We start from the raw sequence: 57671 nt of genomic DNA, 5'->3' as shown, positions 1-57671 counted from the left end.
TTTTTCGTACTCTTTAAGTCGATAATAAGCAAACCCAAGTTTACTATAGATAAATTCTGAATCCTGCCCAATTTCTATCAGCTTTTCATAAGGTTGAAGCGCTTCTTTATACAGCTTCAGTGAAGAATAGGTTTGTGCCAGGATGGAAAGCAAGGAAGGATTGTCTGGATTCACCTTCAATCCTATTTTACTAAAGTGCTCAGCCATCGTATACTGACGGTGCTTTAATTTATCTTTTGCCAGCTTATAAAGTGCACCCTGATGCGTGTTATCTAAGGCTATAGTGAACATAAAATAACTTATTGCCGTACTATCTTTTAACTTCTCCTTGATCAAACCCAGCTGATATTTAAAATTGGCATTATCGGGATATTTCTCGGTTAGATCTTTAAAAAGACTATCGGCTAACTTTAATTTCCCACTTTTTACCAATAATTCGCCGTAATCTATTGTGGTTAAAACGCGTTCGGGATTTTGACTTAAAACTTTTTTATAGTTCTCAAGTGCGATTTCGGGTTGCCTGTTGGCCGCATAATTTTTGGCAAGTTTTAAGTAAGTTTTCTCCGTTTTAGGATCTAGCTCCTGAAGTTTATTTATGGCCTCGGCATATTCCCCAACGGCATACAAACTGTCTGAAACAGCCAAAGCCGAAGTTTGAGCTTCGGCTTTGAAGGCTAACATAAAAATAATTATTAGACTAACTCTATTCACTGCTACCTACTTGAAAAACTATAGGAAGAGAATACATAACACTTATGTCCTTACCATCTTGTTTCCCCGGCTGCATTTTTGGAAGTCCAGAAATAACTCTTATGGCTTCTTCCTGTAAAGCTGGATGTGAAGCTCGCGCTTTTACATCTACAACTTTTCCGGTTTCATCTATCCTAAATTGGGTAATGACCCTATTTGTTCCTTTTAGATTTAATTCCTCACCTAGATTGGTATTAAAATTCATATTTACAAATTGGGAAATCTTCCGACTCATACATTCTTTTTTCTCCTCATTAGTACTTGAGTCTTCACAACCTTCAAATACAGGGACATCTTCTACGACGGCAAAAGGTACTCCGCTTTCATTATCGTATTCTATTTCTTCAGCGTATTTATCGGCATCTTTTTCCTCTCCGGAATTTGGCAAATTAATATACATATCATACTTATCGCTAACATATAGTTTGATATAGCCTTCAGGTACTTCTTCATTTCTATTATGCACTGAATAACTAATAGTTCTATCATCAATCGTTGCCCAGCTTACGTAATTCTTATTATTGATTAAAAATTCCTCATATTTTTCATGAACTTTTTTATTCTCTTCAGTCATTCCTTCATCCACATTTATGGTGTAACTATACTGAGCAAGTGGATCATTTTCAGATGCATTTATAGATGAATTTTCATCTGAACACGAAACATAAGTCAGCATCATAAAAAGTAAAGGCAGCACAAATAAATACTTGAATTTCGCAATTGTTTTTGATCTTGATTTTTGTAACATAATAATTCGTTTTTTGATTAATGAATGATTAAAAAATTGATTGATGAATGAAATGTTCTGCGTGTTAAACGCGGTGTTTAGCAACTGCTCATAATAGCTGCGTTTGGTTGTGGTTTTAACCACGTTTGCATCGGCGATGAACTCGTGCAAAGTGGCAATCCTGCTTTGGTAGATATACACTAGCGGATTGAACCAAAATATGATCTTTAAAGCTTCAAAAAATACCAGGTCCAGGCTATGCCTTTGTTTTACGTGAACAAGCTCGTGAGACAAAATTTGCTGCTTTTCTGCTTCAGATAATTTATCGCCTAAAAAGATGGTTTTGAAAAAAGTACAGGCAATGTTTGAGTTTGGAACTTCAATAATTCGCAACTCTTTATCTTCTGAAATTCTTCTAAAACGGAATAGATGATTTAAGTTTTGATATTTTTTCAGCAATAAAATTAAGCTAAGTACCACTCCTGAAACATAGGTTACCAGCCACCAGTTTATTTGTAATCCCTGCTCCTGCACCACATTTACAGCGGGTAATTGCTGAATATTCTCCGGTTGATCGCCAATATAAACTTCGGGAAGCAAAACCTGTGAAAGTGCAGAAATAGAGTCTGTAGGAACAAGCGTCGATAAACTTTCAAATTTCAATAAGGGCAGTAAAAGTGAAACAAGCGGTGTTACTAATAAATACAGCCTGTTTATATTGAAAAACGTCTCTTTTTTTAGCAGCAGTTCATACATCAGCAAAAAACCGAATTGAAACACAACTACCTGAAGTATATAATCTAACATTACTTTTCTTTTTTATTAATTTCTTTTAAAATGGCTTCTAAATCTTTAGTATCCATATCGTTTTTCTTCATAAAAAAGGAAACCATACTTTTAAAGGAGCCGTTAAAATAATTGTTCATCAATTTATTGATGCTTTGATTGCTATAAGTTTCACGAGCCAAAAGCGGAAAATATAAATAACCTTTCCCTTTCTTTTCGTGATCTACAAAACCCTTATCTTCCAGGATTCTTACAATGGTAGAAACCGTGTTGTAAGCCGGTTTAGGCTCTGGCATTTCTTCTATTATTGAAGCGACATTGGCTTTCTCCAGTTTCCAGAGAATTTGCATTATCTCTTCTTCGGCTTTGGTTAGTTGTTTCATAATTAATTTTTGTCATTTCCGCCCCGATAAAAAATCGGGATAAACTCCGGCGGAAATCTCTTGTTATATTCATTTGTCATTCCCACGCAGGCGGGAATCTATATTCAAACTTTTAATTCTTATTACTCGTCAAGCTGAATTTATTTCAGACTTTATCCCGAATTAACTTCGGGATTCCAGGATGAATTGAAACTATATCTCCGAATTTATTCGGAGCAGGCTCTGAAACAAGTTCAGGATGACGTAAGATTCAAATTCAACACTGCTAATATAAACTAACATTTTAGTTTAACCTAATAATTTAGTTAAAAACTTCTTTGGAATTAAATTATATTTGATAATCAAAACATTTAAAAGTCTATGGATCTAATATTTTTTGGAGTTGGAGCGGTTTTAATGATCCTTGGGATTCTGGGAAGTTTTTTACCGGTTTTGCCCGGTGTACCGCTTAGTTGGGTAGGATTACTTCTACTCTATTTAGCACCATCAGTGCCAATAAATTACTTGGTTTTGGGAATCGCTTTGATTCTCGCTGCTATAATTTATGTTTTACAACTAGTAATTCCCGCAATGGGGACAAAAAAGTATGGAGGCAGTAAAGCCGGAATGTGGGGCGCTACTATTGGATTGGTAATCGGGATTTTTGTTCCAATCCCGCTAGGAATAATAATAGGAGCTTTTGCAGGAGCCTTTATTGGGGAGATTATTAATAAATCTGATTCTAAATCGGCTTTGCGGGCAGCCTACGGATCTTTTATTGGTCTTCTTGCTTCTACATTTATGGAGTTGGTAGTAGCGGTAGGGTTTTTAATTTTCTTTAGCTATAAAGCCTGGGAATTTAGGGAATTGATATTTTAAAAAAGAGACTGTTTAAAAATGGTTTAACTAAAGTCTGGTAAATTTGGGCTAAACGAAATGAGATGTAAAACCTGTTATTTTTAAACAGCCTCTGCAAGCATCTTAATGTGCTACAAAAACAGCCTTTCTTTTCTTGAGCTGCTGGTCAAGTTCGAAGATGGTTTTTTTGATGGCTAATTCAAAACTTTCTTCTGTAGAGGAAGCAAAAATCCTGGGGCCAGGAGCACTAAGCTCGATCTCACAAATTTTTGATCTTCCCGTTGGGTCATTTTCTTCTTTAAAATAAACTTCGGCTCTAATAAGCCATTCATATTTTTCTGATAATTTATCTAAGTGTTCTGATACAAATTGAGTTAAATTCTGACTTCCTTTTGTTTTTATAAATTGAATATTGATGAACATAGTAGTAGGTTTTAATTGTTAGTTCAAAATTAGGTTTAAGGTTTCTTATTAAATATGATAAAGGTCACTTTGGATTCAATTAGACCAAATCTTAACGATCATTTTATGAGTATTCAGGCCGCTTGTCGGTATCTTTTATATACTCTGTAATCTTAAAAACTTCTAACCTGTTTAACCTGAAGGCTTTTACAAAACTTGCGATTTCATCTTCCAAATGTTCGTGTTCCATTCTAAAAACCCTGGAATCTTCCATTTTTTCAAGAATCATTTTCCCTATTTGCTGCCTATGTTTATCGGTTTTCTCCAATAGATCCTGGCAACGTTCTTTTAATTTTAGAAGTTCATTCTTCATTTTTGAGGCCACCTTATAATTTTCATCTTTATCTATCCATATAAAATAGCTATCTAAAAGTTTATGTAGAAAAGTGAGATCGTCCCTGAAAAAATGTAAATCTGAATTCCAGTGTTTAGTGAGCGTATAGAGCTGCTCCATATTGGCTTCGGCAATAAAATCGCCCTTTGGCCTTTTCCTTATACTTTCCATAATTAATAGTTTTATTATACATTGAAATTAATATAATACGATCTAAAAAAGTATGATTTTCGTCAGTCGCAGGTAAGTTTAATTCGCCAATTTCAGGAACTTTAAAATTTGGGATAACACTAATGAAGCAAACCCAAAAACCACGATAATTATAAAGTGATTCGCTGAAAGTGGTACCAGTGATAGAGCTTCTGCCATTAAGGGAATATGATAAACCAGCACCATAGTTAAAACCGAAAAAATCAATGCTCCCCAAACCCACGGGTTGGAGGTCACTTCATTTTTCAGGAAAGATATTTTTCGTCCGGGTAGATTAAAGACATTCAGTAACTGCCCTAAAATAAGGGTGTAAAAAGCAATATTATTTACCACAATAGCACTTAGACCCATTTTAAAATGTGTGTAGGCCACAACGCCAATTACCGCCGCTGTAATACTTAAACCATATAAAACTGTGGCGGTCCAGAGTTTTTTGGTGAGTATTGGCTCCTGCGGATCCCTGGGAGGATCTTTCATAATATTTGGATCTCCTTTACCCACACCCAGCGCTAATGCGGGGAAAACATCGGTTACCAGGTTTAGAAAAAGTATTTGAAGCGGAAGTAAGGGCATTGGCAAGTTACTAAAGGATGCCAGGGCTACCGAGATTATTTCTGCCAGGTTACACGAAAGTAAAAAGATTACAAATTGCCTGATATTTTCAAAAATGGTACGTCCCTGCCGTATGGCAAGCTCGGTAGAGGTGAATTTATCGTCCATCAAGATCACATCGGCAACTTCCTTGGCAGCCTCGGTTCCTCTAATTCCCATGGCAATGCCGATATCTGCTTTTTTAAGAGCCGGCGCATCGTTTACCCCATCTCCCAGCATTCCCACAATCGCTTTATTTTCTTGATAAAATTCTACTAAATCCAGTTTTTGGCCGGGAACCATCCTGGCAAAAATTCCCGCCTGCATCAAGGTCTTTTGCTTATCTTCAGGTAAACTGCCTATTTCTTCAAGATCGGCACCATGTACTACCATCTCTTGAGGGGCGTCTTCAGCTATTAACCCAATCTCCTCACCTATTTTCCTAGCAGTATCAGGATGGTCTCCGGTTACCATTACCACCCGTATTCCCGCGTTTTTATAAGTTTCAATTGCTTGTTTAATATCCTTTCGCGGCGGATCTAAAAATCCTAAAATTCCTACGAAAGTTAGATTATTCATTAAATCTTCATAATCTGGCTTCGCATCAGTTTGTTTAAAAGCAAAAGCCAGAACACGCATTCCTTCGGCTGCAATTAATTTTGACTGTTTTTGCCATTCCTCTTTATCCAGAAATTGTTTTGCCCCATCTTTGGTTAAAATGAAATCACAATAATCAAGCAAAGCCTCCAAAGCTCCTTTCACACAAATTAAATATTTGCTTTCAAAATTATGTAATGTGGCCATTTTTTTGATTTCAGCATCAAAAGGAACCTCCTGTATTTTCGGGTATTTTTGCTGAAGTTTTTTATAATCAAATCCCATCTCGGCAGCGAATTCAACTAACGCGATCTCCACGGCATCTCCAGTGAATTTGTCATCTTTTAATTTTGAATTATTACAGAGGCTACCAATTTGTATCAGTTTTTCAAAAGCAGGATCTGTTTTGAAATTTGCTGCTTCGGTTGCCGGAAAATCTAAAGTGCCCAACATTAAATGGTGAACGCTCATTTTATTTTCGGTAAGTGTGCCAGTTTTATCGGTGCAAATTATCCCGGTTTCACCTAAAGTTTGAACCGCCTCCAATTTTTTAATCACTACATTCTTTTTAGAAAGTCGAAGCATCCCCCTTGCAAGAGCTATGGTGGCCACAATGGGCAAACCTTCAGGAATTGCTGCTACCGCTAAGGCAATTCCGGTTTTTATCATCAGCATTAAATCTTTGCCCTGAAAGTAACCGGTTATTACAATTAGCATCGCTAGAATTAAAGTGAGCCATATAAGCCATCTGCTTAGTTTTTTCAACTTTTTTTCTAAAGGCGTACTTTGCTTTTTAGCACTACTGGTGAGTTCGCTAATACGGCCAATTTCGGTATTAATGCCTGTTGCTATTACAATGGCCTTTGCTTTTCCCCTAACCGCAATCGTACCTTTATACAACATATTTTTACGATTGGTCAGAGGAACTTTTTCGGGAAGTGTTTCAATATTTTTTTCTATCTGATTACTTTCCCCGGTGAGAATAGCTTCTTTTACCGCAAAACTTTCGGTTTTCAGCATTCGGCAATCGGCAGGAATAACATCGCCACTCTCCATAATTACAATATCACCGGGAACCAAACCTGCCGCCTTAATTTGCTCTTCCTTACCACTACGCAAAACATTGGCCTGGGTTTCTACCATTTTCTGCAGAGCCTCTACCGAGCGAAGCGCCTGCCACTCCATAAAAAAACCTATTAAGGCGGTAATAAGGATCACTATTAAAACCGCCGTACCTTCCAGCCATTCGCCAAAGAAATAAGCCAATGCCATCGCGGTAGCCAGAATATAGATTATAGGATCAAGAAATTGCTCTAAAAATATGAGTTCGATATTTTTAGATTTCGATTCTTTTAATCGATTAGCTCCGTGTTTTTCTAATCTTGATTTAACTTCAGAACTATCTAATCCTTTATTGGGATCTACTTTAAATTCCGACAGGATTTTTTCAACAGAGAGCGTGTGCAGATCTTTAGACATTTCTTAGTATTTTACTCGATAATCAAGATTAAATATTCCGGGGATTGCCTCGAAATCAGATTATATTTTCCAATATCAATGCTTCCTGAGCCTGCCCCCGAAGTTGTTTACTGCCCGGCCTCGGCCTTATTAATATTCTCTATTCCTTTTAAAAGTGCATCAGGATTAAACGAAATACTATCTATTTGTTCTTTTACCAGAAATGAAGCGAATTCGGGGAAATCACTGGGCGCCTGCCCGCAAAGTCCTATTTTCTTCCCGACTTTCCTGGCTTTTTGTATCGCTGTGGAAACCATTTCTTTAGCAGCAGCATTATTTTCATCAAAAACACTTACCATTAATTCTGAATCGCGATCAACACCCAGCGTGAGTTGTGTGAGATCGTTAGATCCTATGGAAAATCCGTTAAAATGTTCTGCAAATTCTTCAAGGAGAATTACGTTAGAGGGAATTTCAACCATCATATAGATTTCAAGAGAATTCTTTCCGCGCTCCAAACCGAATTTTTTCATAAGCTTTATTACGGATTTTGCTTCTTCAATCGTTCTGCAAAAAGGAATCATCACTTTTAAATTATCAAGACCCATTTCTTCCCTAACTCTTTTAATAGCTTTGCACTCAAGCTCAAAAGCTTCTTTATAGTTAGGATGAGGATAACGCGCAGCGCCTCTAAAACCAAGCATAGGATTTTCTTCTAAAGGTTCAAATTGACGGCCTCCAATTAGGTTTGCATATTCGTTACTTTTAAAATCGCTAAGCCTAACAATTACTTCTTTTGGGTGAAATGCGGCCGCCATTACGGCTATTCCGCGGGATAATTCTTCAACAAAAAAATCACTTTTATTTTTATATTGCCAGGTTAGTTCGTCTATGGTTTTTTTTGCAGCTTTTTCTTTAACCTCATCATATTTTACCAAAGCCATTGGGTGAATTTTTATTTTATGGGTAATTATAAATTCCATTCGTAATAATCCAATTCCTGTATTTGGATAAAAAGAAAGTTGAAAGGCCCGGTCTGGATCTGATAGAATGAATTTAGCCTCCGTTTTTGGAAGGGAAATTTTTCCAAAATCAATTTCCTTAATATCAAATTCAAGGGCACCTTTATAAACAAAACCGGTTTTGCCTTCACAGGAAACGGTAATCATTTCCCCATCTTTAATTTTGGTGGTAGCATCGTTTGTTCCCACTATTGCCGGCACACCAAGTTCGCGGGCTACAATTGCTGCATGACTGGTTCTTCCGCCTCTATCAGTTACTACTGCGGCTGCCAATTTTAATAACGGATCCCAATCTGGGCTGGTGTTATTGGTAATAAGAATCTCCCCGGAATTTAACTTGTGTCCTTCTTCAGGTGACTTTAAAAATCGCGCTTTACCGGTGGCGATGCTCGAACCAATAGCGCTTCCGCTAGTTAAAATTTCGCCTTTTTGCTTTAGGTGATATTCAATATAAAAGCGTTTATCTTCATCCTTATGTACTGTTTCCGGACGGGCCTGGGTAATAAAAAGTTCGTTGGTTAAACCGTCTTTTGCCCACTCCACATCCATTGGGCGATCGTAATGCTTTTCTATTAGTAAAATCCACCGGGAAAGTTGAATTATCTCTTCATCATTTAAAACAAAACTATCCTGTTTCTCCAGCGGCGTTTCGATGTTTACGGTTGAAGAATGACCGCTGGATTCGGCATAAACCATAGAAAGCTCTTTATGCCCCAGTTTCTTCTGAATAATAGGATTTTCAGCTTTATCAATAGTCGGTTTGAATACATCAAATTCATCGGGGTTTACCAGGCCCTGCACTATATTTTCACCCAATCCCCAAATACCTGAAAGATGAATAATATTCCTGAAACCAGATTCGGGTTCAAGACTAAAACCAATCCCCGAGCAACTAATATCAGACCGTACCATCTTTTGCACCCCTACCGAAAGTGCTATTTCGTGATGCAAAAAGCCCTGGTCTTCCCGGTATTTAATGGCCCTGTTTGTATAAAGTGAGGCAAAACATTTCTTAACCGCCTCAAGTAAAGCTTCGTTTCCTCTAATATTTAAAAAGGTGTCATGCTGGCCGGCAAAACTCGCACCCGGTAAATCTTCTGCGGTGGCGCTACTTCTCACGGCAACCTGGATATTTTCTCCTTTTCCCAAATCGTTATATGCGGCAACAATTTCTTCGGAAAATTCTTTGGAAAATTCTCCCCGTAAAATCAGTTCCCTGGCTTCAGAGCCAATGCTGCTAAGGTTCTCATAATTCTTCCTATCAAGTTTTTTCAATAAACCTTCTATTTCTTCTTCAATATTATTCGATTTTAAAAAGGTCCAAAAACCTTCTGAAGTGGTAGCGAAACCATCTGGCACCAAAACACCTTCAGAAGATAGTTCGTTATACATTTCACCAAGAGAAGCATTTTTACCGCCAACCTTTGTGACATCTTTTATAGATATCTCTCTAAATTTTTTAATGAATTTCATAAGCTTAATTTTTATTGTAACACGAGTTCATAACCCATATTCAGCAGGAAAATTCCCAATAGGAAAAGCAGTACATAAATTGTCTGTACAAATTTGAAATTTAATACAGCAAGTTTGCGCGTAGTAGATTCAGGAAAAACAAAGAGGCCAAGACCTATAAAAAGTGAGGTCCAACCCAGGGCAGTTATTATAAATTTCCAACTTCGCTCCCAGATATTATGAAATAAAATATTGAGTAAACCTATAATTATAGCAGCAAAGGCAGCTAATATCACGAATTTTTGATCTTTTAAATCTTCAAAAATTTGTTTTATTCTTTTAGGGTTGAAGCTTAGCACAAAGAAGAAAATTAAAAGGTACCAACCCCAGAATTTAGCGAGAAATAAGGAAGTATCCATCTTTTACAGGCCTTGGTTATTCTCTCAAAGTTAACCTGTATAAAAAGATTTTAATATGATAAATATCAGCTGAATAACTAATAATTCATCTTATTTAAACTGTTAGACTTTTGTGAAAATTTAATAGGCTTTAAACAAGATCAATTAAATTCAGCTATTTTTATAATTATATGAAAGAACATTACTGGATCTTAGCGGGAATTGGTTTCACCACCCTTATCATGGCCTGGCTGCCTTCAATTTCAAAAAAAATAAAGGTTAGCGGTCCTATAATTTTACTACTCATTGGCTTTCTTTTAGTGGGATTAGGATTACCTATTGGATGGCCAGATCCCTTATGGGCAGATGAGGGACTCATGTATTTTTCTGAAATGATAGTGATTATTTCCCTAATGGGCGCTGGTTTAAAAATTGGAAATAATTATAGTTTTAAAGCCTGGAAAAGACCTTTGTTACTCGTGTTTCTAACTATGCCCCTTTGTATGATTTCGGCATATTTCCTGGGACAAAATTTCCTATTTCTTAGTGTTCCTTCCTCTTTATTACTTGCGGCAGTACTTGCACCTACCGATCCTGTTTTAGCCGCTGAAACTCAACTTGATGATCCCGAAAGAGAAAAAGAATACAAGGGCAAAATTAGATTTGCACTTACTGCAGAAGCCGGTTTAAACGACGGTCTCGCTTTTCCTTTCACTTATATGGCTGTATTGGTTGCACAAGCCGGAGGTTGGGCGGCTTTTGATTTTACCGATTGGATGCTAGATAAGTTCTTTCTAAAAATAATTATTGGTACTTTAATAGGTTTTGCCATAGGACAGGCTATTGGGTTTTTACTGGACAGGGTACACAAATACACGGGTATAAAAACATTTGACGGTTTTCTTGCCCTCTCCCTTACCCTATTTAGTTATGGCGCAGCAGAACTCCTGCATGGGTATGGTTTTCTTGCCGTTTTCTTTACCGGTTTAAGCCTAAGACATTTTGAAAAAGTTAGCGGAGATTACAAGACAAAAATGCACGATTTTGTTCACGAAATAGAACGCATTTTACTCGTGGTTTGGATTATTCTTTTTGGTGGTTCTATTATGAATGGAATGTTAAGCCTTACCGATTGGCGTGGAATTGTATTCGCTTTTGCTTTTGTTTTAATTATTAGGCCCCTGGCAGGAATTATAAGTATGATGGGGATTAGAGACAGTTTTAAGAATAAACTTGCCATTAGTTTCCTGGGAATTAAGGGAATTGGCTCTGTATTTTATCTCGCCTGGGCTTTCGTTGAATTTGAAGGTTTTGAACATAAAAATGAACTCTATTCTATTACCGCATATATTATTCTAATTTCTATAGTTGTTCACGGACTTACCGCACCTTCTATTATAGAATATTTTAAAAAGAAAACAGAAAAGGGAGAAAATGAATCAGGTGAAATACCCAATGAATAGCTGAAGCAAATACGGAGTTATAAGCGCGGTGATAATCCCATTTACACACATAGCCAACCCACTGTAAACCCCCGCGAGTTTGCTTTCTTCAAAGGCACGGGCGGTGCCAATTCCGTGGGCAGCTGTACCTAAAGCCGTACCAATAGCAATTTTACTTTTTATTCCTAATTTCTTCAGAATAAATGGTCCAAAAGCATTTCCAAAAATTCCAACAGCGATTACAATTCCCGCCGTAATTTCAGGAATTCCACCGGTAAGTTTTGTGATTTCAATAGCAATTGGCGTAGTAACCGATTTTGCCGCCAACGATTCAATTATAAAATCAGGGACTTTTAAAAGTAGAAGAAAAATAATTACAGTTAAAACTCCGCTTATTCCACCAACGGCTACCGAAAGCAAGAACACTTTTAAATTCTGTTTTACTTCTTCATATTTTTCATAAAAAAACACACCAAGCGCCACTACCGATGGCCCCAGGAAGAAACTAATAAATTTTCCGCCGCGATTATAATCTTCAAAATCAATATTGAAAATCAATAGAAAACAAATAATAAAAACAATAGCTACCAAAACTGGAGTCAGTAGCGCATAATTAAATTTTTTCTGAAGTTTACGTGCACCCGCAAAAGCGATTAGACTTATAAAAACACCAAATATTGGTAATTGAAAAAATTCTTGCATTATTTCCCGAATTTTTCAATAATTATTGCTGAAATATAAAGAGTGATTACGGTGCTGGCAATTACAGCTATTGAAATGGGTAACCAGTAATCGGCGATAATCTCAAAATACACCATTAAGCCAACCCCATAAGGAATAAAGAATAAAACCAGGTATTTTATAAGCTTATCTGAGGCCGGTTTCACATCCTGAAGCTTTATGATTTTTAACCGTAAAGCCAGGAAAATAAGAAACATTCCCAGGATATTTCCAGCGATTGGGATTTCAAAAAAATAGGTGAGTAACTCACCTAAAAGTAAAAATCCAAGAATATAAGCTAAAGCTTTGAGCATCTCTAGTTTATTGATACATATCTTTCACGTCGGCTTCGTGTAAGTCTACAAAGAATTCGCCAATCATATCGGTTGCTTTTTCAAAGAAAATCTTTCCTTTTTCAGCAGTTGCAGCTTTAGGATTTCCTACCCCTGTATCTTCGGTAACTTGAGTCCATTCTCGTTGTGCACTCGCCCAACCTTCTTTTAAAGCTTTAATCTTAAAAGTTTTGGCGCTGCCGTCTCCCGCTTCTTCTAAAGGTAAAACTAACTCAGGCCGCAAATGCATAACAGCCGCGGTTTCCAATTCTCCTGCGTGATCACCGGGCTCTTCAAAATAAGGTTTTGCATCTGTAACCTGCCACCAGTTTAGCGCACAGGTAAAGATATCTGGAAATTCAAGACTTAATTCCCTGATTAGTTGTTTAAAATTATTGCCGCCGTGCGCGTTTAAAATCACCAGTTTATTGATTTTATGTTTTTCTAAAACCTGCGCTACATCTTTTAAAATAGCGTATTGGGTACTGGGATTAAGATTCATACATAATTTCACATCCATTTGGCCGGTATTCACTCCAAACGGAATGGTAGGTAAAACCACGGCCTTTGCATTTTTTTCCCAGGCTTTGTGAGCTGCGTTTATTGCAGCTTCTTCGGCAAGAATATTATCGGTAGCATACGGCAGGTGATAATTATGTGCTTCGGTAGCTCCCCAGGGCAAAACAGCTATGCTAAAATCTTCGTTTTTAATATGTTTCCAATTGGTTTCGGCCAAAACGTAAGGCCTTATCTTTCTTTCCATAAACTTAATTTCATTTAAAATTAATAATTCTAAGCGATTCTGTAAGATTTAAAGGGCAGAAATTAAAACCTATCTTTGATTAAAATTAAAATCGATGCTGGATTTTGTAATTGTTGGCGGTGCACAGGCCGGACTTTCAATGGCTTATTACCTTAATAAAATGGGTAAGGATTATGTTGTGGTAGATAAGGAAAAGGAAGTTGGTGCTTCCTGGTTAAACCGTTGGGATTCCCTTAAACTTTTTACACCTTCAGAATTTAACAAGCTTCCGGGAATGGAGTTCCCTGCCGAAAAAGGTTATTACCCAACAAAAAAAGATGTTGCTGAATATTTTAAAAATTATGTAGCCGAATTTGATATTAAAATTAGGTTAAATACATTAATAGAGCATATTTCGCAAAGAGAAGATTATTTTATTCTGAAGCATCAAAACGGCGAGATACATTGTAAAAATGTAGTGATTGCTACAGGGCCGTTTCATATTCCATACACGCCATCTTTTTCTAAGAAAATATCAACAGCTATTTTCCAGATTCATAGTAATTATTATAAAAATCCCGGTCAATTACAAGAAGGTCCAGCAATGGTTGTAGGGGCAGGAGATTCGGGATTTCAAATCTTAGATGAAATCTCTCAAACTAACAGAACCACTTATTTTTCTGGCGCCACCAACGTTCGAGTACTTCCACAAGAAATTTTAGGAAAAACATTATGGTGGTGGTTCACAAAAATTGGTTTTCTAAGTTTTAGCCGAAATACCTGGTTAGGGAAAAAGTTGAGTGAGTCTAAGCAACCTATTATTGGGACCGATGTAAAAGGTATTCTAAAACGAGAGAACGTTATTCCTGTTGGAAAAACAAAAGATGCAAAAGGCGAAATTATAATTACTAAAAATCGAAAAATTGAAGAGCTAAAAAATATCGTCTGGGCCACCGGTTACCGACCAAATTTTAGTTGGATAGAAGGCCTGGAACTTTCTAAAGACGGCTACCCAAACCATAATCGCGGTATTAGTAATATTAAAGGACTTTATTTTATAGGTCTTCCCTGGCTGCATACACGAGGCTCGGCAACTTTAGGGGGAATTAAAAAAGACGCGCAATATCTTGCCAATTATATTGAAGCTGAAGAAAAAACGCTTGCCTAACAAAACTTCTGGAGGTTTCTTCTTAAATATTTTTACTACACTTTTTGCTTAAACACAACAATTAGGCTTGATCCCATAAAATTTCGGCATAAAAAAATCCCTAAAGTAGGTGAACTTTGAGATTTGGGAATAAAAGTGGGCGCAAAGGGATTTGGATTCCTGCCCCTCCCTCCCGAAGCAAAATCGGGATGCTCTGGACCAACTGAGCTAACTTTCTATAAAATAAAAAAGATTTCCAAATTTTGGAAATCTTAAATTCTTGTGGGCGCGAAGGGATTCGAACCCCTGACCCCTTGGGTGTAAACCAAGTGCTCTGAACCAACTGAGCTACGCGCCCTAAATAATTTGAATAAATTCTACTTCCTAATAAAAGAAAGTGCAATATTTTTTGGGATTTTAATCCCTGACCCTCCCGATGCAAAATCGGGATGCTCTGAACCAACCGAGCCATGCGGCCTAATAATTTCAATAAAACTAAAGCTCTCAATAAGCTAAAAAAAGGCTTCCTTTTATAGAAGCCTTTTTAATCTCTGTGGGCGCGAAGGGATTCGAACCCCTGACCCCTTGGGTGTAAACCAAGTGCTCTGAACCAACTGAGCTACGCGCCCTATTCCTGAATGCGGATGCAAATATAGATTAGTTTTTAATCTACACCAAGAAAAATTTCAAAAAAATTAAATTATTTCTGCAACGGTAAAAGTGCTGCCTCCAACAAACACCAGATCTTCATCTAAGGCCGTTTCCAGCGCAGCTTCGTAGGCTTCTGAAACCGAATTAAATAAGCTTCCCTCTAACCCAAATTTAGCAGCTTTTTGTTGCAATATTTCAGTTTCCAACCCGCGGGGAACATCGGGTTTTGAAAAATAATAAATTGCCGATGTAGGAAATAATGGAAGAATTTTATCTAAATCTTTATCGTTTACCACTCCCAATACAATATGTAAGTGTTGAAACTTTTCTTTTTTAAGCTGTTTAAAAACCAGGCTTAAACCTTCGGTATTATGTGCTGTATCACAAATCACTTTTGGTTTTTCCTGTAATATATCCCAACGCCCCTGCAACGAAGTATGCAATTTCACACTATTAAGTCCGTTTCTTAAACCATCTTCGGGAATCTCCCAGCCATTTTCACGTAATACTTTTACCGCTCCCAGCACACTTTTAATATTTTTGTTCTGATAATCGCCCTTAAGATCGGTATGATATTTATCGAATTTTAAATCTTCAGCAAAATAAATTTCTGAGTTATGTTGCTCAGCTTTTTCAGTAAAAATATCTGTAGTTTCTTTTTGTTTTTCACCAATAACTACAGGAATATTATCTTTTATAATTCCGGCTTTTTCCGAAGCAATTTTGGCTAAAGTATCTCCCAGGAACGCAGTATGATCTAAGCCTATATTAGTGATTACCGAGACTTCAGGAGTAATTATATTAGTAGAATCTAAACGCCCCCCCAGGCCTACTTCAATTACAGCAATATCTACCTTTTCCCTTGCAAAATGATCAAATGCCATCCCTACGGTCATTTCAAAAAAGGAAAGTTCATTTTCGGTTAAAAAATCTCTGTTCTCATTGATGAATCCAACAACATTTTTTTTCGGAATAAATTTTCCGTTTACCTTAATGCGCTCTCTAAAATCTTTTAAATGCGGAGAAGTGTATAAACCCACTTTATAGCCAGATTCCTGTAAAACCGAAGCTAACATATGGCTGGTAGAACCTTTTCCGTTAGTTCCTGCAATATGAACCGATGGGAATTTTTGATGAGGATTGCCTAAATGTTTGGCAAGTTTAATGGTGCGGGAAAGATCTTTCTTAAATGCCTGTGCTCCTACTCTTTGGTAAATAGGCAACTGCTGAAACATCCATTCAACAGTTTTGGTATATGCTTCCACTTATTCAGAAAGTTTGAAGTTATAAATAATTGTGCCCACCTGGCGCGAAGGTGCGTTGTTATCACTATTGAAACGAGTAGCCATTGCAGCTCTTCTTGCAGGATCTGTAAGACAGGACGCACTGTTGGTTGTTCCTTTTACACCCGGTGTGGCATTAATAACCTGCCCATTCTGGTTAACTTCTATACGCACTACCACTATCCCGGATTCATTACAATCCTGAACAAATTTTTCTTTATTTATTGCCCGTCTTCCACCTAAGCGATAATTACCATCACCATCCAGGCCAGAGCCACTCCCGTAATAGGAACTCGCATTAGGATCGCCATCTGGATCGCCTTTATCTCCTGCCTGATTATCGTTACCTTCTCCACCACTTTCGGTTCCCGATCTTTCGGGACCGTTTAAAATACTACTCATAGCATCGGTAGTAGATTGGTCTGGTTTGGGTTCTGGCTTTTTAGCCGGTGGTTGTTCTACAGGCTTTTCCGGTTTCTTCTCAACTACTGGCTTTGGCTTTTGCTTTTCCTGAATTACCGGAGCTTCTTCAATTTGCTGTGTTACCACTTCTTCTTCCACAACCGGTTCTGGCAGCGTTTGAGTTTCGGGAACGGTAGTTTGCTGAGGAGCAGATTGTACCGGCTCGGTAGGTTGCTCTTCTCCTGAACCAACTTCAGAAGTTCCAAAATTTATAGCAATACCACTCTCTGGTGGCGGATCTAAATATTTAAAGCCTAACAGAAATAGCAATGCAATTAACAGCACGTGTAAGATAACCGTGATGGTAAAAGATTTTTTTTCGTGTTTGGTTTCTAACATGATTAGATTTATTCGGGTTTAACCGCCAGAACGATTTTATAACTATTTCGGTTTGCTATATCCATAACATTTACCGCCTTTTCTATAGGCACACCTTCTTCTGCCCTTAAAATAATGGTTGGCTTTTCTTCGCCTGCCAGTTTGGTTTTTAATGTACTTTCTAATGCCGACTGTGAAATACGCTCATCGTCTACATAAAACTGAAGATCTTTAGTGATGCTTACCGCTACATTTTGAACACTGGTTGTTTTTCCTTTCGCCTTTGGAAGTATTAGGTCTAAGGCTTCTGGAGTAATTACCGGCGAGGTGAGCATAAAAAAGATCAACAACAGGAATACAATATCTGTCATTGAGCTCATACTGAACTCGGGGCTTACTTTATTTCTTCCTCTTAAATTCATATTAAGCGGGCTCGTTTAACAGGTCAAGGAAATCTACTGCGGTAGCTTCCATTTGGTGTACAACTTTATCGGTTTTCACCACTAAGTGGTTATACCCAATATAAGCGATAATACCAACAATAAGTCCGGCAACGGTTGTAGTCATCGCGGTATAAATACCCTCAGCGAGTGCTCCCATTTGTGCCTGTCCACTACTTGTTGCCAATTCATGAAATGCAATTACCATACCTATAACTGTTCCAAGGAAACCAATCATTGGAGCTGCACCTGCAATAGTAGCCAAAATACTTACATTCTTCTCCAGTTTGTAAACTTCTAAGCGACCTGCATTTTCTATGGCGGTATTAATATCTTCTAACGGACTTCCAATTCGGGAAATTCCTTTTTCGGTTAACCTGGCTACGGGAGAATCACTTTGTGCACAGCGCATTTTAGCCGATTCTATGTTTCCGTTTAAAACATTATCCTTTATTTGAAGCATAAAATTTTTATCTACCTGGCTTGCCGATTTTATAGCAAACAGCCTTTCAAAGTAAATATAAACTGCTGCGAACAACAGGATAAACAAAATAATGATGATTATTTGGCCTCCAAGGCCACCACTTAGCATTAAATCGAATAAAGACAGGGTTTTTTCTTCCACTACCGGTTCTGCCTCCTGGGCGGCTGCGGCAACGCCGTCCTGCTGAAAAAAGTATAGCATAGGTTTCTATTAGGGTTTTTAATGTAACGTGATAAACCAGATTTAATTGTAATCCAAATTTAGTAAAATAATCAGCAGTGCAAACTGCTTTATCTCAAATGGCAGTTTTTTATTTTTTGAAGCGCATTTTTAATGATTTTATTCATAAAAAAAATCCCGCTCGAAAGCGGGATTTTCAGGAATAATCTCAATCAACTAAAATTACAAGATTAATCAAAAATCTATACCAGCTGCTTTAATGCAACTTCAAAAGCGGTCTTGCTTATATTGGTTTTACTACTATTATTATCGTAAGTATTCTGGATGGCATTTTTAATGGTCATAGAAGTGTCATTAAATATAGACTCATCTGTCATTTGCACTCTTCTTTCCATAAAATAAGCGAAAACTCTCGCCATTCCACAGTTTGCTATAAAATCAGGGATTAAGCTAACTTTCTCGTCGGTAGATTCCATAATTGAGCCGAAGAAAATTTCTTTATCAGCAAAAGGAACATTGGCGCCACTGGTAATTACCTCTAACTTTCTTTCTATCAAATTATTAATTTGATCCTGGGTAATTAATCGGGAAGCAGCACAAGGTGCAAAGATCTCGGCATCAAGCTCCCAAATCTTTTCATTAATTTCTTCAAAAGGAATTAAATTATCGTGCTTAATTGTATTCCCTTCTTTGTGAAGGAAAAGTTCCTTAATTTCTTCAAAAGTAAATCCGTCTTCGTTAATTAAACCGCCAACGCGATCTATTATTCCAACAATCTTAACACCCATTTGCGAAAGGTAATAAGCTGCGGCAGAACCAACATTTCCAAAGCCCTGAACAATTGCCTTTTTCTCGGTCACATCTCCACCATAGATATCGTAGTAATGTTTAACCGATTCGGCTACGCCGTAACCCGTAATCATATCGGCAACCGTATATTTACGGGTAACATCTGGTGAAAATCGAGTGTTTTCTAAAACTTTAATAACTCCCTGGCGTAACTGGCCAATTCTATTAATTTTATCGGCTTCACTGGGTTTAAAGTGCCCGTTAAATACACCTTCCTGCGGGTGCCATACACCACAATCTTCAGTAATCGGAATTACTTCATTTATTTCATCTACATTTAAATCACCACCGGTACCGTAGTAACTCTTTAACAATGGAGAAACCGCTTTATACCAACGCTCTAAGACGCCTTTTTTTCGAGGATCGTTGGGATCAAAGTTTATACCCGATTTAGCGCCTCCAATTGGAGGTCCTGAAACGGTGAATTTCACCTCCATAGTTTTGGCTAGTGAAAGCACTTCATTTTGATCTAATCCTACACGCATTCTTGTACCTCCACCGGCAGCACCACCGCGTAGAGAATTTATTACCGTCCATCCTTCGGCTTCGGTTTCAGAATCTTTCCAATTGAAAACGATTTCGGGTTCTTTATTTTCGTATAATTTTAATAATTCCTTCATTTATACTCTAATTTTTCGCAAATATATAAACTAAGTAGTATATTTTTAATTTTTCAGCAAAAAGTTTAGATCTCATAAATTATTCCGGAAGAATGGTCTTTTTTAGCGCCGGTGACCGATTTTAATACATTTACCTCATCCCGAAGCTTTAAAACGCCAAGCAGTCCAAAAATTAAAGCTTCTTTATAATTAATAATTTCATCTGAAGGAATCGTGAAATGACATTTAGACTCCTTTTTTAAAAGCCTGATTAAAAAATTATTAAAAGTTCCACCTCCGGTCATAAAAACTTTTGAATTAGGATCGTTATCCAGGGTTTTTGCAATTTGCTGAGCCACGTGAACAGTATAAGTATGAAGAATATCCTGGAGGTTTTCTTCGTGTTTTTCCAAAACAGGGAAAACTTCAGACTTCACCCATTCTATTCCTAAAGATTTTGGTGGTTTTTGCGCATAAAATGCAAGCTTATTAAGCTTCTTAAGTAAGTTTTCATTCAAACTGCCAGCCGCTGCCAGTTTACCACCTTCGTCAAATTCCTTTCCTAATTTTTGAGCGTAATAATTCAAAACGGTATTTACGGCACAAATATCATAAGCCAAACGTTCCCCACTTTTTTCGGTAGAAATATTTGCGAATCCGCCTAAATTGAGACAATATTTATAATCTGAAAAAAGCAATTTATCGCCAATTGGCACCAGCGGTGCGCCCTGCCCGCCAAACTCTACATCCTGAACTCTAAAATCGCAAATTACGGTTTGTCCAGATAGGTAAGCGATTTCTGGTAAATTCCCAATTTGCAAGGTGTAATTATTTTCAGGCTCATGTTTAATAGTATGCCCGTGGCTACAAACCGCATCAATATCTTTAATTTGATGATTTTCAATAAACCGGGAAATAATTCCGGCGAGAAAATTCGTATATTTTTTATTTAGCTCTTCTAAGCGTTCTTCAGAATAATTAATAGCGGCTGCTAAAGTTTCCTGCCAATTTAACGGGTATGGAATGGTTTCAGCCTTCAAAATCTTATAACTCCAGGAGTTTTTAAAATCGAAATTAACATAGACCAAATCGATGCCATCTAAGGATGTCCCCGACATTACACCAATAACTTTATAATTTGCTTTTTTCATATTCGTAAAATTAATTAAACTAAATTGAAAATTACATACCAAAACTTTATCTTTGGCTACCAAAATTAGATTTTCCTAAATTAAAATAATAATATGGATTTCAAACTTACAGAAGAACATATAATGATTCGCGATGCCGCGCGTGATTTTGCCAAAAACGAATTATTGCCTGGTGTGATAGAGAGAGACGAGAAACAGGAGTTTCCCGCCGAGCAGGTGAAGAAGATGGGAGAGCTTGGTTTTCTTGGCATGATGGCTTCTCCAGAATTTGGCGGCGGCGGTATGGATACCATTTCATACATTCTTGCCATGGAAGAAATTTCAAAAATAGATGCCTCTGCTTCTGTAGTGATGTCGGTTAATAATTCTTTGGTTTGCTGGGGCCTTGATACCTACGGAAACCAGGAGCAAAAAGAAAAATATCTTTCTAAACTAACCACCGGCGAAAAACTTGGAGCTTTTTGTTTATCTGAACCCGAAGCCGGAAGTGACGCAACTTCACAACGAACTACGGCAATAGATAAAGGAGACCATTATTTATTAAACGGAACAAAAAACTGGATTACCAATGGAAATTCAGCCGACTATTATATTGTAATTGCACAAACCGATCGTGAGAAAAAACATAAAGGGATTAATGCTTTTATAGTAGAAAAAGGAGTTGAAGGTTTTGAAATAGGACCCAAAGAACAAAAAATGGGAATTCGCGGAAGCGATACGCATTCATTAAATTTTAATGATGTAAAAGTTCCCAAAGAGAATAGAATTGGCGAAGATGGATTCGGATTTAAATTCGCCATGAAAACACTTTCTGGTGGAAGAATAGGGATTGCAGCCCAGGCTTTAGGTATTGCTTCTGGTGCTTACGAGTTGGCTTTAGATTATTCTAAACAACGAAAAGCATTTGGTACCGAAATTTGCAATCATCAGGCAATTGCTTTTAAACTAGCCGATATGTATACTTCAATTGAAGCATCAAGACACCTTGTAATGAAGGCTGCCTGGGATAAAGACCAGGGCAATAACTACGACCTTACCGGTGCTATGGCTAAAGTTTACGCTTCAAAAACCGCAATGGACGTTTCAACTGAAGCGGTGCAGGTTCACGGCGGTAACGGTTATGTAAAAGAATACCACGTAGAGCGCTTAATGCGTGATGCAAAAATTACCCAGATATACGAAGGCACTTCAGAAATTCAAAAAATTGTAATTTCAAGAGCTATCCTTAAAGATTAATTTTCTTGTTAATTATTGAATTTAAGTCCGGTTTTTCTAAAATCGGACTTTTTTTATGGACAAAGGTTACCTACTATGTTTATAGAATCAATAATAGAAAAGGGATCAAATTACATAATTATCATTTATAACAATTTTAATTGTTTTTACTGAATTTCTTCTTACTTTAAGTTCAAAACGCTTCATAATATTTATCTAATTAGGTAATTTTGAGACGATAACTTAAGGACGAAAAGGACATGAAATTAAAAAAACAGGGGCTCTATTCACCCGAATTTGAGCACGATAATTGTGGCGCAGGCTTTATATGTAATTTAAAAGGCAAACGAACTAATGATATAATTCATAAAGCCCTGGATATTCTTATTCGCCTGGAACACAGAGGTGCGGTAAGTGCCGATGGTAAAACAGGTGATGGCGCCGGTATTTTAATAGAAATTCCTCACGATTTTTTCAAGAAAACTTGTGAATTCAAACTTCCTGATTTTAAAGAATATGCGGTAGGAATGGTTTTTCTTCCACAATCTGAGAATCAACGAAAAATTTGCAGAGAGATTTTTGAAGAAGAGATTATTGGCCAGGGACTTAATCTTATAGGTTGGCGTGAAGTGCCCGTAAACAGAGCCTGCCTGGGAAGCATTGCTTCACTTTCTGAACCAAGTGTACAACAGGTTTTTATAGGAAAAGGAGACGATGTTTCAGAAGAAAGTTTTAATGCAAAACTTTTTGCTGCGAGAAAAATCGCTGAACATCGTATTGAAAAATCAGAACTTTCTGAATCTGAATATTTTTACCTGGCAAGTTTATCAACCAATACCATAATCTACAAAGGTTTGTTGATGCCGCAGGATATTAACGTGTACTATCGCGATCTAAACGAACCAGATGTAGTTACCAAACTAGCTTTAGTACATCAACGATTCTCCACAAATACCTTCCCAACCTGGGATTTGGCACAACCTTTCCGATACATGTGTCATAATGGAGAAATAAATACACTACGCGGAAATTTAAGCCGAATGAAAGCCAGGGAAGAGCTTTTTGAAAGCGAAAAATTTGGCGAAGATCTAAAAGAAGTTATTCCTATTGTTCCTGAAGGTAAATCAGATTCGGCTTCTATGGATATGGTGCTGGAATTATTATTACAAACAGGAAGATCTCTTCCAGAAGCAATAATGATGATGGTCCCTGAAGCCTGGGAGAAAAATCCGTCTATGCTTGATGAGAAAAAAGCATTTTACGAATACAACGCTTGCATTATGGAACCCTGGGATGGCCCGGCTTCCATTCCGTTTACCGATGGGAAATATATAGGTGCGTTATTAGACAGAAACGGATTACGACCTTCAAGGTATACGCTTACCAAAGATGGTTACGTAATAATGTCTTCAGAAACCGGTGTTTTGGAGGTTAAACCCGAAAATGTAGAATTACACGGTAGGCTAGAACCCGGAAGAATGTTTCTTGTAGATATGCAGGAAGGCCGAATTATAGGCGATGAAGAAGTAAAACAAAAAATTATTTCTGAAAGACCTTATAGAAAATGGTTAGACGAAAATTTACTTAATCTTTCTGAAGTTCCTTATACCGGCAACAAAACCCCGGTAGAGAAAATAGATATTAATACCCGGCAAAAGTTATTTGGTTATACCCAGGAAGACATCAAAACCATAATTAGTCCAATGGCGCTCCAGGGAAAAGAAGCAATTGGTTCTATGGGTGCCGATATTCCATTGGCGGTTCTTTCAGATAAATCACAGCTTCTATTTAATTATTTTAAGCAATTATTCGCCCAGGTAACCAATCCTCCTTTAGATGGAATAAGGGAAGAAATTGTTACCGATATTAGTTTAGCTATTGGGGAAGACCGAAATTTATTTGATATCATTCCTGAGCAATCCAAGAAACTTAGGATCCAAAATCCTGTTATTTCCAACGAGGATTTAGATAAAATAAAATACATAGAACATCCAGATTTTAAAACCGCTTCAATCTCAATTTTATATGAAGCCAATAAAGGCCTTAACGGACTGGAAACACGACTGGATGAAATTATTTACGAAATAAACGATGCCGTAGATAAAGGCTGCAATGTAATTATACTTACTGATAGGAATGCCGATCCAAAACTGGCTCCTATTCCTTCACTGTTGGCTTGTTCTTTTGTGCATCACGGCGTAAAAAAACATAACCGAAGATCTTCTTTCGGAATTGTAATAGAATCGGCTGAACCAAGGGAACCGCATCATTTCGCATTGTTATTTGGTTATGGTGCCAGCGCCATTAATCCGTATATGGTGAATGAAATTATTTACAGCCTGGTGGAAGAAAAAGAAATTGAAGTTGATGATCCTGAAGTTGCCGTAGAGAATTTTAATGTAGCCATTGGAAAAGGAATTGTGAAGATTATGAATAAGATTGGTATTTCTACCCTTCATTCCTACCGCGGTGCACAAATTTTCGAGATTCTTGGTTTAAACCAAAAATTTGTAGATAAATATTTCACCAACACACCAACCCGAATTGAGGGAATTGGACTGTATGAAGTAGAAAAAGAAATTCAGAAGCGTTTCGATAATGCTTTTGCTCCCAAGAAAACAGATACCGATCTGGATCTGGAAATTGGTGGTGATTATCGCTGGAGAAGAACCGGAGAAAGGCATATGTTTAACCCCGCAAGTGTTGCTAAACTGCAACAAGCGGTAAAACAAAACAGCACTAAAGCTTACGAAGAATATTCAAAATTAATAAACGACCAAAGCGAACGTTTAATGACGCTTCGCGGAATGTTTAAATTCCGTGACCTTAATCCGGTTCCTATAGAGGAGGTAGAACCCTGGACAGAGATCGTAAAACGATTTAAAACCGGCGCGATGTCTTTTGGTTCTATTAGTAAAGAAGCGCATGAGAACCTTGCTGTTGCGATGAACCGTATGCAGGGAAAAAGCAACTCTGGTGAAGGTGGTGAAGATCCGCAGCGTTTTCATAAAGATCTTGATGGCAACTGGAGAAATTCAGCTATAAAGCAGGTTGCTTCAGGCAGATTTGGAGTTTCTATTAATTATTTGAGCAACGCTAAAGAAATTCAAATTAAAATGGCCCAGGGTGCAAAACCCGGGGAAGGCGGGCAATTACCGGGTCCAAAAGTAAACCCCGATATTGCAAAAACAAGAAATTCCACTCCTTATGTAGGCTTAATTTCACCGCCGCCACACCACGATATTTATTCTATAGAGGATTTGGCGCAATTAATTTTTGACCTTAAAAATGCGAACCGCGAAGCCAGGATTAACGTGAAATTGGTTTCTAAAGTTGGGGTGGGAACTATTGCTGCCGGTGTAGCAAAAGCTAAGGCTGATGTTGTTTTAATTTCAGGATTTGATGGTGGTACGGGAGCTTCTCCGCTCACCTCGCTAAGACACGCAGGTTTGCCATGGGAACTTGGAATTGCAGAAGCCCAGCAAACCTTGCTTATTAATAATCTTAGAAACAGGATTGTCGTAGAATGTGACGGCCAGTTAAAAACCGGTCGTGATGTTGCTATTGCCGCATTGCTCGGTGCCGAGGAATTTGGTTTTTCAACCGCTCCCCTGGTAGCATCAGGTTGTATTATGATGCGTGCTTGCCATTTAAACACCTGCCCGGTGGGAATCGCTACGCAAGATCCTGAATTACGTAAGAAATTTAAAGGTACTCCTGAAGATGTTATCAACTTTATGTATTTCATCGCGCAGGAATTAAGACAAATTATGGCCGATCTTGGTTTTAGAACTATAAATGAAATGGTAGGTCAAAGCCAGAAACTGGATATGAACCGTGCAATAGAACATTATAAAGCACAGGGATTAGATCTTTCTAATATTCTGTATAAGCCGAAAATAGATGAAGATATGCCGCTTTATAATACAGAAACCCAGGATCACAACCTGGAAAATGTATTGGATTTTGAGATATTAAATCAGGCGCATCCGGCTATTTACAGAAAGGAAAAAATGAGTCTTGATTTCCCAATTAGCAACATAAACCGAACCACCGGAGCTATTTTAAGTAATGAAATTTCCAAAATTCACGGTGCAAAAGGATTACCCGATGGTACGCTTACATTGAATTTTACCGGTTCGGGAGGCCAAAGTTTTGGCGCTTTTGCTACCAAAGGTTTAACGATGAATATCAACGGAAATTCTAACGATTATTTAGGAAAAGGACTTTCGGGAGCAACTTTAAGTGTGAGAAAACCTAAAGAAGCATCTTTTAAATCTAATGAAAACGTCATTATTGGGAATGTTGCCCTTTACGGCGCTACAGATGGCGAAGCCTATATTAATGGAATGGGTGGCGAACGTTTCTGTGTAAGAAACTCAGGTGCCAAAGCGGTGATAGAAGGAATTGGAGATCATGGTTGTGAATATATGACTGGAGGTATTGCAGTTATTTTAGGAAAAATAGGAAGAAATTTCGCTGCTGGAATGAGCGGGGGAATCGCTTATATCTATAATGCCGATAATACTTTAGACAATCATAATTTCAATATGGAAATGATTGGGTTGGAAGATCCTTCAGAAGAAAATAAAAAAGAATTAAAAGAACTTATTGAAAATCACTACCGCTACACCGAGAGCGATGTAGCAAAAGAAATCCTGGAAAACTGGGAAGAAAATGCCGGTAAGTTTATAAAAGTAATGCCTGCAGAATATAAAAAGGCTTTACAAAAAATGGAAGAAGAGAAAATGTTAAAAGAACAAGTAGAACTCAAAACAGCATAATTATGGGTAAGATAAGAGGTTTTATGGAATACGACCGCAAGGTGGAAGAGACAGAAGCTGTTGAAAATCGAGTTAAAGATTATAAAGAATTTACAAAAGAAATGTCTCCCGAAGAATTGGGAGACCAGGGAGCAAGGTGTATGGATTGCGGAATTCCGTTTTGCCATAGCGGTTGCCCGCTTGGAAACTTAATTCCAGATTTTAATCACGCAGTTTATAAAAACGATTGGAAAAAGGCACTTAGCATTTTACACGGCACCAATAATTTTCCTGAATTTACCGGGAGATTATGCCCGGCCCCTTGCGAATCGGCTTGCGTTTTGGGAATCACAGATCCGCCGGTGGCGATTGAACTTATTGAGAAATATATTGTTGAGCGAGGATTTAAAGAAGGCTGGGTAACGCCACAACCTCCAAAATCCAGAACAGGAAAAACAGCCGCAGTTGTTGGCTCGGGTCCTGCAGGTCTTGCAGCAGCACAACAACTTAACAGGGCCGGTCACGAGGTTACTGTTTTTGAACGCGACAAGAAAATTGGCGGACTTTTACGTTATGGAATTCCAGATTTTAAAATGGAAAAACACGTGATAGATCGCCGGGTAAATATTATGAAAGAAGAAGGAATCAAATTTGAAACCGGAGTTCATGTAGGTGAAAATTATGAAGCTAAAAAACTTAAAGAATTTGATGCCGTAGTACTATGTGGTGGCGCCACTAAACGCCGAAAACTTCCTATTGATGGAGCCGAAGGTGACGGTGTGATGCAGGCAATGGATTTCCTAAAAAATAATAATGAAGTTGTAGACGGTTTAAAAGAACAAACCGAAAAATTTTCTGCCGAAGGTAAAAATGTGATTGTTATTGGAGGTGGTGACACGGGTTCAGATTGTGTGGGAACATCTAACCGTCACGGCGCAAAATCGGTAATTAATTTTGAAATTATGCCGATGCCGGCAGAACATAGAGACAGGGAAAATCCCTGGCCTTACTGGCCGTTTACACTAAAAACTACTTCTTCTCACGAAGAAGGTGTTGAGCGAAATTGGAGCATTAATACCAAAGAATTTATTCGTGATAAAGAAGGAAATTTAAAAGCTTTAAAAACGGTAAATATAGAATGGGTAAAAGGTGAAAACGGAAGACCTCAGCTAAAAGAAGTAAAAGGATCTGAAAAAGAATGGCCTTGTGAACTGGTACTTTTAGCCTTAGGATTTACAGGTCCGGAAAAAACGTTAAGCGAACAATTAGGATTGGAACTTGATAGCAGAACAAATATTAAGGGAGACGAAGCTTATCAAACCAACATTCCTAATATTTTTACCGCCGGTGATATGCGACGCGGCCAATCTCTAATTGTATGGGCAATTTCTGAAGGTAGGGAAGCTGCCTACCACGTAGATAAATATTTAATGGGGAAATCCTTATTACCAAGAAAAGGAGAAGGTGATCTTCCCGCTGCTTAATTTGAATTTTAAATAAATTGTAGGTTAAAAGCGTCCGGATTTCGGGCGCTTTTATTTTTTTAAACGAGGCAGACGAAATTAAGAAATCCTGTTTCTGAAAATAAATTCAGGATGAATTAAAAAAAATGCAACCTCACAGGTTTTAAAAATCTGTGAGGTTTCTTAATTAAAGTGTTTTTGCAACTTTATTCACCGCTTCAATTGTAGTGTCTAAATCTTCATAAGAAAGAGCATCACTTATAAACCAAGTTTCAAAAGCACTTGGCGCAATGTAAATTCCGTTTTCTAACATTCCGTGGAAAAATTTGTTGAAAATTCCATTTCCAGCTGAGTTAGCTGCAGTTTCAAAATCTACTACCGGTTCTTCCCCAAAATGAATAGAAATCATAGAACCTACACGGTTTATGGTATGTGCTACATTATTTTCTGAAAGTACTTTTTCTATTCCTTCGTGAAGATATGCGGTTTTCTTGTCTATACTTTTAAAAACACTTCGGTTATTATCCAATTCGGTTAACATCGCAAGTCCGGCGGCCATTGCTAATGGATTTCCGCTTAAAGTCCCCGCCTGGTAAACCGGGCCAACCGGGGCCAGATAATCCATAATTTCATTTCGGGCAGCAAAGGCGCCAACCGGCAAACCTCCCCCAATCACTTTTCCGAAGCAGGCAATATCAGCATTCACTCCCATTCGTTCCTGAACGCCGCCGGGAGCAAGTCTAAAACCGCTCATCACCTCATCAAAAACCAATAAAATACCGTGATCATCGCAAAGTTCACGTAAACCTTCAAGAAAACCTTCGTTTGGAGGAATACACCCCATATTTCCGGGAACGGGCTCAATAATTATGCAGGCAATTTCATCTTTATTGGCTTCAATTAAAGATTTTACATTTTCGAGGTCATTATATCTTGCAAGCAGGGTGTCTTTTGCTGTTCCCTGAGTAACTCCCGGACTGTTTGGCGTACCGAAAGTGATCGCACCACTACCGGCCTGGATTAGGAAAGAATCGCTATGCCCATGATAACAACCGGCAAATTTAATGATCTTTTCTTTTCCGGTATAGCCACGTGCAAGTCTAACGGCACTCATTGTGGCCTCAGTACCCGAATTTACCATTCTAATTTTATCGATATTGGGAACCAGTTTTACCGCCAGTTCTGCGATTTTAGTTTCAATTTCAGTAGGTGTTCCAAAAGAAGTTCCTTTTTTGGCAATATCAATTACCGCATCTATTACCGGTTTGTGAGCGTGACCTAACATCAGTGGCCCCCACGAATTTATATAGTCTATTAATTTATTTCCGTCTTCATCATATAAATAAGCTCCTTCGGCTCTTTTAATAAAAATGGGATCTCCACCCACTGCTTTAAATGCTCTTACCGGTGAGTTCACTCCGCCGGGAATTACTTTTTGTGCCGAAGCGAACAATTCGCTACTTCTTTTATAGATCATAAATTTTTATTCTACAGAGATAATCACCAACATTTGCCCTACGGAAATATTAGTGTCTCTTAAATTATTAAATCGCTGTAATTCTTCTACTGTGGTATTATGTTGCTTTGCAATTCTGTATAAAGTATCGCCCTTTTTAACCTTGTAAGTAACCGACTCTGGAGATTCGGGCGTATAGGTATAACTTGGAGATGGCCTTTTAAGTACATCTGCGTCAAATTGATAAAGCCTGTAACGTTCAATTAGACTAATTAATTTATCTGGGTAACGTCTATCGGTAGCATAACCTGCCTTTCTCAAACCTCTAGCCCAACCTTTATAATCGTCTTCATCTAATTCAAAAAGTTCTGCATAACGTTTTCTTTCTGTGAGAAAAAGTGAATGATCCCTGTAAGAATAACGAGCATCTTTATATTTTCTAAAACACTCACCGCGGGCATCATCGTCGTGATAAGCTCTAGCGCCTTTCCAGTCGTGACATTTAATTCCAAAATGATTATTTGCGCGCATAGTGAGATCTCCTTTACCACCACCAGATTCTAAAATTCCCTGGGCCAGAGTAATACTCGCAGGAATGTTGTAAAGCCGCATCTCTTCCATCGCTACCGCAGCAAAATCCCGAATATAATCCTCTACCGTATAAAGACGTGGATTTACCGGGGGCAACATAGGCTCTCCATCTAAAGGTTTTACCCGTTCTATTGCGGTATTTGAAGATTCAGTGAAAGTATTTTCCCTGTTAGAATCTTTCTTAGTGGTGACTACTTTTTTCTTGCTTCCGCAGGAAACCGCAAATGCGGCGAGAAAAATTAAAACAAAAAACCGGTTAATTCTCATATTAAAAAGTGATTAGAGGCAATTTTTTCTTTTTTAAAATCATATTCATTCCCTGGATTCCCTGTAAACCGCCGGTGTGAATGGCCATAATCTTACTTCCAGAAGGGAAATACCCGCCTTTTATAAGGTCAAAAATACCAAAAACTAGCTTTCCCGTATATACCGGATCTAATTGAATTTTGTATTTTTTTTTGAAATTATTAATAAAATTTATCAATTCCGAATCTACCTTAGCGTACCCCCCAAAATGATAGTCGGTTTTTAATTCCCAATTATTTTTAATACTGTATTTTTCAATTTCTTCGGAAAGAAAATCACCTTTCAAAGCCGGGAAACCTAAAACTTTCTGGTTTATATCTGAAGCGTTTATCAAGCCTGCAAGAGTCCCACCGGTACCTACTGAAGCTGCTATAAAATGAAATTTCTCGTCTTTCTCGTTTAAAATTTCCTGGCAACCTTTTACGGCCAAATCATTTGTTCCCCCTTCAGGCACAAGATAAAATTCACCAAATTCATTTTTTAACTTCTCCTGAAATTCCCTGGTGTCTTGTGCTCTATAATCACCCCTGGAAACAAATTTAAATTGCATTCCGCAAGATTTAGCAAACTTAAGTGTGGGATTTTGTGCTAAAGTATTTTCCAAATCTTTGCCTAATTCTTCTCCCCTAATAATTCCTATTGTTTTTAGATGGAAAAGTTGCCCGGCGGCGGCCGTTGCTGAGATATGGTTTGAAAAAGCTCCGCCAAAAGTGAGCAGTGTTTTTTGCTTTTGTTCAAGCGCTCTGGCAATATTATATTTTAATTTCCTAAATTTATTTCCTGAAACCTCAGGATGAAATAAATCTTCACGTTTTAAATAGAGCGAAATTTCATTAGGAAACTCAGCAACAAACTGATTTTCAGAAGATATTCCAGTAAAAATGTTTGAAGATTTCGGCATAAGCAAATATCCGAATTCTAAAACGAGCTACCTAAACAAACTTTAAAAATGCCCAGAATTTACGCTCCTCCAAATAATTCTCTTTCATTTCCTGGCTGTACGCTTCGCGCTCAAAACTTATATTTTTATAAGCAAGAAAACGATCTTTATAATAAATTAGACGCAGCAAATATTCGGTTAAATACCATATGTAAAAAGGAAGAATAAGTAATTCTAATTGCTGCCTTAGATGAATTTTTTCGTGGTTAATAAAATTGAAATCATCTTTTAGTTCGCTATTTTTAAGAATCACAAAAGGCCATAAACTCACACCCTTAAATGATTTTCCCAGGAGATATTTGTTAACGATTAGAATCACGTGTGGAAGTTAAGAAATTGTATTTTTGCGATATGAGTTTTTTCAAAAAAAGAATTCCGTTAGAAGAAGGAGATTACTACACCACTCCTGAAGGTTATCGTTGTTTTACCGAGCAATATCACTTAAAGCGTGGTTATTGCTGCGAAAGTGGTTGCCGGCATTGCCCCTACGGTTTTGATAAAAAAACCGGCAGGCAATCATAGCTCATTAATTTTTGTTAAACGGTATTTGATTGCAGAATCTCCCATTACTTTAGATTCATCCTTAAAAACCTGTAAAAGGTAATTTTGGCTTACTTGAAAATAGAGTTTTTGGCGTTCTCCTAAACTAATGGTATTCCCTTGCTTATCCCATTTAAATTTTCCGGTTTCCTGTAGGCTGTTATCACCTGCCCTGCCTTTAAATTCCTGAGAAAGTGTATAATCACGATTTTTCTCTATCTCAATAGATGTTTCAATTCCCTCACAATCTTCACAAGGCAAAAACCCTTCATAAATACCGGTCCAATCCAGTGAATCCCGGGCACTAAAAACATCATTTGAAGGTGTTATTTCGCTTTTCTTTGAAATTTCAGTAGTTTCTAATTCCAATTCTTTGTTTTCATCTTTACAGGAAACAAGACAAACAAGAGCAAGAAGAATTATAATAGATTTCATAATTTATTTCTTTAAAAGAGCGCTAAATTTATAGAAAATGAAATTTAAAACTCTTTATTTTAACATTTCTTCCTAATATTGAAATCTATTGCAAACAGAAAATCAAATGGACTTTAAAGCGAAAATACTACAGGGAATTCCCAGGGAACTTCCGCCCAAAAAAGAATACGATACTTCGGTAAATCACGCTCCTAAACGAAAGGCTATTTTAAATACCGAAGAAAAACAATTAGCACTTCAAAATGCTCTGCGTTATTTTAAAGAAAAACATCACCGGGAATTGTTACCTGAATTTAAGGAGGAATTAGAGAAATACGGGAGAATTTATATGTACCGCCTAAAGCCGGACTATGATATGTATGCCCGAAATATTGAAGAATACCCGGGAAATAGCACACAGGCAAAAGGAATCATGCTAATGATTCAAAACAACCTGGATCCTAAAGTAGCGCAACATCCCGATGAATTGATCACCTACGGTGGCAACGGGGCGGTTTTTCAAAACTGGGCCCAATACCTGCTCACTTTGCAATATTTAGCCGAAATGGAAAATGATCAGACTTTAGTGATGTATTCTGGCCATCCTATGGGCTTATTCCCCTCCCATGAAAATGCTCCAAGAGTGGTGGTTACCAACGGAATGATGATCCCAAATTATTCGAAACCCGATGACTGGGAGAAATTTAACGCGCTTGGTGTAACTCAATACGGGCAAATGACGGCTGGAAGTTATATGTACATTGGTCCGCAAGGAATTGTTCACGGCACCACGATCACAGTTTTAAACGCAGGAAGAAAAATATCAAGATCGGGAGAAGGCCTGGAAGGTAAATTATTCGTGACTTCCGGTCTTGGCGGAATGAGCGGCGCGCAACCCAAAGCCGGAAATATTGCAGGTTGTATTACCGTGTGTGCCGAGGTAAATCCCAAAGCTACAGAAACCCGCCATAGCCAGGGCTGGGTAGACGAAGTGATTTCTGATCTAGAAAAACTAGCTAAAAGAGTGCAGGAAGCAAAAGCCAACAAAGAAGTAGTTTCTATCGCTTTCCAGGGAAATATCGTAGATGTTTGGGAATATTTTGAAAAAGAGAATATTTATATCGATTTGGGAAGTGACCAGACTTCATTGCACAATCCCTGGGCCGGCGGTTATTACCCGGTAGGTTTAAGTTTAGAAGAAGCCAATACCATGATGGCCGAAGAACCTGAAAAATTTAAAGAAAAAGTACAGGAAAGTTTAAAAAGACAAACCGCAGCGATTAATAAACATACCGCTAAGGGCACCTATTTCTTTGATTACGGAAACGCTTTCTTATTAGAGGCTTCAAGGGCCGGAGCCGATATTCTTGCTGAAAATGGTAAAGATTTTAAATACCCAAGTTACGTTCAGGATATTATGGGACCAATGTGTTTTGATTATGGTTTTGGGCCTTTTAGATGGGTTTGCGCTTCCGGAAAAGAAGACGATCTCGACAAAACCGATAAGATCGCGACTCAGGTTTTAGAAGAGCTTAAAAAGAATTCCCCGGAGGAAATTCAGCAACAAATGGCTGATAATATTCAGTGGATAAAGGGAGCAAGGGAAAATAAACTGGTGGTAGGATCTAAAGCCAGGATTCTCTATGCCGATGCCGAAGGCCGCATGAAAATTGCCAAAGCCTTCAATGATGCTATTGGAAATGGAGAAATAGGAACGGTTATTTTAGGCCGTGACCACCACGATGTTTCCGGTACAGACTCCCCTTACCGGGAAACTTCAAATATTTACGATGGATCCCAGTTTACAGCCGATATGGCGATACAAAATGTAATTGGAGATAGCTTTAGAGGCGCCACCTGGGTGAGCATTCACAACGGCGGCGGCGTTGGCTGGGGCGAGGTGATTAATGGTGGATTTGGTATGATTCTTGAAGGAAATAAAGCATCGGAGGAGCGACTAAAGTCTATGCTTTTCTGGGATGTTAATAATGGAATTGCCCGCCGAAGCTGGGCCCGAAATAAAGAAGCGCTCTTCGCTGCAAAAAGGGCTATGCAAATGGAACCAAAACTAAAAGTAACTATCCCAAACCTGGTAGATCCGGCTCTTTTTGACACTAACACCTAAAATAATATTTATGAAAGTCTTAAAAATTACACCGGTTCTTTTACTGCTAACTATCCTGGTAACGTCCTGTAGTAGCGTAAGAGTTGCTTCAGATTATGACAGGGAAGTAAACTTTAACCAATATGAAAGTTACGCTTTTTTTAAACCCGGAATAGATAAAGCTGAAATCTCAGATCTAGATAAAAAACGAATCCTTAGAGCTATAGAAGCAGAAATGCAACGTAAAGGCTTTACCAAATCTGATGATCCAGATCTTTTGGTAAGCATTTTTACAAAAACCAATGAAAATATTAATATCTACCAGAACAATATGATGGGCTGGGGATATGGCTGGGGATGGCATCCGTGGTATTGGGGCTCAGGTTTTAATACCGTAAACCGCACCAGCGAAGGCACTCTTTATATAGATCTAATAGATGCTGAAGGAAAAGAACTGGTTTGGCAGGGAATGGGAACTGCCGCTTTAGCCAGTGATGTAAATAAAAAGCAAAAAAGGATAAACGAAATTGTTTCTGAAATACTAGAAAAGTATCCTCCAGAAATTAAGAATTAACCCCACAAATTTTTCAGCTAAAATGCTCCTCTTGTAGGAGCATTTTTATTTTTACACGGCTTTAGTTATCATTTTATGAATTTCAGGTTAATTTCTTATCTTTATATTGAATTTTAGTTAATCACAATTATGCTCGATAAAGTTGAATCTAATGCGATTTTAGACCGCTTGCCGGCCCATCTTCAGCAATATATAAAACCACAGAATTACGAGGATTATTCCCCGGTAAACCACGCGGTTTGGCGATATGTAATGCGTAAAAATGTAGATTATCTAAGCAAAGTTGCTCACGAATCTTACCTTGATGGTTTAAAGCAAACCGGCATTTCTATAGATCATATTCCCAATATGTATGGGATGAACCGAATTTTAAAAGAAATTGGCTGGGCTGCTGTAGCTGTAGACGGATTTATTCCGCCGGCTGCTTTTATGGAATTCCAGGCTTTTAATGTTTTGGTAATTGCCAGCGATATTCGCCAGCTCGAGCATATAGAATATACTCCTGCACCCGATATTATTCACGAAGGTGCCGGCCACGCCCCTATTATCGCTAACCCAGAATATGCAGAATATCTTAGACGTTTTGGCGAAATTGGCTGTAAAGCGATTTCTAGCGCTAAAGATTATGAAATGTACGAAGCCATAAGGCATCTTTCTATTATTAAAGAAGCTGAAGATACACCTCAGCAAGAAATTAAAAAAGCTGAAAAGAAAGTAGATTACCTGCAAAATAATATGGGGCAACCCAGTGAGATGGCGCAGATAAGAAATTTACACTGGTGGACCGTTGAATACGGGTTGATTGGAACGCTTGAAGATCCTAAAATATACGGTGCCGGCTTACTCTCTTCTATTGGAGAAAGCGCCTGGTGTATGACAGATAAAGTGAAGAAGATTCCATATTCTATTGAAGCGTGTAAACAGGAATTTGATATTACCAAACCTCAGCCTCAGCTTTATGTAACCCCAGATTTTGCACATTTAAGCTCAGTTTTAGAGGAATTTGCCAATAAAATGGCTTTAAGAAAAGGCGGATTGGAAGGAATTCAGAAATTAATAGATTCTAAAAATCTTGGAACTATAGAATTAAGCACCGGTTTACAGATCTCAGGAGATTTTTCGAAAGTTATTGAACACGATAGCAAACCAATCTATATTCAAACTTCAGGTAAAACTGCCCTTTCCCATCGGGAAAAGGAACTGGTAGGTCACGGTGTGAAAAATCACCATGAAGGATTTGGCTCGCCAATTGGCTCTTTAAAAGGAATCAATTTAGCGATTGAAGATATGAGTCCGCGAGATCTTACGGCTTACGATATCTATGAAGGCGAAAAGATTGAATTTGAATTTGAAGGTGGAATAAAAGTAAAAGGAGAAATAATTACCGGGACCAGGAATCTGCAGGGGAAAATAATAATTATTACCCTAAAAGATTGTACGGTTACTTATGGCGAAGAAATTCTGTTTAAACCTGAATGGGGCAAATATGATATGGCGATTGGCAAAGAAGTTATTTCAGCATTTGCCGGCCCGGCAGATAATCTTTCTTTCGATCTAATTACCCACAAAACCTCAACTACTACAATAAAAAGCAAAAGTACACCAGAACGCGAAGAACTTAATTCACTTTATGCTTCTGTTAGAAATATAAGAGAAGGAAAAGATGCGAAATTTTCATTAGGCGCTGCTTTAGAACTTGTAAAAAAACACCACCCAAAAGACTGGTTGCTTTCTGTAGAAATATATGAGCTAACAGTAGGGAAAGATGAAAAACTCGCTAAAGAAGCTCTAAGTAATTTAGAGGATGTAAAATCTCGAAGACCTGATATCTCCCATTTAATTGATGGAGGAATAAGCCTTATAGACGGCCAATTGGTAAGTTAAAACAGCAATCAAATTGCGAAAAAGCAGACTAGAGTTTTATTTTTTCGAATTCTTCGGAGTCATTAAAATTCTGGTCGTTGTATTGCAGCGTCCAACCCATAGAATTGGTTAAAATATAGATCTTTTGCAATTCACTAATTAGCCTGTTTTCAGCATTAGACTTAAGCGAAGAAGCTTCTACCTTTTCTCTAATGGATTTTTCGATTCGGCCCTTAATTTTATTGTGATCTTCAGCATCAAACTGGTTTAAATAATCCTGGGTAACATCGTAATATTTTATCTCGGGATTTATTGTAATTTCTTCTTTAGGAATAGAGGTGATGCGTACAATTTTATTTTCTTCATCAATTTCGGTTTCTAATTTACTTAGATCGTAAGCCACCGTTGCCTTAGCATTTACAATGATAAGCGCTTTTTTTCTTGCCGAAAATATATCGAGATAAAACTTCTTTGAGTTTTTATAAGAATAAACCTGTGAGAAAGTACCTTCGGTCACCACCAATTTTCCCACATTTTTAATTTGCTGCTGAAGCAAGGCTGTACTTTCTTCTAATTGATCTTTTTCATTATTTCTGTTTTCACAATAGCGAATACCAAAAACCACAAGCAAGACCAAAATGGCACCTATAAAGAAATTTCTCATTTATCAATTTTTTCTAAAGGTACAAAGAATGTGAATTTTGGAGATTTTGAAGAAAACATTACTTTTTTAAAACACTTATGGACGGCCCCACCCGTCCATAAGTTTTTAACTTTCTAAAATCTACCCCAACAAATTTTAGAAAACGAATTAAGATACAGTCACAAAAAACAACTTCTCAGCCATTCGTTATCAATAACTTATATCTAAAATTCTAAGATAAAAATACAAAAAAATTTAATATATAAACAATTCCGAAATTAATTTAATGTTTTTTTGACGATAACTTAATTTAGAACTGAAGATGCGGATAACGCTTTTGGAGTGTTAAAACTTTAGAATTCAAATTTTTTAGAAATTTACGATGCGCTTCAGAATTGGGATTAAATGGACGATGTGCTAATCCTTTTTGGATATTTTCTACTTCATTTAAAACCGAAAGAGAGTCTTCTGAAAACCAGGTTACTGTAAATCTTTTCCAAATATAGTCTATGGCTATTGGAGAAGGATGCAACATATCTTCAGTATAAAACCGATAGTCCCGAAGTTCATCCATCATCAATTCATAAGATGGAAAATAATGGGTTTTCTTGCTTTCTTCGCAAACCTTATGAACAGCGGTAATTAAATGTGCTTTGCTACGCTGATTTTCAATAAATCCGTCCTTAATATGCCGAACCGGAGAAACGGTGAAAATCACTTCAGCATCAGGGTTTATTTGGTGTGCGTCTTCCAGAATCGCATTTAAAGCTCGCTCAATTTCTTTTATAGATTGTAATTCTTTCCTAAAAGATTTCTGCGGAACTTTATGACAGTTGGCAACGCTCTGTTCACTTTCTAAATGAAAATAGCTCCAGGCAGTACCCAAAGTGATCACTAAATGTGAGCTTTGCTGAAGAAACTCACGGGCATTTTTTAATGCGGAATTCAGGTTATTTAATAAAACCTCAGCATCAGGATTACTTAATGAAGAATGCGCATCAAAACAATGCCAGCGTTCCTGATGCTGAAAAATATCCTTTTCGGTATAAATCGCATCTTCCTTAAGTTTTCGAAAAAACTTTGCAATGGCTAAAGGATGAAAAAGAATTCCAAAGGGATTCTGCAAATTTTGCAGCTTATAGAAATCCAGTTTATTGCCGATATTTTCTACAAAACAGGATCCGATAAGAAAGATTTTAGATTCATAATCTATCTTAGGCTCAGCCTCTTTTATAGGTATTTTAGTCCTGAATTCCATAGCATTATATAAAAGCTGTCTGAAAAGGTTTTAAAACCGTCATCTTGAATTTATTTTATAGCCTCTCCCGATTTTTTATCGGGGATCTAATATCCTAGAATCAAAAAAATATTAGAAGCTGAAACAAATTCCGCTTGACGAAAATAGACTTTTCAGAAAGCCTCGTGCTTTATTTTAAATAAGCCTGTGCTTCTTGCAGGGCCTCGTTTATTCCTTCCGGTTTTTTACCGCCGGCAGTTGCAAAAAATGGCTGGCCACCGCCACCGCCCTGGATATATTTGCCCAGGTCTTTTACAATTTTCCCTGCGTGCAGGTCTTTTTCTTTTGCCAGGTCTTTAGAAATATAGCAACTTAAAAGTGCTTTTCCATTTTGCTCGGTTCCGAATAATAAAAACAGGTTTTCAAATTCATCTCCAAGTTGAAAAGCAAGATCTTTTATGCCGCCGGCATCAAGATCTACTTCCTTGGCAAGGAAATTCACCCCATTAATTTCTGAAATTTCAGACTTTAATTCGGTTTTTAGGTTTTTGGCTTTATCCTTTAGTAAATCTTCCACCTGCTTTTTTAAAGCTGCATTTTCTTCTTGCAAAGAATTCACCGCTTTTACCGGATCTTTGGCGTTTTTCAATTCGGCTTTTATTTGCTCTAGAACCTCATCCTGGTTGGCAAAATAATCTTTTACAGCTTCCCCGGTAATTGCTTCAATCCTTCTAATACTAGAAGCAACAGCACCTTCCGAAGTGATTTTAAAATGCCATATTTCTGAAGTATTCTTTACGTGGATTCCACCGCAAAGCTCCATAGATTCGCCAAAACGAATGGCACGAACAGCATCACCGTATTTTTCACCAAAAAGCGCCAAAGCGCCCTGGTTCACAGCATCCTTAAACGGAATACTTCGCTGCTCTTCTAAAGGTAATTGTTCATTAATTCGCTGATTTACCAGTTTTTCAACCTGCTCTAATTCCTCTTTATTTACTTTGCTGAAGTGAGAAAAATCGAAGCGCAAATAATCTCCTTTAACCAGAGAACCTTTTTGTTCTACGTGAGTTCCCAAAACTTCCCGAAGCGCCTGGTGCAATAAGTGCGTGGCCGTATGATTAGCCGCGGTAGCCGAGCGATTTTTCGAGTTTACAACCGCCTTAAATTTATCTTTCGGATTCTTAGGAAGCGATTTAGCAAAATGAACAATTAAGTTATTTTCCTTTTTTGTGTCTGTAATTTCTATTTTGTTGTTTTCGCTATCAAGGAGAAAACCTTTATCTCCAACCTGTCCGCCACCTTCAGGATAAAATGGAGTTTGAGAAAGCACAATCTGGTATAACGCACCTTTTTTGCTTTCTACTTTTCGGTAACGGGCAATTTGAGTTTCTGCTTCTAAATGATCGTAACCTACAAATGCTTCAGCTTTTACCGGGTTTATTTCTTCCCAGTCTCCGGCAGTAACCTGGGTGGCCGCACGAGACCTGTCTTTTTGCTCCTTAAGCTGAACTTCAAATTCCTTTTGATCAAGATCGAATCCGCGTTCGCGTAAAATAAGCGCGGTTAAATCTATAGGGAAACCAAAAGTATCGTAAAGTTCAAAAGCTTTCTTTCCAGAAACAGTTTTTCCTTTGGTTTCTGAAATTATATTTTCCAGCAAAATCAAGCCCTGGTCTAAAGTTCTCAAAAAAGATTGTTCTTCTTCCCTAATTACATTTTCACATAAAGTTTTTTGAGATTTAAGTTCAGGAAATGCTTCGCCCATTTGCTTACTTAACACCTCAACAAGCTTATAAATAAAAGGCTCTTTGGTATCTAAAAAAGTAAAACCGTAGCGAATGGCGCGTCTCAAAATTCTTCTAATCACATATCCGGCACCTGTGTTTGAAGGCAATTGCCCGTCGGCAATAGAAAAAGTTACCGCTCTCACGTGATCTGCAATTACCCGAATCGCGATATCGGTTTTTTCAGATTTTCCGTACTGAGAATTCGTAATTTTTTCCAGTTCAGCAATTAGCGGCGTAAAAACATCGGTATCGTAATTAGATTGTGTTCCCTGTAAAACCATACAAAGACGTTCAAAACCCATCCCGGTATCAATATGTTTTGCCGGAAGTTCTACTAAGGAACCATCAGCTTTACGGTTATACTGCATAAAAACCAGGTTCCAGATCTCTACCACCTGCGGGTGATCTGCATTTACCAGTTCTTTTCCGGGTTTTTTAGCTTTTTCAGCTTCAGATCGAATATCAATATGAATTTCAGAACAAGGCCCGCAAGGTCCCTGGTCTCCCATTTCCCAGAAATTGTCCTTTTTATCGCCGTAAACTATTCGGTCTTCAGGAACAATCTTTTTCCATAACTCTAAAGCTTCAGTATCTAAACCTAACTTATCTTCTTTGCTTCCTTCAAAAACAGAAACGTAAAGATTTTCAGGAGCAATTTTAAAAACTTCAGTAAGTAATTCCCAGGCCCAGTTTATGGCTTCTTCTTTAAAATAATCGCCAAAACTCCAGTTTCCTAACATCTCGAACATCGTGTGATGGTAAGTATCCATTCCCACTTCTTCCAAATCGTTATGCTTTCCGCTTACGCGTAGGCATTTTTGGCTATCGGTAATTCTGGAACTGGAAGGCTCGCTATTTCCTAAAAAATACTCCTTAAATTGAACCATCCCGGCGTTTGTAAACATTAAAGTGGGATCGTCTTTTAGCACCATAGGCGCTGAGGGAACGATTTTATGAGATTTGGATTTAAAAAATTCTAAAAACTGGCTTCTTATTTCCTGAGATTTCATCTAGCTGCTCTAATCTAAAATTATTAATTTGTGTTGGTGCTGAAACAATTTCCTATATTTGTTCGTTTACCAGACTAAACTTAGCACGGTAATTGCTAATTATTGTTGGCAAAAATAGCATAAATTTGACTCATGTCGAAGGTTAAATATTATTACGATAGCGACACGCAATCCTATAGAAAAATAGAGCGCCGAAAGGGCCGCCGCATAGGGATTGTGCTGCTTAGTATCCTGGGATCTTTCCTCTCTGGTTTTTTATTACTGGTCATTTATTTAAATATTCCGCAGATTGTAACTCCAAAAGAAAAAGCCTTAAAACGCGAACTTCAAAATATGGAATTACAATATGGATTACTGAATAAAAAAATGAACCAGGTCCAGAATGTTCTGGCAAATATTGAAGATCGGGACAATAATATTTACAGGGTTTATTTTGAAGCAAACCCAATTCCTGAAGAACAAAGAAGAGCAGGTTTTGGCGGAATTAATCGCTACAAAGACCTGGAAGGTTTTGATAATTCTAAATTGATTATTGAAACCAGCAAGCGTATGGATATCCTCACCAAACAGTTGGTGGTACAATCTAAATCTTTAGATGAAATTGCCGAATTGGCAAAGGAAAAAGAGAGCCTTTTAGCATCGGTTCCTGCTATACAACCGGTAAAAAATGAGGATTTAAGCAGAATTGCTTCTGGCTACGGATGGAGAACCGACCCATTTACCAAAGTGAGAAAATTTCACCACGGGATGGATTTTAGCGCGCCTCGAGGAACGCCGGTTTACGCCACAGGAGATGGCAGGGTTGAAAGAGCAGATAACCGCGCTACCGGTTATGGAAACCATATAAGAGTAGATCACGGCTATGGCTACACCAGCCTTTACGCCCACTTATATAAATATAATGTACGAGTTGGCCAGCGGGTTCAACGTGGGGATATTATTGGTTACGTAGGTAGTACGGGCAGGTCCCAGGGACCTCATTTACATTATGAGATCTTTAAAGATGACAACCGAATTAACCCGATTAATTTTTATTATGGAAACCTTTCGCCTGAAGAATTTGACAAGGTTCTGGAAAAAGCACAACAAGAAAACCAATCCCTGGATTAATGCATCTTAATTTACCCGATAAAAGATATTACGGCATTGGCGAAGTTGCAGAAGCCTTTAAGGTAAACACTTCCCTAATTAGGTTTTGGGAAAAAGAATTTGATGTAATTCAGCCTAAAAAAAATGCCAAGGGAAATCGCAAATTCACCCCCGAGGATATTAAGAATTTAGAGCTTATTTATCACCTGGTAAAAGAGCGCGGTTTCACCCTGGAAGGTGCCAAAACACATTTAAAAGAAGAAAAACATAAAACCCTTAGCAACTTCGAAATTATTCGTAAGTTGGAAGGAGTAAAAGCAAAACTAATCAACCTTAAAAATCAGTTATAAAAATGAAAAAATGGTTAATTCCTGTTATAGTAATCGTAGTTCTTGGAATAATTGTTTACAGCCTCACAGCGGGAGTAAATAACACTGCAGTAGAATACGAAGAAAATGTATCTAAGAATTGGGCCGATGTGGAAAATGCCTATCAACGTAGAAGTGATCTTATCCCTAATTTGGTGAGTACCGTAGAAGGTTCAGCCGATTTTGAACGTGGAACTTTAACCGATGTTATTGAGGCGCGAGCAAAAGCTACTTCGGTAAATGTTGATGCGGGAAATTTAGATCCGCAGCAAATTCAGCAATTCCAGCAGGCTCAGGGTGGATTATCTAATGCTTTATCAAGGCTTTTGGTCTCGGTAGAAAGATATCCCGATATAAAATCGAATCAGAATTTTCTTCAATTACAATCACAATTAGAAGGAACCGAGAACCGAATTAGCGTGGCGAGAAATCGCTACAATGAAGCGGTGAGACAATACAACACTTATATTAGAAAATTCCCGAATAATATTTTTGCCGGAATGTTCGGTTTTGAAAGAAAACCAGCTTTTGAAGCAGAAGAAGGTGCAGAAAATGCTCCAGATGTTGAATTTGATTTTTAAGCGAAATGAGTAAAGTAGAGGATTTTTTAAGTAAAAAGGACGAAGAGGAAATCATTGAAGCCATTAGAACGGCAGAGAGCCATACATCTGGCGAAGTAAGGGTTCACCTGGAAAAAACCACTGGCGAGATGGATATTTTTGATCGCGCTATGGAGGTTTTTCATATGCTGAAAATGGATAATACCAAACACGATAATGGCGTGCTGATATATGTTGCCGTAGAAGATCATAACTTTGTGATCTACGGCGATAAAGGAATTAACGATGTTGTTCCAGACGATTTTTGGGAAAGCACCAAAGATGCCATTGTAGAAAAATTTAAAAAAGGAGAATTTAAGCAAGGCCTGGTAGACGGAATTTTAACCGCAGGCCAGCAGCTTAAAAAACACTTCCCGTATAGCGATGAGACCCGGGACGAACTCTCCAATGAAATTTCAAAAGGATAAATGCCACAATTCACTAAAAGATTCCAACTAATATTTTTGTTTTTCCTCGTTTTCTCGGGGTTTATATATGCACAGCGCGATGTTCCTCCTAAACCAGCTGAAGAAACGAGCGTATATGACGAGGCTGATATTTTATCTTCTTCGGAAGAAAGCCGATTAAAACAGAAATTGGTTAATTATGCAGATACTACTTCAACCCAGGTAGTAATTGCTACTATAGAATCTTTGCAGGGCGAATATGAAGGAGTTTATGCTGCAGAATGGGCCCAGGAATGGGGAATTGGACAAAGCGAAAAGGATAACGGACTTTTAATTCTTGTTGCTGAAAATGATCGGAAAATCTGGATTACTACTGGTTATGGTCTAGAAGAATACATGACTGATGCCCGAAGTAAACAAATAATAGAACAAATTATTCTTCCTGAATTTAGAAAAGGTAGTTATTATAACGGCCTTGATGCGGGAACTACTGCTATTTTCCAGGTCCTGGCCGGTACTTTTGAAGGCACACCACAAAGACGTAGCCAATCTAATGGAATACCCGTACAGCTTCTTGTAATGGGAATTATCTTGCTAGTAATTATTGTTTCCCTTGCCAATAAAAATAAAGGCGGAAGAAACGGGGGCAGAAGAAGTGCCGGCAGCACTTTTTTAGATGCTATTATTTTAAGTTCTCTGGGACGCGGTACTTTTGGCGGTGGCAGCTCTGGCGGAGGTTTTGGTGGCGGAGGCGGCTTTGGTGGCGGTTTCGGCGGTGGAGGCTTTGGCGGCGGTGGTGCCGGTGGAAGCTGGTAATTTCAGTTGGCAGTTTACAGTTTGCTGCGTTTTCAACCGAAAAACCTATAAAAATAAAGACTGTTTGAAAGATTTTAGTTCCGTCAAACTGAACTTGTTTCAGCTTGTAACTTGATTTTCATATTAGATCCTGAGACATGTTCAGGATGACGATTCAACCAAACATCTCAAACAGTCTTTTTCACTTTCAGATAAAATTCAATTACCTTCCTCTTCTATTGTTATTCGGGTCTTTCCCTCCAAACTTGCTTATTTTATACGTAAAACTTAGCATAAAATATTGTTCTAAAACAAGCTCTTGCGTATCCTGAATAAAATCGTCTCCGGTAAACCTTCGGGTGGCAATGTTTTGATCCAGCAAGTCGAATACTTTTATTTTTAGCGTTCCATTATCTCCAAAAACTTCATATCCTAAACTTGCATTCCATAGGTAGAACGAATTTTGAAACCCGGGAGAAGCGTTCCCAATAGATTGGTATGCAATATCACTTCCTATCACAAATTTCTCTGGCCAAAAAGAAGTTAGCGCCAATGAAATATTCTGATTTTTATAATTTTCTTCCCTGTTATTAAAACTATATTCAGCATCTACAAATTCAACGCTATAAAAGGGTTCTATAGTTACCAAATCCCTAAAATTATATTCCAGTCCTAAATTAGGAGTAAGGTTTAAGGTTTTAGAGGTAAAACGCTGCTCGTTGGTAAATCCTACATTTTTATTATAATTTCCATAGAGTCCTCCACGAACTTTAATAGAGCTTTCGTTTTTCAACTCAAAGGTTTTGTCAATATTTCCACCCCCAAAATAGCTGTAAACACCATCTACGTTGGTATATGTGGTGGTTCGTACTAAATCTTCGTCTACCGTACTTCTGGTTACCACCTGGTCATTAGTAAAATTCCCACCTAAATAAGCGTAAAAACCAGAACGGGTTTTGAAATCGAAATTATTGAAGTTGAGGTAGAACCTATGTCTTAAAGTGGGTCTAAGATCTGGGTTACCCGTAACGATATTCAACGGGTTTATAGTATTAGTAACCGGCTGCAATTGGTTTAAAGACGGGGCATCCCACGAATTATTATAATTAAAATAAATAGCTTTCCCCTGCGCAAGGTTATACCTAAAATAAGCGTTTGCAAATAAATTTTCGTAAGTATTATCTATAGAAGTTTCAGTAAAAAGATCTTCATTTTTTAGCCTGATACTCTGGAAACCTCCAGAAACACTTGTTCTTAATTTCTCTCCATTATAAACAAGACCTAAGCTTGGACGATGGGTAAAAGATTCAGATTTAAAATCGTTGCTGAGTTCATCATCAAGTAAAGTATAATCCCCCGTATCATTCGCATCGTAAACCAGGCGTTCATTTCGGCCGTCGGCTTTATCAAAATTATAACTTACATCCAGCATTAATTTTTCGGTAATAGGAAAACGGCTACTTACATCAACTCCGTAATTATTATCCTTGTTTTCTTCGGAAATTAACTGATCCTGAATATCTGTATTTACCAATTCACCATCCTGGTTGTAAATTTCTCTTTCAGAAAAGAAATTGTTATCCTGTGAACGCGTATTATTCTGATTATTAAAACCTAAACTATAATAACCTCCATTTTCACCGAATTTTCTTGTAAAATTCAATCGGTTCGAGAAATTCACGCTGTGAACTTCAGAATAATTATCGGTTAAAGCGGTATTTATTGGGGTACCATCTTCTGCAACAGATTCTGTGAAAGATTGGTTAGAAGAGCGACCGTTATTGGTGTTTATATTTGGTCTCACTGAAATTCTTGTTAAAGTATCTGGCTGAATCTCGAATCCTAAATTAAATCGGTGATTATTATTAACCCTGTTTCCGCTAGATTCAGAATTGTTGAAGAATCTTCTATCTGGCAAAATATTTTCTCTTTGAGTTCGGCTTTCGGTTCTATTATCAGCACGACTATAGAAATAATTAGAAGAAAGTTCGGTTTCCTGTGGCCATTCGTTTACAAAACTAAAGCCGGCGTTATCAGACTTTGTAATCCCGTTGCCAGATCCAAAATTACTTCCGTTAATACTGAAATTTCCACCTCTACTCCTACTGATGGAATATGCATTACGGCCCATCGCATCATAAATTTCATCGAAAGAAAATCCGGAAGAATTAATGTTGTTGGAACTCGCCAAAAGGCTCACGCGCATATCATTTTTAAAATAATTTCCAATTCCGCTTAATTCATAGCGCTCATCGGTTCCGCCGCCTGCAGTAAGCCTGGAGAAAAATCCGCGGTTTTTATCTTCGTCTATGGTAATATTAATGGTTTTGTTTTCAGCATCTCCTTCTTTTCCGGTAAATTCTTCAGATTTAGTTTTGCTATCTACCACCTGAAGTTTATTTATTAATTCCTTAGGCAGGTTTTTAGTAGCGATCTTTGGGTCGTCTCCAAAAAATTCTTTTCCGTTCACTTTAATTTGCGAAACCGGGGTTCCGTTTACGGTAATACTACCATCAGTAGCCACTTCTACCCCAGGGAGTTCTTTAAGTAATTCTTCCAGGTTTGCATCTTTACGTGTTTTAAAAGAAGCTGCATTAAATTCCAGGGTATCTTTCTTTATCGTTACCGGCGCGCGGGAAGAAGTAATTGTTATTTCATCTAAAGCATTATCGGCTACCTGCATTTTTATAATATCGAGATTTACTTCGCTATTCATTTGCACCTGCTGCGCATAAGTCTTAAAGCCCGCATAGGAAATAAGTAAATTTAATTCCTTAATTTCTGAACTTCCAGAAAGTTGAAATTCTCCTGCATTATCTGAAATTGTATAGGTAACCAAACTACTATCTGCCGGTTTCTCCAGGTAAACCGTTGCCGATTCGAGGGGTGCTCCCTGCGGATCGGTTATTTTACCATTTATTTCAAAATTTTGGGCTGTTAGATTTCCTGCCAGAAACAGAAAGGCAAGGGAAAGAAGAATTCTCATGGAGGGTTTAGGTGTTAAAATTTGAAAAAAATCAAGACAAAGTTATGCCTCACTAACTATATTGGTAGTTAGACTCTCAATTTGTTACAAAGTTTAACAGCTAATTCTATTTTTTTCTGAAATACACTGAAATTGGTACTCCCGTAAGATCAAATTCCTTCCTTAACTTGTTCTCTACAAAACGTTTATAAGGATCTCTAACATACTGCGGAAGATTACAGAAAAACGCAAACTGCGGCTGTGGTGTAGGCAATTGGGTACAGAATTTTATCTTTACATACTTACCTTTATAAGCCGGCGGAGGATTTTGCTCAATTATAGGAAGCATTATATCGTTAAGCTCGCGGGTTTTAATTTTCTTACTACGATTCTCAAAAACCTTTACCGCCGTTTCTATAGCTTTAAAGATTCTTTGTTTGGTAAGCACCGACATAAAGACGATAGGCACATCGGTAAAAGGTTCTATTTCACGCCTAATCATGGCCTCAAACTCTTTCATGGTATTGGTTTCCTTATCTTCAACCAAATCCCATTTATTTACAAGAATTACAATTCCTTTTCGGTTTCTTTGAGCCAGCCAAAATATATTTTGCACCTGCCCGTCAAATCCGCGGGTAGCATCTAAGATTACCAAACATACATCGCAATTTTCTATTGCTCGCACCGAACGCATTACCGAGTAAAACTCAAGGTCTTCTTTAACCTTGGATTTTCTTCTAATCCCGGCAGTATCTACCAGGTTAAATTCAAACCCGAACCTATTATATTTAGTATCCATAGCATCGCGGGTAGTCCCTGCAATATCGGTAACTATATAACGTTCTTCGCCAATAAGTGCATTGATAAAAGAAGATTTCCCAGCATTGGGACGTCCCACTACAGCAAATCTTGGTAATTCGGTTTCTTCTTCGGCTTCGGTTTCAGGGAGCGCTTCTACTAAAGCATCAAGTAAATCTCCGGTACCACTACCGTTTGTACTGGCAATAGGAAAATATTCGCCAAGACCTAAAGAATAAAATTCTACAGCATTCTCCAGCCTTTTATTATTATCTACTTTATTAACAGCAAGAAGCACAGGTTTATCTACTTTTCTAAGCAATTGCGCAACATCCTCGTCCATAGGGGTTACTCCACTTTCAACATCTACCATAAAAATTATAGCATCGGCTTCATCTATAGCAAGTTCTACCTGCTTGTCTATTTCGGCTTCAAAAATATCGTCGCTTCCCACAACATATCCACCGGTATCTATAAGGGAAAAATTACGACCATTCCAATCAGATTTTCCATAATGACGATCGCGGGTTACCCCACTAACCGAATCTACAATCGCCTCACGACGTTGAATTAATCGGTTGAAAAAAGTAGATTTTCCAACGTTTGGTCTTCCTACAATGGCTACAATATTGCCCATAATATTTATTCTTTATTGCCTCAAAGAGGTTTATTTTCTGAATTTATTCAGAAAATGTAATTGTTTGCAAAATTAGTGTAAAAATTCGGGTTTACCCGAAACTTAGAAAACGGAAGTTTTCTGTAAAAAATTGAAGTATATAAATTGAAAATTTTAGATAAAAACTTTTAGAAAATTAATTCAGAAAAATTATTCATTATACCCAAAACGCTTTAACTGGCGTTGGTCGCTTCTCCAGTTTTTGTTCACTTTTACGTAAAGTTCAAGATGAACCTGTTTCCCAAAGAATTTCTCAAGATCTTTTCGGGCTTCTACCCCAACCCTTTTTAAAGCGGCACCTTTATGACCTATAATAATTCCTTTTTGAGTTTCGCGCTCTACCATAATCACGCTACGCATTCTAATGATTTTCTCTTCTTCAAAGAATTCCTGAGTATCAATTTCTACCGCATAGGGAATTTCTTTTTTATAATGTATTAAAATCTTTTCGCGAATAATTTCATTTACAAAGAAACGCTCGGGCTTATCGGTAAGCGTGTCTTTTGGATAAAACGCCGGAGATTCTGGTAATAACTCAATAATTCGGTTAAATACTTCAGCAACATTAAAACCTTCTAAAGCCGAAACCGGAAAAATTTCAGCATTGGGTACTTTCTCTGTCCACATTTGTACCTGGCTTTCCAATTCTTCCTGGTTAGATTTATCAATTTTATTCAGCAATAAAATAACTGGAATATCGGTTGAAATTATTTTATTAAAAAAGGCTTCATCTTTAAGTTCCTTTTCCCCAATTTCTACCATATATATCAAAACATCGGCATCTTCAAAAGCAGATTTCACAAAACCCATCATAGATTCCTGCAACTCGTAAGCCGGTTTAATAATTCCGGGGGTATCGCTTAACAACACCTGGAAGTCTTCGCCATTTACAATTCCCAGAATACGGTGGCGGGTGGTTTGCGCTTTAGAAGTGATAATAGACAATTTTTCGCCTACAAAAGCATTCATTAAAGTAGATTTCCCCACATTAGGGTTCCCAATAATATTTACAAATCCTGCCTTATGTGCCATTTTGATAATTTTTATGCTGCAAAGGTAAGACGATTCACTTACAGTTATCTGCTTTTGATTTAAATTTATTTCATAAATAGGTTTTGCATTAATTTTCTAACAAAATTTATTAGTAATTTGATAATCAGATAGCTTCATATTATTAATACATTAAAAATTCTTACTAAAGTGGCTACAAACTTGGCTAACAAAAATAATTGGCTAATTTTGCCGGCTCTTATGAAGCAAAGAAGAAATATACAATCGTCTCCACTTACGCCGCCCTAGGCAGTTAAGTCTTCATTTCTATTAGATTCCGAAAATTTATTTTCTGCGGAAGAGAATCCGCTTTCCATTATTTATTAAAATTATATTCTGATGAAAAAAATCTTCAACCTGTTTGATTTTTCACAAAAAGTAGATTACAAAAACGAAGTTTTAGCCGGACTTACCGTGGCGCTGGCACTAATACCAGAAGCAGTTGCCTTTGCATTAATCGCCGGACTTTCGCCTTTAACAGGTTTATACGCCGCATTTGTTATGGGATTGGTAACAGCTATTTTAGGTGGTCGTCCAGGGATGATCTCTGGCGCTACAGGAGCGGTTGCCGTGGTTATAGTAGGTCTCTCAATTTCTCATGGACCAGAATATATATTTGCAACAGTAGTTTTAGCCGGATTAATACAGGTTTTAGCCGGAGTTCTAAAACTTGGAAAATTAATTAGGCTTGTACCACACTCTGTGATATTTGGCTTCGTAAACGGTTTGGCGATTATTATTTTTATGTCGCAATTAGACCAATTTAAAGCTTTAAACCCTGTTACCGGCGAGTTAAAATGGATGACGGGTCCACCAATGTATACATTTCTTGCGCTTGTAAGTGTTGCAATTTTAATTATCTGGCTTTTACCAAAACTTACAAAAGTAGTCCCGGCCACTCTAGTTGCAATTTTAGTAGTTTTTGCAATTGTAGCTGCCTTGGGAATAGATACTAAAACTGTGGGTGATATTGCTTCTATTAAAGGTAGTTTTCCTCCTTTTCATATTCCTATGGTACCTTTTAACCTGGATACTTTAATGCTTATTTTTCCATATGCCGCAATTATGGCCGGGGTTGGTTTAATTGAAAGTTTATTAACTCTAAATATTGTAGACGAAATTACCGAAACACGGGGAAGCGGAAATAAAGAATGTGTGGCACAGGGAACGGCCAACGTACTTTCAGGTTTTTTCTCTGGGATGGGTGGTTGCGCAATGCTTGGTCAAAGTTTAATTAACGTTTCTTCTGGAGCACGAGCCCGATTATCGGGTATAGTAGCTGCTGTTTTTTTATTGATCTTTATTATGTTCGGCTCTTCGGTTATTGAATTACTTCCAATGGCCGCCTTAACCGGGGTTATGATTATGGTTGCAGTTGGAACTTTTGAGTGGGCCAGTTTAAGAACTTTTAGAAGAATGCCTAAATCGGATATTCTGGTAATGGTATTGGTAACCGTAGTAACTGTAATTCTTCACAACCTTGCTTTAGCCGTATTGATAGGAGTTATTATTTCAGCACTTGTTTTTGCCTGGGACAACGCAAAACGTATTAGAGCTAGAAAGCGTATTGATGAAGATGGCATAAAACATTACGAGATTTACGGCCCTCTTTTCTTCGGATCTGTGCAGGCTTTTAATGATAAATTTGATGTTTTAAACGATCCTGAAGAAGTAATTATAGATTTTTCTGAAAGTCGTGTAGTAGATATGTCGGGGATTGAAGCCTTAAACAAGCTTACCGAGAGATACCATAAACAAGGCAAAAAACTTCATTTAAGACATTTAAGTCAGGATTGTCGAAGACTACTTAGTAATGCAGATGCCATTATAGATGTAAACATTTTAGAAGATCCAACCTATAAAGTTGCGGTAGATAAGGCTTAAGTTTCTTAACTTTATACTTCAACTAAAAAACACACGATGTCTATAATTGCTGAAGGAGAAAAGAAGTTTGAAGAAATAACTTCTGTGCAGAACAAGGCAATGCGCCTTAATCTAAATGAAAATATCTACGGAACTTTTGCTGAAATTGGTGCCGGGCAGGAAACCGTGCGGCACTTCTTTCGGGCAGGGAATGCTTCCGGAACTGTTGCAAAAACCTTAAGCGCTTATGATAAGGATTTTAGCGATGCTATTTACGGGATTGAAGATGACGGCCGCTATGTGACAGAGGACAGGTTAACGAGTATGATGCGCTACGAAACCGGACTTATTGAAGAGCGTATTTCCCGCCTTAAGCATCCCAATAAATTATTTTTTAGCTATGCCAACACCGTAGCAACCATAGACTGGGCAAAGAAATATAAAGGCCACGGTTGGCTGGGAGTAAGATTTCAAACAAAACCGGGAGAAGATTATAGCGAAATTGTTCTGCATGTGCAGTTTCACGAAAACAATGCTTCGCACCAGCAAATTAGCCTGGGGATAATGGGCGTGAATCTTATTCACGGTGCATTTTATCACTACGATAATCCTAAAAAGCTACTCAATCATTTATTTGATCATTTAACCACCGACAAGATTGAAATTGATGCTATTAATTTCACCGGCCCTGTTTTTAAAGATGTAGACAATAGATTAATGAGCCTGGAATTGGTTAAAAAAGGCATTACAGAAGCCATTATGTTCGCTCCCGATGGCAACAATATTTTACCAGCCAGTTTACTTTATAAAAAGAATATTTTAACGCTACGCGGAAGTTTTAGACCGGTTACTAAAGTAAATATGGCGATGTATGAAAAATCGCTAGAACTTTTCCTGAATGAAAGAAAAGTTGATAAGGATAAAACGGTAGTTATTTTTGAAATTACACTTTCTAATCTAAAAGGCGAAGGAGAAATAGACGAACAGGATTTCCTGGATCGTGCCGATTTACTGGGTTCTTTAGGCCAAACGGTAATGATTTCTAATTTCCAGGAATATTACAAGGTGGTAGAGTATTTTGGCCAACATACAAAAGAAAGAATGGGCCTTACCATGGGTGTAAGTACACTTCAGGACATTTTTGACGAAAGATATTACCGCCATTTAAGCGGTGGAATTCTTGAAGCCTTTGGAAAATTATTCTTTAAAAGTTTAAAAATATATCTATATCCGCTTAAAGACCAGGAAACCGGAGAGATTATTACCAGTGAAAACCTAAAGGTACATCCAAGAATGCAGGAGCTTTATCAATACTTTAAAGATAATGGCCGCGTTGTAGACATTAAAGATTACGATCCTAAAACCCTGGATATTCACTCCAGGAAAGTACATCAAATGATTAGAGAAGGGAAAACCGAATGGGAAGATATGCTGCCAGAAAGCACTACAAAAATGATTAAAGAAAAAGAACTTTTTAGAGGAAAGTAGAGAAAAAAGCACCTCTACCTTTTTCAGAAGTATTTCTAAAGAATAAAAAAGCCGTTTAAATAAAATTTAAACGGCTTTTCATTTTAAGATTTTTAGCAATTAATCCTGGTAAAAAGAATTTGGCCAGGCATCGTTGCCAGAGTTTACATCTGGTAAAATTTTATTAGGGTCTAACTCTACATTTTCAATAGATTTATCGGTGCGGTGTAGATAATTCCAGGAATCACCACGCTGCCAAATCTCTACCGGAAGAGTTACATTTTCTGAAGAACCATCTTCGTAAGTAATTTCCATTTTAACCGGCATTGGTATTTCACCCTTATTAGTTAAGGAAATAACGTAATTACCTTCATATTGTCTCACTCCATCTAAACCTAAGTCTATATTACCTGTACCGTAGAACCATTTTTGAAAGAACCAGGAAAGGTTTTCTCCTGAAACATTCTCCATATGATTAAAGAAATCGGCTGGCTGGGGGTGTTTGTATGCCCAGGTTTCAATGTAAGACTTAAAGGCATTATCAAATCGTTCCTCTCCTAAGATATACTCTCTAAGTAATAATAAACCAATTGCGGGCTTGTAGTAAGCGATCATTCCCAGATTTCTTAAGTTAGAAACATCTGGATAAGTATCTATCCCTTCTCTTTGTTCACTGGTAAACCAGCCTGTCATGTTCCTGGTTTTATTCAATCTCGCAGGATATTCGCCATTGTTAAAATCTAAGGTACTGTAATAATTAATAAAAGTATTAAAACCTTCGTCCATCCAGGCGTATCTTCTTTCGTTAGAACCAACAATCATTGGGAACCAGTTATGGCCAAATTCGTGGTCTGTAACGCTCCAAAGCGAAGCACCTTCACTCTTCCAACCGCAAAAGTTGAGTCCGGGATATTCCATTCCGCCTATATCAGCAGCAACATTCACAGCCACAGGATAAGGATATTCAAACCATTTTTCAGAATAATGTTCAACCGAAGCTTTAGAATATTCAGTAGAACGGCTCCAGGCATGCTGCCCATCACTCTCTTTTGGGTAAGCCGATTGCGCCATTGCTTTTTTTCCGCCAGGCAAATCTATTTTAGCCGCATCCCAGATAAATGCTTTTGAAGAACCAAAAGCTACATCACGGGTGTTTTCCATTTTAAAATGCCAGGTTAGGGTGCCTTCCTGTTTAGCGCGCAACGACATATCATTTACTTCTTCAGGTTTAATTAAATAAACCGTAGAATCGCTCTCTTTAGCCCTTTCCATTCTATCTCTTACGGTAGAAGACAATACCTGCCTGGGGTTTTGTAATTCACCCGAAGCTACCACAATATGGCTAGCCGGGGCAGTAATTTTATAATCATAATCGCCATAATCTAAGTAAAACTCACCTGCACCAAGATAGGGTTCTATATTCCATCCTTCCACATCATCATAAACCGCCGCTTTAGGAAACCATTGTGCGAGAGCGTAAATAGTCCCGTCTTCCACATCCAGTCTTCCCATACGGTCCATTCCTTCTACCGGTATTTTATACTCAAAATTCATAGAGACGGTAGCTTTCCCACCATTTGCAGGAATAGGATCTTCAAAAAATACCTGCATCCTGGTATCGTTTATTAAGTAATCTGAAGATGAACTTCTTTTCACTTTGGCTTCTAAATTTGAGATAGTATAGCCCCCGTCAATATCTCCGTTATAACGATTGCCCTGAATTGGGGTAGTTAATGTACCACGAGAATCTTCTGTAAAGCGGTTTTGCTCTAAATGCATCCAGATAAAATCTAACTCGTGCGGACTGTTATTGGTATAGGTTAATGTGATTTTCCCTTTAATAGTATGTTTTTCATCATTTAGAGTGACATCTATATCATAATCGGTTTCATTCTGCCAATATTCCGGACCCGGCCTTCCTGAAGCAGCGCGGTACATATTACCACTACGGTCCATAAATTCATTAAAATCTCCCTGGTTGTTTCCTACAACCTCCTGGGCTTTAGCGCCGGTACTAAACATTCCTGCTACGGCAAGGCCAAGCAAAGCTCTGGATAAATATCTCATTCTTTTAAGTTTTATTGTAATTGCCGCTAATTTAACCAAACTGTTTAAAAAATCCTCAAAATTCGGTTATATAAGACTCAAACAAAAAATAAAAATAATGGAATATTAAAACTGAAAAATCAAATGTCTTAAACCGAAAGAAGTAATCTCAATACCAGGCTTTTTTTTGTAGACACAGGTTTAAAAAAGTTTACTATTACGGTCGTACATGATAATGCTTCCTGCCACCGAAACATTTAAACTTAAGCTAGACTGAAACTTCACTAAAAAATGGGATTTCTCTATAGCCTGGTTAGAAAGCCCATGATCTTCGGCTCCCAATAAATAAACGCATCGCCTGGGGTGGTTAAAAGTTTCAAGAGGCTCTGCATCTTCGGTAAGTTCAACACCTACCAGCATAGCACCTTTAGGTAAATTTGAATAAAAATCTTCAAAAGTTTTATAATGAAAATATGGCATTGCACCCACTGCCTTATGAGTATCACAAGCCTGTTTCGCATAACGATTCCCAATAGTAAAAATATAACTGGCTCCCATATTTTGGGCCGAGCGCCAAAGTACGCCAAGGTTTTCGGGAGTTTTTCCATTTTGAATACCTATACCGAAAAATCCCTGTTCTAAATTGTCTACTTTCATAAGAATTCAAAAATAACAGAATATTTTTTTCTACAGAATTTCCTATGGAATAAACCTGATCTTTATCATTTTATATAGCCATAAAGCTTTATAACTTTATAGGTAAATATTTAGCGTCATGAAATATATACTCATACCCACAGACTTCTCTGAATCTGCAAGAAATGCATCAGAATTTGGAATTGAATTGGCAAAGCTACTTGACCTTCCCATAAAATTTCTTCATAGTATTCAAACGCCGGTAGATTGGTCTAAATTAAACAAACAGGATGAAAGTAAATATCCAGAATCCAAGGCTAAAATTAATAACGCAAAAGAACAATTAAAAAGTTTAGAGAAAAAAGCAGAGGATAAACACGTAGAAGCAGAGCATACTTTAATCTTCAATACCGGTATGCAGGAACTGAATAATTACGTTAATCCTGAAAATTATGAATTAGTAATTATGGGTACTCACGGTACTAAAGGTTTTCAAAAAATATTAGGTTCAAATACTCAAAAACTTATCCGCCAATCTAAAGTTCCCGTATTGGCCATTAAGCACAAGTTTAATATTTCAAATTTGAACAAAATATTAATCGCTACCGATTTAAAAGAAGAGTCACAATCTGCCTTTCAGCATATTTTCAAAATCCTTGGGAATTTAAATACAGAGAAAAATCTGATTTATATAAATACACCTTATAATTTCAAAGAATATGAAGAGATAGAGAATTTAATGAGCAACTTTTTAAAGAATTGTGGCGTTAAAAATATAAAGACACAATCTCTAAGTGCTAATAATGAAGCCCGCGGAATAGGAATGGCTATAAACAAGATAAAACCAGATCTTTTTACAAGCATAACCCATCAACGTTCTGGCCTGGACACTATTTTTAGCCCGAGTATTACTGAAGAGATAATTAATAATTACGATATACCGGTATTGAGTATTAATAGAGAAATTTAAATAAGGTATTAAATTCTTATGAAGCAAAGGTTTTCTTTAGAGCCTAAAGATATTACCGTACCAAACATATTAAAACAAAAAAAGACCCTTACAAATTCATGTAAGGGTCTTCTAAAAAAAGGCGGTGACATACTCTCCCACAAATAGCAGTACCATCTGCGCTAACGGGCTTAACTTCTCTGTTCGGAATGGGAAGAGGTGAGCCCCGTTGCCATAACCACCTTAA

The 57671-nt window shown here is 37.6% G+C and carries 48 protein-coding genes, 2 tRNA genes and 1 rRNA gene (1 of these 51 running past the window's edge); 18 read left to right on the top strand and 33 right to left on the bottom strand.

The genetic code is table 11. From position 1 onward, the window contains the following. The 3 genes in view from J0871_RS07415 to J0871_RS07405 are tightly spaced (at most 22 nt apart) and all read right to left on the bottom strand, a layout consistent with a single transcriptional unit that may run on beyond the window. A protein-coding gene (locus tag J0871_RS07415; RefSeq protein ID WP_208224565.1) for a tetratricopeptide repeat protein crosses the window boundary here: on the bottom strand, window positions 1-681 show its 5' portion. The gene continues 435 nt to the left of window position 1, outside the view; 681 of the gene's 1116 nt are visible here — the first part of the coding sequence; its start codon is at window positions 679-681; its stop codon lies beyond the left edge, outside the window. A 22-nt stretch (window positions 682-703) separates the two neighbouring features. After that, on the bottom strand, window positions 704-2284 hold the full coding sequence (locus tag J0871_RS07410) for a M56 family metallopeptidase (protein WP_208224563.1): 1581 nt from the start codon (window positions 2282-2284) through the stop codon (window positions 704-706). Further along, complete coding sequence (locus J0871_RS07405; protein ID WP_057482135.1) at window positions 2284-2646, bottom strand: BlaI/MecI/CopY family transcriptional regulator; 363 nt, start codon at window positions 2644-2646, stop codon at window positions 2284-2286. Before J0871_RS07405 ends, J0871_RS07410 begins: the two co-directional genes overlap by 1 nt. A gap of 360 nt (window positions 2647-3006) precedes the next feature. On the opposite strand from J0871_RS07405, the gene J0871_RS07400 reads away from it, so the two are divergent. Further along, window positions 3007-3504 carry a DUF456 domain-containing protein gene (locus J0871_RS07400; protein ID WP_208224561.1) on the top strand — a complete coding sequence of 166 codons (498 nt, stop codon included), beginning with the start codon at window positions 3007-3009 and terminating at the stop codon, window positions 3502-3504. Window positions 3505-3606: 102 nt separating this feature from the next. Here J0871_RS07400 and J0871_RS07395 read toward each other — a convergent pair whose 3' ends face one another. The 5 genes from J0871_RS07395 to J0871_RS07375 form a co-directional block, all read right to left on the bottom strand. After that, the gene (locus J0871_RS07395; RefSeq protein WP_075325918.1) at window positions 3607-3906 is read right to left on the bottom strand and encodes an HPF/RaiA family ribosome-associated protein; all 300 of its coding nucleotides are present in this window, start codon (window positions 3904-3906) and stop codon (window positions 3607-3609) included. Window positions 3907-4009: 103 nt separating this feature from the next. Then, window positions 4010-4450 (bottom strand): hypothetical protein, encoded by a 441-nt coding sequence (locus J0871_RS07390; RefSeq protein ID WP_208224559.1) that lies wholly within the window; start codon window positions 4448-4450, stop codon window positions 4010-4012. 78 nt (window positions 4451-4528) lie between these two features. Further along, window positions 4529-7156: a cation-transporting P-type ATPase gene (locus tag J0871_RS07385; RefSeq protein ID WP_208224557.1), complete on the bottom strand. Its 2628-nt coding sequence runs from the start codon at window positions 7154-7156 to the stop codon at window positions 4529-4531. 107 nt (window positions 7157-7263) lie between these two features. Beyond that, window positions 7264-9630 (bottom strand): phosphoenolpyruvate synthase, encoded by a 2367-nt coding sequence (ppsA, locus tag J0871_RS07380; RefSeq protein WP_208224556.1) that lies wholly within the window; start codon window positions 9628-9630, stop codon window positions 7264-7266. 11 nt (window positions 9631-9641) lie between these two features. Continuing rightward, entirely contained in the window at window positions 9642-10028 is a 387-nt protein-coding gene (locus J0871_RS07375; protein ID WP_208224555.1) for a hypothetical protein, read from the bottom strand. Window positions 10029-10198: 170 nt separating this feature from the next. Between J0871_RS07375 and J0871_RS07370 the strand changes: the two genes are divergently transcribed. Beyond that, window positions 10199-11470 carry a cation:proton antiporter gene (locus J0871_RS07370; protein WP_208224554.1) on the top strand — a complete coding sequence of 424 codons (1272 nt, stop codon included), beginning with the start codon at window positions 10199-10201 and terminating at the stop codon, window positions 11468-11470. Here the strand turns inward: J0871_RS07370 and J0871_RS07365 are convergent. Genes J0871_RS07365 through J0871_RS07355 form a run of 3 tightly spaced genes read right to left on the bottom strand, consistent with a single transcriptional unit; the run spans window position 11447 to window position 13264 of the window. Further along, window positions 11447-12151 (bottom strand): LrgB family protein, encoded by a 705-nt coding sequence (locus tag J0871_RS07365; protein ID WP_208224553.1) that lies wholly within the window; start codon window positions 12149-12151, stop codon window positions 11447-11449. The two genes, J0871_RS07370 and J0871_RS07365, sit on opposite strands and share 24 nt — an antisense overlap. Continuing rightward, window positions 12151-12483 (bottom strand): CidA/LrgA family protein, encoded by a 333-nt coding sequence (locus J0871_RS07360; RefSeq protein ID WP_208224552.1) that lies wholly within the window; start codon window positions 12481-12483, stop codon window positions 12151-12153. Before J0871_RS07360 ends, J0871_RS07365 begins: the two co-directional genes overlap by 1 nt. Before the next feature lie 7 nt (window positions 12484-12490). Further along, window positions 12491-13264 carry a creatininase family protein gene (locus J0871_RS07355; RefSeq protein WP_243870423.1) on the bottom strand — a complete coding sequence of 258 codons (774 nt, stop codon included), beginning with the start codon at window positions 13262-13264 and terminating at the stop codon, window positions 12491-12493. A gap of 94 nt (window positions 13265-13358) precedes the next feature. Here J0871_RS07355 and J0871_RS07350 point away from each other — a divergent pair, with 94 nt between their 5' ends. Next, the gene (locus J0871_RS07350; RefSeq protein WP_208224551.1) at window positions 13359-14411 is read left to right on the top strand and encodes an NAD(P)/FAD-dependent oxidoreductase; all 1053 of its coding nucleotides are present in this window, start codon (window positions 13359-13361) and stop codon (window positions 14409-14411) included. A gap of 262 nt (window positions 14412-14673) precedes the next feature. Here the strand turns inward: J0871_RS07350 and J0871_RS07345 are convergent. The 8 genes from J0871_RS07345 to J0871_RS07310 form a co-directional block, all read right to left on the bottom strand. Further along, window positions 14674-14748: transfer RNA gene (locus J0871_RS07345), tRNA-Val, on the bottom strand. 196 nt (window positions 14749-14944) lie between these two features. Further along, window positions 14945-15019 (bottom strand) — tRNA-Val (locus tag J0871_RS07340). 66 nt (window positions 15020-15085) lie between these two features. Then, window positions 15086-16306 carry a folylpolyglutamate synthase/dihydrofolate synthase family protein gene (locus J0871_RS07335; protein ID WP_346014335.1) on the bottom strand — a complete coding sequence of 407 codons (1221 nt, stop codon included), beginning with the start codon at window positions 16304-16306 and terminating at the stop codon, window positions 15086-15088. Next, entirely contained in the window at window positions 16307-17125 is an 819-nt protein-coding gene (locus J0871_RS07330; protein ID WP_208224549.1) for an energy transducer TonB, read from the bottom strand. Between the two features lie 8 nt (window positions 17126-17133). Beyond that, complete coding sequence (locus J0871_RS07325; RefSeq protein ID WP_075325907.1) at window positions 17134-17526, bottom strand: biopolymer transporter ExbD; 393 nt, start codon at window positions 17524-17526, stop codon at window positions 17134-17136. A gap of 1 nt (window position 17527) precedes the next feature. Next, entirely contained in the window at window positions 17528-18229 is a 702-nt protein-coding gene (locus tag J0871_RS07320) for a MotA/TolQ/ExbB proton channel family protein (RefSeq protein WP_208224548.1), read from the bottom strand. Between the two features lie 221 nt (window positions 18230-18450). Beyond that, the gene (locus J0871_RS07315) at window positions 18451-19677 is read right to left on the bottom strand and encodes a Glu/Leu/Phe/Val dehydrogenase (RefSeq protein ID WP_208224547.1); all 1227 of its coding nucleotides are present in this window, start codon (window positions 19675-19677) and stop codon (window positions 18451-18453) included. Between the two features lie 65 nt (window positions 19678-19742). Continuing rightward, window positions 19743-20807: an anhydro-N-acetylmuramic acid kinase gene (locus J0871_RS07310; RefSeq protein ID WP_208224546.1), complete on the bottom strand. Its 1065-nt coding sequence runs from the start codon at window positions 20805-20807 to the stop codon at window positions 19743-19745. Window positions 20808-20900: 93 nt separating this feature from the next. Here J0871_RS07310 and J0871_RS07305 point away from each other — a divergent pair, with 93 nt between their 5' ends. The 3 genes from J0871_RS07305 to J0871_RS07295 all read left to right on the top strand — a co-directional run bounded on the left by J0871_RS07305 (window position 20901) and on the right by J0871_RS07295 (window position 28269). After that, window positions 20901-22043 (top strand): acyl-CoA dehydrogenase, encoded by a 1143-nt coding sequence (locus J0871_RS07305; RefSeq protein ID WP_075325904.1) that lies wholly within the window; start codon window positions 20901-20903, stop codon window positions 22041-22043. A 239-nt stretch (window positions 22044-22282) separates the two neighbouring features. Beyond that, the gene (gltB, locus tag J0871_RS07300) at window positions 22283-26806 is read left to right on the top strand and encodes a glutamate synthase large subunit (protein WP_208224545.1); all 4524 of its coding nucleotides are present in this window, start codon (window positions 22283-22285) and stop codon (window positions 26804-26806) included. A gap of 2 nt (window positions 26807-26808) precedes the next feature. Further along, on the top strand, window positions 26809-28269 hold the full coding sequence (locus J0871_RS07295) for a glutamate synthase subunit beta (protein WP_208224544.1): 1461 nt from the start codon (window positions 26809-26811) through the stop codon (window positions 28267-28269). A 166-nt stretch (window positions 28270-28435) separates the two neighbouring features. Here the strand turns inward: J0871_RS07295 and hemL are convergent, their stop codons facing one another. The 4 genes from hemL to J0871_RS07275 are packed head-to-tail and all read right to left on the bottom strand — an operon-like array spanning window position 28436 to window position 31860. Then, on the bottom strand, window positions 28436-29725 hold the full coding sequence (gene hemL, locus J0871_RS07290) for a glutamate-1-semialdehyde 2,1-aminomutase (protein WP_093303921.1): 1290 nt from the start codon (window positions 29723-29725) through the stop codon (window positions 28436-28438). 6 nt (window positions 29726-29731) lie between these two features. Next, entirely contained in the window at window positions 29732-30562 is an 831-nt protein-coding gene (locus J0871_RS07285) for a glucosaminidase domain-containing protein (protein ID WP_075325900.1), read from the bottom strand. 1 nt (window position 30563) lies between these two features. Beyond that, window positions 30564-31502, bottom strand: a complete 939-nt coding sequence (locus J0871_RS07280) for a pyridoxal-phosphate dependent enzyme (protein WP_208224543.1) — start codon at window positions 31500-31502, stop codon at window positions 30564-30566. A gap of 31 nt (window positions 31503-31533) precedes the next feature. Continuing rightward, on the bottom strand, window positions 31534-31860 hold the full coding sequence (locus tag J0871_RS07275) for a hypothetical protein (protein WP_208224541.1): 327 nt from the start codon (window positions 31858-31860) through the stop codon (window positions 31534-31536). Window positions 31861-31892: 32 nt separating this feature from the next. On the opposite strand from J0871_RS07275, the gene J0871_RS07270 reads away from it, so the two are divergent. Then, window positions 31893-32063 carry a DUF5522 domain-containing protein gene (locus J0871_RS07270; RefSeq protein ID WP_208224539.1) on the top strand — a complete coding sequence of 57 codons (171 nt, stop codon included), beginning with the start codon at window positions 31893-31895 and terminating at the stop codon, window positions 32061-32063. Here J0871_RS07270 and J0871_RS07265 read toward each other — a convergent pair. Then, window positions 32058-32516 (bottom strand): copper resistance protein NlpE, encoded by a 459-nt coding sequence (locus J0871_RS07265; protein WP_208224537.1) that lies wholly within the window; start codon window positions 32514-32516, stop codon window positions 32058-32060. The two genes, J0871_RS07270 and J0871_RS07265, sit on opposite strands and share 6 nt — an antisense overlap. 106 nt (window positions 32517-32622) lie before the next feature. Between J0871_RS07265 and J0871_RS07260 the strand changes: the two genes are divergently transcribed. The 3 genes from J0871_RS07260 (at window position 32623) to J0871_RS07250 (ending at window position 37057) form a co-directional block, all read left to right on the top strand. Next, window positions 32623-34620, top strand: a complete 1998-nt coding sequence (locus J0871_RS07260; RefSeq protein WP_208224535.1) for a urocanate hydratase — start codon at window positions 32623-32625, stop codon at window positions 34618-34620. 10 nt (window positions 34621-34630) lie between these two features. Continuing rightward, on the top strand, window positions 34631-35173 hold the full coding sequence (locus tag J0871_RS07255; protein WP_208224533.1) for a DUF4136 domain-containing protein: 543 nt from the start codon (window positions 34631-34633) through the stop codon (window positions 35171-35173). Between the two features lie 129 nt (window positions 35174-35302). Continuing rightward, on the top strand, window positions 35303-37057 hold the full coding sequence (locus tag J0871_RS07250) for an aromatic amino acid hydroxylase (protein ID WP_208224532.1): 1755 nt from the start codon (window positions 35303-35305) through the stop codon (window positions 37055-37057). A 28-nt stretch (window positions 37058-37085) separates the two neighbouring features. Here J0871_RS07250 and J0871_RS07245 read toward each other — a convergent pair whose 3' ends face one another. From J0871_RS07245 to alaS, 3 genes are all read right to left on the bottom strand, one after another. Next, window positions 37086-37700 (bottom strand): DUF4230 domain-containing protein, encoded by a 615-nt coding sequence (locus J0871_RS07245; protein ID WP_208224531.1) that lies wholly within the window; start codon window positions 37698-37700, stop codon window positions 37086-37088. 289 nt (window positions 37701-37989) lie between these two features. Further along, complete coding sequence (locus J0871_RS07240; protein WP_208224530.1) at window positions 37990-38937, bottom strand: GSCFA domain-containing protein; 948 nt, start codon at window positions 38935-38937, stop codon at window positions 37990-37992. 169 nt (window positions 38938-39106) lie between these two features. Next, window positions 39107-41716, bottom strand: a complete 2610-nt coding sequence (gene alaS / locus J0871_RS07235) for an alanine--tRNA ligase (protein ID WP_208224529.1) — start codon at window positions 41714-41716, stop codon at window positions 39107-39109. A gap of 132 nt (window positions 41717-41848) precedes the next feature. On the opposite strand from alaS, the gene J0871_RS07230 reads away from it, so the two are divergent. The 5 genes from J0871_RS07230 to J0871_RS07210 are packed head-to-tail and all read left to right on the top strand — an operon-like array spanning window position 41849 to window position 44995. Further along, window positions 41849-42826: a M23 family metallopeptidase gene (locus J0871_RS07230; protein ID WP_075325891.1), complete on the top strand. Its 978-nt coding sequence runs from the start codon at window positions 41849-41851 to the stop codon at window positions 42824-42826. Beyond that, window positions 42826-43155, top strand: a complete 330-nt coding sequence (locus tag J0871_RS07225) for a MerR family transcriptional regulator (RefSeq protein ID WP_057480627.1) — start codon at window positions 42826-42828, stop codon at window positions 43153-43155. Before J0871_RS07230 ends, J0871_RS07225 begins: the two co-directional genes overlap by 1 nt. 2 nt (window positions 43156-43157) lie before the next feature. Next, window positions 43158-43754, top strand: coding sequence for a LemA family protein (locus J0871_RS07220; protein ID WP_075325890.1), 597 nt, complete (start codon window positions 43158-43160; stop codon window positions 43752-43754). 5 nt (window positions 43755-43759) lie between these two features. Next, window positions 43760-44200 (top strand): TPM domain-containing protein, encoded by a 441-nt coding sequence (locus J0871_RS07215; RefSeq protein ID WP_075325889.1) that lies wholly within the window; start codon window positions 43760-43762, stop codon window positions 44198-44200. Beyond that, window positions 44201-44995 carry a TPM domain-containing protein gene (locus J0871_RS07210; RefSeq protein ID WP_208224528.1) on the top strand — a complete coding sequence of 265 codons (795 nt, stop codon included), beginning with the start codon at window positions 44201-44203 and terminating at the stop codon, window positions 44993-44995. A gap of 202 nt (window positions 44996-45197) precedes the next feature. Here J0871_RS07210 and J0871_RS07205 read toward each other — a convergent pair whose 3' ends face one another. From J0871_RS07205 to era, 3 genes are all read right to left on the bottom strand, one after another. Continuing rightward, window positions 45198-47960 carry a TonB-dependent receptor gene (locus J0871_RS07205; RefSeq protein ID WP_208224527.1) on the bottom strand — a complete coding sequence of 921 codons (2763 nt, stop codon included), beginning with the start codon at window positions 47958-47960 and terminating at the stop codon, window positions 45198-45200. A gap of 106 nt (window positions 47961-48066) precedes the next feature. Then, a complete protein-coding gene (der, locus tag J0871_RS07200; RefSeq protein WP_208224525.1) occupies window positions 48067-49374 on the bottom strand; it encodes a ribosome biogenesis GTPase Der in 1308 nt (435 codons plus the stop codon). Window positions 49375-49563: 189 nt separating this feature from the next. Then, on the bottom strand, window positions 49564-50445 hold the full coding sequence (era, locus tag J0871_RS07195) for a GTPase Era (RefSeq protein ID WP_208224523.1): 882 nt from the start codon (window positions 50443-50445) through the stop codon (window positions 49564-49566). Between the two features lie 357 nt (window positions 50446-50802). Between era and J0871_RS07190 the strand changes: the two genes are divergently transcribed. Together J0871_RS07190 and J0871_RS07185 are read left to right on the top strand one after the other, a co-directional pair. Continuing rightward, a complete protein-coding gene (locus J0871_RS07190) occupies window positions 50803-52347 on the top strand; it encodes a SulP family inorganic anion transporter (protein WP_208224521.1) in 1545 nt (514 codons plus the stop codon). 36 nt (window positions 52348-52383) lie between these two features. Beyond that, complete coding sequence (locus J0871_RS07185; RefSeq protein ID WP_208224519.1) at window positions 52384-53814, top strand: TonB-dependent receptor; 1431 nt, start codon at window positions 52384-52386, stop codon at window positions 53812-53814. 99 nt (window positions 53815-53913) lie between these two features. Here J0871_RS07185 and J0871_RS07180 read toward each other — a convergent pair whose 3' ends face one another. Together J0871_RS07180 and J0871_RS07175 are read right to left on the bottom strand one after the other, a co-directional pair. Beyond that, window positions 53914-55860 (bottom strand): M1 family metallopeptidase, encoded by a 1947-nt coding sequence (locus J0871_RS07180; RefSeq protein ID WP_208224517.1) that lies wholly within the window; start codon window positions 55858-55860, stop codon window positions 53914-53916. A gap of 180 nt (window positions 55861-56040) precedes the next feature. Next, a complete protein-coding gene (locus tag J0871_RS07175; protein ID WP_208224516.1) occupies window positions 56041-56496 on the bottom strand; it encodes an RNA methyltransferase in 456 nt (151 codons plus the stop codon). A 118-nt stretch (window positions 56497-56614) separates the two neighbouring features. On the opposite strand from J0871_RS07175, the gene J0871_RS07170 reads away from it, so the two are divergent. Next, complete coding sequence (locus J0871_RS07170) at window positions 56615-57445, top strand: universal stress protein (protein ID WP_208224514.1); 831 nt, start codon at window positions 56615-56617, stop codon at window positions 57443-57445. A gap of 116 nt (window positions 57446-57561) precedes the next feature. On the opposite strand, the gene rrf is transcribed toward J0871_RS07170, so the two are convergent. Next, window positions 57562-57670 (bottom strand): 5S ribosomal RNA (rrf, locus tag J0871_RS07165). Window position 57671: the final 1 nt, after the last annotated feature.

It is taken from the genome of Salegentibacter sp. BDJ18 (genome assembly GCF_017579965.1).
GTDB lineage: Bacteria > Bacteroidota > Bacteroidia > Flavobacteriales > Flavobacteriaceae > Salegentibacter.
This window is presented reverse-complemented; position numbering and strand designations above follow the sequence as displayed.

Coding starts and splice junctions, on each gene's coding strand:
- J0871_RS07410 (WP_208224563.1), bottom strand. CDS start 2,284: ATGTTAGATTATATACTTCAGGTAGTTGTGTTTCAATTCGGTTTTTTG.
- J0871_RS07405 (WP_057482135.1), bottom strand. CDS start 2,646: ATGAAACAACTAACCAAAGCCGAAGAAGAGATAATGCAAATTCTCTGG.
- J0871_RS07400 (WP_208224561.1), top strand. CDS start 3,007: ATGGATCTAATATTTTTTGGAGTTGGAGCGGTTTTAATGATCCTTGGG.
- J0871_RS07395 (WP_075325918.1), bottom strand. CDS start 3,906: ATGTTCATCAATATTCAATTTATAAAAACAAAAGGAAGTCAGAATTTA.
- J0871_RS07390 (WP_208224559.1), bottom strand. CDS start 4,450: ATGGAAAGTATAAGGAAAAGGCCAAAGGGCGATTTTATTGCCGAAGCC.
- J0871_RS07385 (WP_208224557.1), bottom strand. CDS start 7,156: ATGTCTAAAGATCTGCACACGCTCTCTGTTGAAAAAATCCTGTCGGAA.
- ppsA (WP_208224556.1), bottom strand. CDS start 9,630: ATGAAATTCATTAAAAAATTTAGAGAGATATCTATAAAAGATGTCACA.
- J0871_RS07375 (WP_208224555.1), bottom strand. CDS start 10,028: ATGGATACTTCCTTATTTCTCGCTAAATTCTGGGGTTGGTACCTTTTA.
- J0871_RS07370 (WP_208224554.1), top strand. CDS start 10,199: ATGAAAGAACATTACTGGATCTTAGCGGGAATTGGTTTCACCACCCTT.
- J0871_RS07365 (WP_208224553.1), bottom strand. CDS start 12,151: ATGCAAGAATTTTTTCAATTACCAATATTTGGTGTTTTTATAAGTCTA.
- J0871_RS07360 (WP_208224552.1), bottom strand. CDS start 12,483: ATGCTCAAAGCTTTAGCTTATATTCTTGGATTTTTACTTTTAGGTGAG.
- J0871_RS07355 (WP_243870423.1), bottom strand. CDS start 13,264: ATGGAAAGAAAGATAAGGCCTTACGTTTTGGCCGAAACCAATTGGAAA.
- J0871_RS07350 (WP_208224551.1), top strand. CDS start 13,359: ATGCTGGATTTTGTAATTGTTGGCGGTGCACAGGCCGGACTTTCAATG.
- J0871_RS07330 (WP_208224549.1), bottom strand. CDS start 17,125: ATGTTAGAAACCAAACACGAAAAAAAATCTTTTACCATCACGGTTATC.
- J0871_RS07325 (WP_075325907.1), bottom strand. CDS start 17,526: ATGAATTTAAGAGGAAGAAATAAAGTAAGCCCCGAGTTCAGTATGAGC.
- J0871_RS07320 (WP_208224548.1), bottom strand. CDS start 18,229: ATGCTATACTTTTTTCAGCAGGACGGCGTTGCCGCAGCCGCCCAGGAG.
- J0871_RS07315 (WP_208224547.1), bottom strand. CDS start 19,677: ATGAAGGAATTATTAAAATTATACGAAAATAAAGAACCCGAAATCGTT.
- J0871_RS07310 (WP_208224546.1), bottom strand. CDS start 20,807: ATGAAAAAAGCAAATTATAAAGTTATTGGTGTAATGTCGGGGACATCC.
- J0871_RS07305 (WP_075325904.1), top strand. CDS start 20,901: ATGGATTTCAAACTTACAGAAGAACATATAATGATTCGCGATGCCGCG.
- gltB (WP_208224545.1), top strand. CDS start 22,283: ATGAAATTAAAAAAACAGGGGCTCTATTCACCCGAATTTGAGCACGAT.
- J0871_RS07295 (WP_208224544.1), top strand. CDS start 26,809: ATGGGTAAGATAAGAGGTTTTATGGAATACGACCGCAAGGTGGAAGAG.
- hemL (WP_093303921.1), bottom strand. CDS start 29,725: ATGATCTATAAAAGAAGTAGCGAATTGTTCGCTTCGGCACAAAAAGTA.
- J0871_RS07285 (WP_075325900.1), bottom strand. CDS start 30,562: ATGAGAATTAACCGGTTTTTTGTTTTAATTTTTCTCGCCGCATTTGCG.
- J0871_RS07280 (WP_208224543.1), bottom strand. CDS start 31,502: ATGCCGAAATCTTCAAACATTTTTACTGGAATATCTTCTGAAAATCAG.
- J0871_RS07270 (WP_208224539.1), top strand. CDS start 31,893: ATGAGTTTTTTCAAAAAAAGAATTCCGTTAGAAGAAGGAGATTACTAC.
- J0871_RS07265 (WP_208224537.1), bottom strand. CDS start 32,516: ATGAAATCTATTATAATTCTTCTTGCTCTTGTTTGTCTTGTTTCCTGT.
- J0871_RS07260 (WP_208224535.1), top strand. CDS start 32,623: ATGGACTTTAAAGCGAAAATACTACAGGGAATTCCCAGGGAACTTCCG.
- J0871_RS07255 (WP_208224533.1), top strand. CDS start 34,631: ATGAAAGTCTTAAAAATTACACCGGTTCTTTTACTGCTAACTATCCTG.
- J0871_RS07250 (WP_208224532.1), top strand. CDS start 35,303: ATGCTCGATAAAGTTGAATCTAATGCGATTTTAGACCGCTTGCCGGCC.
- J0871_RS07245 (WP_208224531.1), bottom strand. CDS start 37,700: ATGAGAAATTTCTTTATAGGTGCCATTTTGGTCTTGCTTGTGGTTTTT.
- J0871_RS07240 (WP_208224530.1), bottom strand. CDS start 38,937: ATGGAATTCAGGACTAAAATACCTATAAAAGAGGCTGAGCCTAAGATA.
- alaS (WP_208224529.1), bottom strand. CDS start 41,716: ATGAAATCTCAGGAAATAAGAAGCCAGTTTTTAGAATTTTTTAAATCC.
- J0871_RS07230 (WP_075325891.1), top strand. CDS start 41,849: ATGTCGAAGGTTAAATATTATTACGATAGCGACACGCAATCCTATAGA.
- J0871_RS07225 (WP_057480627.1), top strand. CDS start 42,826: ATGCATCTTAATTTACCCGATAAAAGATATTACGGCATTGGCGAAGTT.
- J0871_RS07220 (WP_075325890.1), top strand. CDS start 43,158: ATGAAAAAATGGTTAATTCCTGTTATAGTAATCGTAGTTCTTGGAATA.
- J0871_RS07215 (WP_075325889.1), top strand. CDS start 43,760: ATGAGTAAAGTAGAGGATTTTTTAAGTAAAAAGGACGAAGAGGAAATC.
- J0871_RS07210 (WP_208224528.1), top strand. CDS start 44,201: ATGCCACAATTCACTAAAAGATTCCAACTAATATTTTTGTTTTTCCTC.
- J0871_RS07205 (WP_208224527.1), bottom strand. CDS start 47,960: ATGAGAATTCTTCTTTCCCTTGCCTTTCTGTTTCTGGCAGGAAATCTA.
- der (WP_208224525.1), bottom strand. CDS start 49,374: ATGGGCAATATTGTAGCCATTGTAGGAAGACCAAACGTTGGAAAATCT.
- era (WP_208224523.1), bottom strand. CDS start 50,445: ATGGCACATAAGGCAGGATTTGTAAATATTATTGGGAACCCTAATGTG.
- J0871_RS07190 (WP_208224521.1), top strand. CDS start 50,803: ATGAAAAAAATCTTCAACCTGTTTGATTTTTCACAAAAAGTAGATTAC.
- J0871_RS07185 (WP_208224519.1), top strand. CDS start 52,384: ATGTCTATAATTGCTGAAGGAGAAAAGAAGTTTGAAGAAATAACTTCT.
- J0871_RS07180 (WP_208224517.1), bottom strand. CDS start 55,860: ATGAGATATTTATCCAGAGCTTTGCTTGGCCTTGCCGTAGCAGGAATG.
- J0871_RS07175 (WP_208224516.1), bottom strand. CDS start 56,496: ATGAAAGTAGACAATTTAGAACAGGGATTTTTCGGTATAGGTATTCAA.
- J0871_RS07170 (WP_208224514.1), top strand. CDS start 56,615: ATGAAATATATACTCATACCCACAGACTTCTCTGAATCTGCAAGAAAT.